This is a genomic window from Bacillus sp. FJAT-27225, assembly GCF_001685025.1.
GTDB lineage: Bacteria > Bacillota > Bacilli > Bacillales > Cytobacillaceae > Bacillus_D.
Window position 1 is genome coordinate 57,672 of the sequence record NZ_MAYU01000025.1, and the last position, 57,671, is coordinate 115,342.

Sequence of the window (57,671 nt, forward strand, 5' to 3'; positions counted from 1 at the left end):
CCTTGAAAAGGCAAACGAGGAAACATTGGTATGTGTCCATATCGAGAGTGAGAAAGCAATGCAAAATTTGAATGAAATCCTCCAAACTCCTGGGATCGACCTTGTCTATGTTGGCCCAACTGATCTCTCGGTTTCTTTGGGATATGGGGGCAGTATCGATCATCCTGAAGTATTGAAAGCAGTTGATGAAATAAAGAAAACGGCAGCCAGATATAACGTGAAAATTGGGGTTCATACCAAAAATGGCCTGGGAGCACAAAATCGTTCCAGATGGGGAGCGGACTATATAGGTATAACGGTGAGCTCCCTTATTATTGATTCTTTTAATCAATACACGTCATTAGCGCGAAAGGAAGGAGTTGAAATTTAAGGCTGACTATTTGGGGACATAGTCAAAATTAAATCCTATGGAAGAAAAAAATGAACAATTCTCATCATTATCAATCTATTCAACAGAAATCAAGTCGCTCAGGGACATCGTTTTAGAATCTCTTCGTGAATCCATTATAACCGGCAAAATAAAGCCGGGTGAACATTTGAAAGAGAGGCAGCTCGCAGAGGCGATGGGAATCAGCACGACACCGATCAAGGAAGCGCTCCGAATCCTAAGCCATGAAGGATTGGTGGAAACATACCCTCGTAAAGGGGCGTATGTTTCCCATATGGTCGAAACATCAATTGCAGAAATGTTAATGGTTAGGGCCTCCCTCGAAAGTTTAGCAGCCAGATTATGCACAGATAAACTTGATGAAAAGGGATTAAGAGATTTGGAAGAGCAAATAAACAGGATGGAACATCTCGTTAAATCAAAAGATACCGAACGGTTATCTCTCGAAAATACAAAATTTCATCAGATGATCCAACAAGGTGCGGAAAATCCTGTCATCAAGCAAATGTTATCTGTCATTGTAAACTATGACAATATGTTTCGGAAAAAGGCTCTTTCGCTTGAAATGGAAGTGGAAGAAGGTTTCGCCGAACATCGAAAAATCTTTGAAGCAATCAGAGACAAGGATAGTGAATTAGCTGAAAAGAGAATGAAAGACCATATTATGAGAACGGCAGCACATGTCATGAAATATTTAAACATTGGAGGATAATTTTTATGGATTTCAGCTATTTGCGTAAAAACCTTGAAACAATTACGGCTATTAACATCACTCCCTTTCAAAAGGATTCAAAGGAAATTGATTGGGTCAGTCTGGAAAAAAATATTGAGTTTTTAATAGAAAAGGGACTCAAAGTAATTGTTCCTTCCGGCAACACTGGAGAATTTTATGCCCTTTCAATCGAGGAAGCAAAACAAGTGACAAAAAGGGTTGTTGAGATTGTTGATAAGCGTGCAATTGTAATGGCTGGAATTGGTTACTCTGTTCCCCAGGCGGTTGAACTTGGTCTTGCCGCACAGGATGCCGGGGCTGATTGCGTAATGATCCATCAGCCTGTTCACCCATATGTGACTACGGATGGAACGGTTTCCTATTTCAAGGAAATCATTAATGCACTTGATATCCCTTCAGTTATCTATTTTAAAGACCCCCATGTCAGCGACCGTGTTTTATACGAGCTTGCTTCACTTGAGAAATTCATTGGAGTCAAGTACGCGATTAATGACCTTCCTAGATTCACAAAGACATATCGTGAGGTATCGGCAATCCATGACATTGCCTGGATATGCGGGACAGCTGAGAAATGGGCCCCTTATTTCTATCACGCCGGCGCCAAAGGCTTTACATCGGGGCTTGTAAATATTTTTCCTGAAAAGTCCTTTGAACTGTTACAAGCGCTTCGTGAAGAAGACAATGAGACAACCTGGAAAGTTTGGGAAGAAGTGCTCTTATTCGAGGACTTAAGAGCAAAAAACAATAATGGAAACAATGTTGTGGTTATAAAGGAAGCTTTAGAGCTGATTGGCTTTAAGGCAGGACCTACAAGGGAACCTGTTAACAGTCTATGTAATGAAGACAAAAAAGAACTTGAGGGCCTACTTGCAAAATGGGGGATGCTGGCCCCCCAACTTTAAACCAAGGAGGGTACATATGGGAGAGATCGGTGATTTCAAAACACCAATCGTAAGAGATGTTACGGTCATACCGGTTGCGGGTTCAGATAGCATGCTCCTAAACCTTAGCGGAGCACACGGGCCGTTTTTTACGCGAAATATTTTGATCATTAAAGACAATTCAGGAAACACAGGTGTTGGTGAAGTTCCAGGCGGAGAAGGGATCCGGGAGACAATAGAACAGGCAAAAGACCTCATTATAGGGCGCCCAATAGGATTATACCGAAATATTCTAAGTGAAATAAAAGACCGCTTCGCCAGCCTTGATGCTGGCGGCCGGGGTCTTCAGACATTTGACCTTCGCGTCACTATCCATGCCGTAACAGCCGTTGAATCGGCCATGCTTGACCTTCTTGGGAAATACCTTAATGTCCCAGCAGCTGTACTTTTAGGGGAAGGCCAGCAGAGGGATTCCGTCAAGATGCTTGGCTATCTTTTTTATATTGGTGATAGGAAACAAACGAATCTTCAATACAAAAGCGAAGCTGACGCAAAGGATGATTGGTTCCGTCTGCGTAATGAACCTGCTTTGACAGCGGATTCTATCGTAAGGCTTGCGGAGGCGGCAAGGGAAAAGTATGGTTTCCAGGACTTCAAGCTAAAAGGGGGGGTGTTAAGAGGAGAAGAAGAAATCGAGGCCGTTACCGCACTGGCAAAAAGGTTCCCCGAAGCGCGTATCACGCTGGATCCTAATGGTGCTTGGTCCCTTGAAGAAGCAATTCGTTTATGCCGCAACATGAAAGATGTCCTTGCTTACGCGGAAGATCCATGCGGAGCGGAAAATGGCTATTCCTCAAGGGAGGTTATGGCTGAATTCCGAAGGGCAACTGGCCTGCCAACTGCAACTAATATGATTGCGACGGACTGGCGGGAAATGGGACATGTAATTCAATTGCATTCTGTTGATATCCCGCTTGCTGACCCTCATTTCTGGACAATGGCTGGTTCAGTCAGAGTTGCACAAATGTGCCATGAATGGGGCTTAACTTGGGGATCACACTCCAATAACCATTTTGATATATCACTAGCAATGTTTACTCATGTTGCTGCTGCAGCACCTGGTGAAATTACCGCAATAGATACTCATTGGATCTGGCAGGATGGCCAGCGTTTAACCAAGGATCCGCTGAAAATTGTCAATGGAGAAGTGAAAGTACCGGATAAGCCTGGACTTGGTATCGAAATAGATATGGAAAGAGTGGAACAGGCCCATCGTTTGTACAAAGAATATGGCCTTGGCGCTAGAGATGATTCAATTGCCATGAAATATTTAATCCCAAATTGGACTTTTAACAATAAAAAACCTTGTCTTGTTCGTTAATAGAACTTTTAGCATTGGAGGAATTATCATGTCTAAAGCGAGAGTTGCGCCTAAGGGAATATTAGGGTTTCCTGTGTCTCATTTTACAGAGAATGATAGGCTGGATGAACAGGCTCTTTCTCAGAATATCGAAAATCTGATGAATGAAGGCGTGGAAGCCATATTCGTTGCTTGTGCTGCAGCAGAATACCCTTCATTAAGCGAATCTGAGTATGTTGCATCTGTTGAGGTTGCCGTATCGACAGTCAAAGGAAGGCTTCCGGTTTATACAGGGGTTGGCGGAAATATCAAAACAGCACTTAAATATTCTCAAATTTCGGCAGATAAAGGGGCTGACGGATATCTTATCTTGCCTCCGTATCTTGTTACTGGAGAAAAAGATGGGATAGCCGCCTATTTTAAATCCATAGCAGAAAGCACAAATCTTAATGCCATCGTATATCAGCGTGACAATGTCAGTCTATCAGTCAAGGGATTGGAAGTACTGGCTGAAGTGCCTCAAGTGGTTGGCGTGAAAGATGGATTGGGTGATATGGAGTTAAATGTTATGCTTACCCAAACATTTGGAAACCGTTTTGGATGGCTGAACGGAATGCCTCTTGCTGAAGTAACCATGCCCGCATATCTTCCGCTTGGGTTTGATTCTTACTCTTCGGCAATATCGAATTATATTCCCCATATTTCAAGGAAATTTTACAATAGTCTGTATGACGGAGATATGGAAACAGTAACAGACATATACCAGCAAGTAATACTTCCGATTAATAACATTCGCCGTAAGCGGAAAGGGTATGCTGTGTCACTTATTAAGGCAGGAATGGAAATTATGGGATTGAAGGTGGGAAAATCAGTAAGGCTGCCAATTCTTCCAGTAGAAAAACAACATTATACAGAGATGGAAACAATTTTGAAAAATGCGATGGAACGTTTTCCTAAAAAGGAAGCTGCAAGACCAATTTTTTAAGGAGGGGGATACTATGACGACCTCGGTTGAAGTAAAAACATATCACAATTTTTACAATGGGGAATGGGTTGCTTCCATTTCAAATGAAGTAGAAAAAAGCGTTAATCCAGCCAACACGGATGATATTGTCGGTTATGTGCAAAAATCCACAGCAGAGGATTTAAATAGGGCAATTGAATCAGCCAGTAAAGCAAAGGATGGATGGCGAAAGCTCTCAGGGTCGGAGAGAGGAGACTATCTATATAAAGCTGCCCAAATTATTGAAAAGAGAATCAATGAGATTGCCGAAACAGCAAGCCGTGAAATGGGAAAAACTTTCGCTGAAACAAAAGGAGAGACAGCAAGGGGGATTGCCATTTTAAGGTACTACGCAGGGGAAGGGATGCGTAAAGTTGGTGATGTCATTCCTTCAACCGATAGCTCCGCCCTGATGTTTACGACCCGTGTTCCCCTTGGAGTTGTTGGTGTTATTACGCCATGGAATTTTCCAATCGCCATTCCGATATGGAAGATGGCTCCAGCCCTTGTTTACGGGAATACAGTCGTGATCAAACCGGCAACAGAAACAGGGGTCACATGTGCGAAAATCATAGAATGTTTACAAGAGGCTGGTTTCCCTCCAGGTGTGGTAAACATGGTGACCGGCCCTGGAAGTGTGATTGGCCAAGGTATCGCGGATCACCCGAAAGTAAACGGCATTACATTTACTGGATCGAATGGTGTAGGGAAACGGATTGCTCGTTCAGCATTGGAACGAGGTGCCAAGTACCAACTGGAAATGGGCGGGAAAAACCCTGTTATTGTTGCAGCTGATGCCGATCTTGACCTTGCAGTAGATGGCACGATAAGTGGAGCATTCCGATCCACCGGTCAAAAGTGCACCGCAACAAGCCGCGTCATAGTTGAAAGTTCAGTCTATGAATCTTTTAAAGAAAAGTTATTGGAGAAAGTAAAAGAGATAACGATTGGAAATGGACTTGAAGAGAATACATGGATGGGGCCATGTGCGAGTGAAAGCCAATATAAAACTGTACTCTCTTATATCGAAAAAGGACATTCAGAGGGTGCGAGATTGATCGCTGGAGGAAATAAACTTGATGGGAAACCTTTTGATAAAGGGTTTTACCTCGAACCTACAATATTTGAAAATGTCACTTCAGAAATGTCCATCGCCCAGGAAGAAATATTTGGACCAGTGATTGCACTCATTAAAGTAAATAACATAAATGAGGCCATTCAAATTGCAAATGACGTGGATTTCGGTTTGAGCGCCTCAATTTTTACAAGTAATATTAAAAACATCCTTTCCTTTATTGAAGATATGGATGCTGGACTCATTCGCATTAATGCAGAAAGTGCAGGAGTTGAACTCCAGGCTCCCTTCGGAGGCATGAAGCAATCAAGCTCCCACTCGAGGGAACAAGGAGAAGCCGCAAAGGAATTTTTCACGTCAATCAAAACAGTATTTGTAAAATCGTGAAAGCAGGTTTTTTGACCTGCTTTTTATCTCTCATTTCTGAGAACGATACTAGTTTTTAATATAGCCTATTTTCTAAAAGGAGGGGAGGGACATGAAAAGTTATTTTATACTTTCTATGTGTTTGTTGTTTTTAACGTATTATTTTTTAAATTTTAACTGGTTACGATACCTTGTTGTCATTATGGCATTCATCTCTTTTTCAGTTTGCATTATAAGGGCTCATGGGTTTCCCCGTATTCTTGCGATTGGAATGATGGGAAGTGGAATCGCTTTGGAAATAGGCCAGGGAGGGGGAATAGAGGCAATAGTTGACGGAATTTTATTCGTACTGCCGTTACTCTGCATCTTAACGCTCGCGCCCCTCCTTTCAGTTCCGCTTAAAATAGGCGGATATTTTAAAGCACTTGATTCCTTCCTCGGGAACATGTTGCATAACCCAAAAATATTTTTTGCTGGAATAACCGCCACTCTTTTCATCCTAAGCCCAGTTCTAAATCTTGGTTCTGTACGGTTAGTAGATGAGTTTCTTTCAAACCTAAAACTACCTTCAGCGATTTCTTCTAAACTCTATTTGGTCGGTTTTTCAACTGCAATGTTTTGGTCTCCATATTTTACTTCAGTAACCATGGTCCTTTATTACCTTGAATTGCCTGTTGGAAAATACATATTTTTTGGTATTTCATTATCTCTCCTTTCATTGCTTTTAGGAAACATACTGCTTGTAGCCTGGGAGGAAAAGCACCCTTTAAATATTATTTCGACCGATATATCCCCGTTGGAAAGATGGGAGAGAAATCGGTTGGTCATGTTAAGTTTATATGTTTCCAGCCTTTTATTAACACCATTGTTAATTGAGTATTTTACAGAATGGTCAATGATTGTGATTGTAAGCCTTATTTCAATTGTTCTTCCATTATTATGGGGAACATTTACAAGGGAATGGATACAGCTTTCCCCCCATTGGAATGTATTCCGTAATCAGACAGTTCCTATGATGAACAATGAAATTATATTATTCACAAGTGCAGGATTATTTGGTCACGCAGTGCAGGATACAAGCTTTGCACTTATGATAACAGGGTTTTTGAATACGGTAGCCCACCATTCTTTCCTATTGTTTGCTGTATGTGTAATGGGTATTGTAATCACAGTAACGTACGTGGGTATTCACCCTATTGCTGTTGTAGCAGCACTTGCAATGCAATTGGAGCCGAATGAACTCGGGATTAGTAGTATCGCATTAGCTATACTTTTGTTGCTAGCCTGGTCATTATCTGTTTTACTCAGCCCCTTTTCAGGCATTAACCTCCTTGTCAGTAAAATGGTAGGCAGGTCAGGAGTTGAAGTGGGCCTTCTATCCAATGGATTTTATGTTTCACTGGTTGCGACATTAGGCATTTTAATGTTTCTTTTTTTATCATAATGATTAATTTTGATTATAGGTTTTGAATTTCATATAGATAATAATTAAAGGGCCGATTGCTAATAGGGATATAATCCATAACCACCCGATATTTTACGAATTTGCTAAATGTATAGTACCATATACTGCCTTTAGACTGGAGGAATTCGGTACTTTATAAAGATAACAGAGCTAAAGACGCTGTCTCCAAAAAAACCAGAAATAAGGCCGCCTTTAAAAATGGAATCCTCACTCACTGCCGAATTAACCAGCCTTCCCATCACCTGTGGCCCAATCAGGAGCGCCAGAAAACTACCGATGATCGAGCTTGGAAGGAACAACTTTTGAAAAAACGGGACGGGAAACCGGATTACCATTCCAAGAACGAAAAATAATCCGAGTACTAAAATGCTCTTTCCAACAACTTCTGGTGACATACCAAACCTCCGAATCCCTAGGTTTCTATTAGTTCCTTACCCTTGAGAGTTGTGTGAAAACTGAAAACTTTTTACTCCATATATCAGAACAAAAAGTACCCCGAAACCGTGTGTAGAAACTATTAAATGTCATTCTATTTAATAAGGATGTATACAAGAAAACGCGCTTTTCTTAAATGGATGGAAAGAAATAACAATGCCTTTCATTAGAATGTTACCTTCGTGTACCAGCACCTATTGCCAGAAAAGCTAGGGCCTCCTTTCTACCATAAGTCATAAACGAAAATCCTTTATCCTAGTGAAAGCCACGTCAGTTTGTACGGTGATAAAAAAGGCATTACTCGCTAGACATAGCTATAAATGGTTTGGATTTTTCCATTCCGGATAAAGGCATAACAACAAGAGAAAGAATAAAGTAAAAAAAGGAGCTGATAAAATGAATCTCGCCAAGCCGATTGCACTGGGGGCTAATGTCTGCTTCTGTCCTTACAGGTTGTAATGATGCGGAAGAAGTGAAACCTCCACCAGAAAACGCTCCTGCAGAAAATCAAGTGACAACTCAACCAAAGGAACAAGCTGTTAACCAAATGGACATTAATTTCGTCTCTTTTGACTTGGAAGTAGATAACCAGAATTCAAAGGGTGCTATAGAAATCAGTTATGAAAATTAGAAGGAAAAAAATGGTGCAGAGGCAACCTATGTTGACAAAGAGAAGAATGCCCAATTAAATGGGAAAGAAGCAATGAAGGAATTGTATGAAAAATTCGAGTCCTTTACATTTGACCAACAAACTCCTGACAAGCAGGTTCTGGATGAAGTTTCAAAAGCTTTTAGCATTCCAGAAAATGCCGAAAAGATTGAATTAGAAATTGAATTTGAAGATGGGATAGAGAAGGAATATAAAACTGAATAAATCAATACTATTAATAATGATAGTAAGATACAAGATAAAAAGGAATTGGGATTCTTCCCCAATTCCTTTTTGTGGCAATTAAGAAACATTTCATGTGTCATACAGGGAAAATGAATAATTGAATAAAACATGTCCATTTTCTGCCATTTTGTTATGATAGTAATGAAAAGGGGGATGAGATGGTGAAGCAAACAGAAAAGTTTTTAGAATCGGAAAGAATATATTTAAGGCCGTATCAGCAGACTGACTTGGAAGAGTGTTACAAAGGGCTTTATGTCAAGGAATCCAGGACATTAACGGGATTAAAGAGAGTCTATAATAAAGAGTTTATGAGTGACTATTTAAACAAGATAAGCAACGATGAGAGCAGAATTTTTCTAATTATTGCCGACCAAAATACAGATGAAGTAATAGGGGATATAGAGTTAAACTACATTGACTTTTTAAATAGAAATTGTTTTATTCGAATCCAGATAATAAAAGACCAATATCTATCAAATGGGTATGGTCCTGAAGCGATGAAGCTATTATTGGATTATGGATTTGGGGTCTATAATCTACATAGAATAGAGCTGGAAGTGTATTCGTATAACCATAGGGCTTTAAAAGCTTACCAGAAACTTGGTTTTAAACAAGAAGGAATTAAACGAGAGAGCATATATTATAATCATGAATACCATGACACGATTATCATGGGTTTACTCAAGAGCGAGTTTGTTAGAAAATAATCTTATTATGTAAAGTTGATAGCCAACTTAAAGAGAGAATGGGTTGTTGATAGTGTTCACAAACTCATGCTTAGAAAGGAATAATTATATTGAATTTAGAAACTCGCTTAAACAATTGGATAGAAGCGTATGAGCAAAATGGATACTTGAGTGGATCGATTTTCATTTCGATTGGCGATGATATTCTAGTGAACAAAGGATTTGGCATGGCGAATTGGGAACATAAGGTACCGAATAAACAAACCACCAAATTTCGAATTGGCTCCTTAACGAAAGCATTTACTTCGCTTGCTATTTTTCAATTACATGAGGAAAAGAAATTAAATATAAAGGATTTCATTGGCAAGTACCTTCCCAATTATCCAACTGGCGATAAAATTTCAATTTATCACTGCTTAACCAATACTTCAGGGACTCCCAATTTTACAAGTTTTCCCGATTTTTGGCCAGCAACAATGAGACTTCCCTCCACATTGGATCAGCTGATAGATTCATTCAAAAATCTTGAATTGGAATTTAAACCAGGGAGCAGGAATGAATATTCAAGTTCAGGATTCATACTGCTAACGGCTATAATTGAAAAGGTTTCTGGTATGTCATACGCAGAGTACATACAGGAAAAAATTTGTCTGCCGTTAGGGATGCATAACACTGGCTGTGATGATGGAGTCAAGGTGGTTCCCAATCTGTCGTCCGGCTATTCATTCTGGGAGAAGCCAATTCATCCAGCCTACGCAGACTTATCGTTTCCATTAGGAGCGTATGGCCTTTATTCCACGACTGAGGACCTTTCCATTTGGGATAGGGCATTGAGAACAAATCGTCTTCTGAGCAAGGAATTATCGGACATAATGTTTACTCCCTATCATGAATCATACGCATGCGGCTGGGTGGCCGATGAGATTTTGGGGAGGAAATGCATCCATCATTGGGGAGATATAAGTGGTTTTTATAGTGATTTCCTCAGGTTTGTAGATGTTGGCATAACGATTATTTACTTGAGCAATATGAATGTTTCTCCTGTACCTTACCTTACACAAGAATTGGCGAAACTTGTTTTTGGAGAAAGTGTTCAATCCCCACCTGCCGCTATACCTGTGGAATTCACAAATAAAAGGTTGCTGGCGGGTTCATATTATTCTGAAACGAAGCAAAACAAGCTTTTTGAGCTTTCCCACGAAAATGGGGGATTGTACTTACTAGTTCCTAAAATGTACGGAGTCTTATATAAATTTAAACTTGTACCAATACAGGCAGATTCGTCAACGGCTCATTTTGTAACTGAAATGATAGACGAACATCTTATCTTCTATTATTGCAAGAATGGAGAAATTGAAACTGTCTTATATAAGGACTACTATGGGAAGGAGCAATTCGTTTATAAAGAATAATAGTTACTATATTGACAAAAATATTGGGCTTTGCATTCAGAGTACCAGCAACCACAGCCTTTTTGGCTGTGGTATTTTTTTAGGGATAGATTTGGGACTAAAGGTCAATTTTTCCTGTAGAGATTGATTTGAGTCTGCTCCTTCTATCCTACTTACCGCGCAGTAATTGTCAGAAAAATGAGTATTCGTTTCTATTTCCGCCTAAGCAGATTATTACTAAACTATATATGTAAGCGCTTTATATTAAAAAGGTGGAGGGGTTACATGAGTATTAAGAAGAAGTTTTTATGTGTCTCATTTTCGGGTTTATTGGCATTCAGCGCAGTAGGTATGCTAGGGGTTCCGGCTGGAGCAGTTGGAAACGGCCCAAGCGCAGGTAATGGTTCCATCCAGACTTCAATTCTACATACCTATGATGATCTTGTCAGCTATTTAAAAACTCAGGAGAACAAACAGGATGCAATGACGCTTGAGGTGATTGGGCAGACTGTGAAAGGAAGGGATATCTACCTCGTCAAGTACATTTCCAATCCCGAAAATCCTACAATTCTATTCTTAACTCAGCAGCACGGGAATGAACAGCTTACAACAGAAGGTGCGCTTGAATTTATTAAGCACTTGGGCACAAACAAGACCAAGGGTGTCCTTGATAAGGTAAACATCCTTATCATTCCTATGCTCAATGCTGATGGCGCAATGGGGGATGTTAATTTTTCGCTCGATAACTACCTTGCAGATGGGGACCGCCATCTCACTCGTGCTAACGCCAACAATTTTGACTTAAACCGCGAGCATGATAAAGCGACAGCAAAAATGCAGCCTGAAGCTCGTTTCCTTCACGAAAATGTTCTTCAAAAATATAACATTGATTATATGATTGATTTGCATCATCAAGGAACAAGAAGTGAAGTAGATGGGAAACTCGTTTCTGGTTCTATTCTCTATCCGACCAATTCGGCAGTTAAACCTGAAGTTTTACAAAGTTCGAAAAAGCTTGGAGCGGTAGTCTATCATGAGCTTCAAAAGAAAGGCTGGGGACATATAGGGAAATATGACGGGGGTTCTGGAGCCAATATCGGCCGCAATGGTGCAGCGCTTCGTTATGATATCGCAACGCTGCTGTTTGAGATGAGGGGCATGTCTGACCACTATATTGAATCCTATGCTCTCGGCCAAAAAAGTAACGGTTATCTAATCAAGCAAACAATTGAAACACTGGATGCTACAGTAAGGGCAATAGCTGACAATTCCATTGAAACAGTAGATACAAGCTTCTGGGATACGTTACCTACACAAACCAATCGTCCTAGCGAGGAATAGAAGTATTAGTTTATAATCTTCAGTTGTGAAATAAAACAAGTATAAAAATTATTATTATCTCAAGTGCAATAGTCCATAATGGATTATTGCATTTTTTTTATGTTTTCTAAATAGCTAGTATTAGGTGAGGTAAGTAAGTTTTAATATATTACATTTATTGTATAATTTTCCTTTTCAAAAAAATAATTTTATAGGCCATAAGACCCTTACGACATACACAAAAACCATGGTACATTCAGATTGTTCTGACTATTAAAAATGTTAGAAGAATAATGTTGCAAGGGGGAGTCTTCGGTACATAAAAAAGAGAATAAAATTTTATTGAAATGGGGAGAGGTATGAAGAATAGTAAGAAAAGTATTGCCTTGTTATTAATTTTCCTTCTTTCGTTTTCCAGCTTTGCCTATGCTGTACCCCAGCTCCCGGCAGGAACAGGGACAAGCAAGGAGCTTGTATCCTCAATAAACAGTGAAGAATCGGTACCTGGTGCAGATGAAGCATCCGCCACATTTGATTCGGCGGAAAAGGTAAGGGTGATTGTTGAGCTCAATGAAGAATCAGCCATTGAGTATGCAACAAAAAAAGGTGTGAAATATTCTAAGCTATCAAAACAAGAAAAGAAAAGTTTAAATGAGAAAGCTGTTAACGCCCAGAAGAAGGCCAAGCAAAAGCTGGCCGATAAAAAAATCAAAGTAAACTATAAAAATAACTTTACAGCTGTCATGAACGGGTTTAGCGGCGAAGTAGCATATGGCGACATTCAGGTGATTGAAAGTCTGCCTGAGGTTAAAAAAGTTTATTTGACTAATGAGTATGAAAGGCCGATCGTTGAACCGGATATGGCGACTAGCCATGAGTATATCCAATCATATCGAGCATGGACTGAGGGCAACTACAAAGGTGAAGGCATGGTCGTAGCCATTATCGATTCCGGTATGGATCCATCACACCGCGATATGGTCATTAGTGAAGGAGTTGAATCCGACCTTTCCTCCGAAGAAGTAAGTGCACTGGCAGCTCAGCATAACCTTCAAGGAAAATATTTCACAGAGAAGATTCCTTACGGGTACAATTATTTTGACCGTAATACCGAAGTTCGCGACCTGGTCCCGGGCGGATCAAATCATGGGATGCACGTTGGCGGAACTGTTGGCGCTAATGGGGACCCTGAACAGGGCGGCATTAAGGGCGTAGCTCCGGAAGCACAGCTGCTTGCCATGAAGGTTTTCAGTAATGACCCAAGTTATGCGTCAACATACTCTGACATTTATGTAGTAGCTATTGATGAAGCAATTAAACTTGGCGCAGATGTACTGAATATGAGCCTTGGCTCGGTAGCTTCGTTCTATACAGCTGAAGATCCAGCCAATTTGGCCATTACACGGGCTGCTGATAACGGGATTGTTTCTTCCGTTTCCGCTGGTAACTCCCGCCATATCGGCCGCGGCTATAAGACACCTTTTGCCGATAACCCTGATATTGGCCTGGTAGGTGCCCCTGGGCTATCAACCGATTCCGTTCAGGTTGCTGCATCCGGAAATACACAAACCTGGTATGAATTCGGCCTATCTTTAACCGGGAACCCAGTAAGTGGTGTTGGGTATACAAGCGATAATTGGATTCAAAAGCTTGGCGACAGGCAATATGGCTTTGTTTCCCTTGGAACAAAAAATGGCGCTGCGGCAGATTATGCTGGACTTGATGTGAAGGGCAAGATTGTTGCTGTTATGCGCGGCGGAACACCTTCTGCTTTAACAGATAAAGCGACGGAAGCTGCCAAACAAGGGGCCGCTGGGATTATCGTATACGATGCAGGTACAGGCGGGACAATTTTTAAGGACCAAGGTGGATTTGCCATTCCATTTATGCTTGTAACAAAGCCAACCGCTGATCAAATGCATCAGCTCTATACTTCAGGCAATACAACTATTAACTTTGCTATCTCAAATTCCCAGCCGGGACCGCAAAACGGCCGGCCAACTGAGTTCTCTTCCTGGGGAACAACGCCAAGCCTTGAAATCAAACCTGAAATCATGGCACCGGGCGGAAATATTTATTCGACTTTAAATGACAACAAATATGGGTTCATGAGCGGAACATCGATGGCTGCTCCACATGTTGCTGGTGGTTCAGCACTTGTAATGGAGTATATAAAAGAAAATCCGCTTTACAAGAACCTTCCATTGTCTCAGCAGACACGACTTGCAAAAGTTCTAATGATGAATACTGCAGCAGTCACGACTGGAACAAACGGATTTGCATATTCCCCGCGCCTACAGGGAGCCGGAATGATGCAAATTCATAATGCGACTCTTACTTCGGTTCGCGCCGTTAATCCGGAAACAAACGAAGCAAAAGTTGAGCTTGAGGATTTTATGAATAAAGTGGTTTCGTTCAAAGTAAAAGCAATTAATGATTCTGCTAGCAAAGCTGTCACCTATAAAGTAAACGTTGATGTTCTTACTGATGCGATTCAGCGCCTCGCTTCTGGTGATATGAACTGGTCAGCTGGGGTAGCAACAACTGGAGATCCGCATCTTAGAGGCTCGGAGCCTTTAAAAAATGCAGCCGTTACTGCACCCGAAACGGTTACTGTACCAGCAGGCGGCAGTGTTGAAATTCCAGTCAGCATCGATTTGACCAACGCGAAAATTCCAGGTTACACAAGCACTGGTGCTAAAACAGAGTTTGATTTAAAAGAGGATATTTTTGTTGAAGGATTTGTCCGCCTTGAGGATGTAACCGGAGAGGAAGTAAATCTGGTTGTCCCGTATGTCGGTTTCTATGGCAAATGGGATCGCCCGGCAATCCTTGACGGCCTCCGGAATATTGACAACAAGTTCTTCTTCACTGACGGCGCCGGCGGAACTCCAGTCGCTGGAATGGTTGACAACCGTGGAACATATATCGGCTTTGATCCAGTTAACGGGTATGCAAATGCAGTAAGCAAGTTCTCGCTTTCTCCAAATGGTGACGGCCAATTTGATACTATTGTTCCAGTTCTTTCTTTCCTCAGAAACGCGACCGACATGCAATTCAATGTCCTCGATGCAGATGGCAATAAACTGAGGACAATCCGTACTGAAACGTTTGTCAGGAAACACTATGGCAGCTTGGCAACTAGGTATTCCTACTCGACTGTCCGCGGCTGGGACGGAAAGGTGAACGGTGAAATCGTTCCAGACGGCAAGTACTTCTATGAAATAAAGGCAAAAGTTGATATGAAACACCGTGATGCCGAATGGCAAACAAAGCGTATACCTTTTGTTGTTGATACAACAAAGCCGGTTGTGAATGCAACATATAACACAACCACAAAACAGCTGACCTGGGAAGCAAATGATGGCAGTGGAATCGGGCTTCAGCACTTCCTAGTGAAGGTTGATGGCGTAACTGTTTTACCTGCCAATCAATTGCTTCTTCCAACGGCTACTTCCTATGATTTATCAGCTGTAAATGTACCAAAAGGAGCAAAGGTTGAGGTTGTAGCATATGACTTTGCCAATAACATTACGACCCAAACAGCAAGGAATGTGGCAACAGGGGATACGGCTGTTCCAGTCATCACGCTTGAAACGCCTGGAAATGCATCAATCCTTAATTCTAAAGAGATTTCTGTTAAAGGTTATGTCCGTGACGAGTCCTTGATTGAGGCGATTTACGTCAATGGCAATTCCGTTCCATTCAACCGGGTCATGGAGAAGAATGCTTCGAATGTAGAGGAAGAGCGGTATCGCTTTGCCACAACGGTTACAGTTCCTCACGATGGAGTTCACGAAATTTCCGTGAAGGCAGTCGATATTGCTGGAAATGAAATTCAAATCCAGCGCCGTCCAGTATTTATCGATACAACTCCGGCAAATCTGGATGTAACAGCTCCAGACTATGTTGAGAGTGGAGTAACCAAAGCAAATCTCGGAATCACTGTTAAGGATAACTTTGACCAAATCAGAGTATACGTGAATGATAGTGAAGTGAAATTCAGTTCCGGACCAAGTTCATGGGCCGAACCGGTTCCTTACAATCAAACGTTCAACTCTGAAGTCAGTCTGAAAGAGGGACAAAATACCTTTACAGTAAGGGTTGTCGATCTTGCTGGCCACACCACAACTAAAACAGTCAACATTTACAGGCTGAGCAAGGCAGAAATGCCAGTTATTCAGTCAGTAAGCGTGACACCAAAGACAGATGTTAGCTTTAAAAATCCAGCTGTAATTAGCGCTACGGCGAATCAGCCGCTAACATGGTCGGCAAAGGTCGTAAAGCCTAATGGGACTGTTGTCACTCTTCCAGCATCAACTGGCGTCAGCTACAAAGCCACATACACGCCGGAAAAAAATGATGCAAGAGGTGTTTACAAAGTCATCGTAAATGGCGAAACGGTTCATGGTTTTAAAGCTCAAGAAAAACAGGCCGAGTTTTTAATCGGCAAAAAATAAACAAACCTCTATCTGTTAAACAGTAAAAAGATGCCGTGCATTTTCAGTTTCTGAAGATTGCACGGCATCTTTTTCTTTACTTGATCGTTAGCTTTACAGAGTTGGTAATTGGAAGAGTTGCTAAGTGGATTGTACCAACCTCAAAGTCTTTCTACTAATTCAGGTCTTTGGACTTATGTCTTCTGTAGAACAAACGACAAAAACCCCTTAAAGCGTTAGGCCTGAAGAAGTTAAAAATGCTCAAATTTAGCAGGAAAGGGAAAAAGGCAAATAAAAGCTAGAAGGAGAAGGTGAGAGTCATTTTCACTTGCTTTAGAAGGTTTAATACTTTTATACCAGTGGAGGAAAAATTTACTAGTTCATATTATCTAAATTTTATGAATATTAAAAATTAATAAGGATAAACGTACGTAAACCTAGTATACTTCGAGTATCAAAACTTTAGGAGGTGCTAGTTTTGCATATTTTCAGGAAAAGAACAGTCCGAAAATGGTTGGGGGCAATGCTCGCAGTTTTACTGCTAGTTTCGACTTTTGCGCCCAATCTAGCAATGGCTGCAGATTCGAAACCGAAGAGATTTTCCAAGGAAGAGCTTCAGCTTGAAGAGAAGCGTGAAAAAGAAGCCAATTCTGCAAATCAGCATGAATCAGCCGAGGAACAAATTAAGGGAGATAATCAAGAGCTTCCGAACCTTCTGAAGGGATTGGGAATTGAACCGCTGCCGCTGAAGGAAGAAGGAAAAGATAAAGCCGCTAAAGCTGCCGTAGAGGAACAGAAAAGGGCTGAAACAACTTTACAAGAAGCATTTAAGAAAAGCAACGAAGTCAATGTCATCATCAGAATGAAAGAAAAACCTAATCTCGAATCAATCTATCCACAGATGAAGCAGCAAAAGTCGCGTGCGGACAAAATCAAGACTATTCAGAGCCATCTGAAACAAAAGGCAAACTCCTCCCAAAAAGGAATCGAACAGGCACTTGCTGCGATGGAGTCAAAAGGAAAGGCAAAGAAAAAGGATTCATTGTGGATTATAAACGGACTTTCGGCAAAGGTAACAAAAGAGGCTATCGAGGAACTGAAGCAGCGCGATGATGTTGCATCGATCACCCTTGATGAAACCTTAAGCCTGCCGGAAATTACAGTGGAGGAATCTCCTCCAAGGCTGCCAGAGTGGGGTCTAGAGAAGATCTTTGCTCCAAAGGTATGGGGGCAATACGGTCTTAAAGGGGAAGGTATTGTAGTCGGAATCATGGATTCCGGAGTTGACGGTAACCATGAAGCGTTAAAAAATAATTACCGCGGCGGGGATGGGAATCATCAATATTCATGGATTGACCTATCAGGCCAAGGATACGAAACACCGAACGATGGAAATGGCCATGGGACGCATGTTGCCGGCACTTCTGTTGGAGGCGGCGCAGGTGAGCCAGTCGGGGTTGCCCCAGGAGCAGAATGGATAGCCGCCAAAATCTTCAATGATGGAGGTTCTACGACTCTATCAGCTATCCACCAGGCGTTTCAATGGTTCCTGGCACCTGGAGGGGACCCATCAAAAGCACCGCATGTGGTCAACAATTCATGGGGAAATTCGAATACATATAACCTCGAATTCTATGAAGATGTAAAAGCGTGGGTATCGGCTGGGATTTTTCCGTCATTTGCAGCGGGGAATGATGGACCGGGTGCTCAGACAATCGGATCACCCGGAAGCTTTCCTGAAACGTTTGCAGTCGGGGCCACCGATATGTATGACCAAACAGCATCATTTTCCAGCCGAGGCCCTGTTTATTGGCCCGATGGAAGCGGCGGGACAAATCGGTTAATAAAGCCGGATATTTCCGCACCCGGACATAGAATTTATTCAGCATGGCCCAGCAAGCGGAATCAAGGGAAATACAACACCATCAGTGGGACTTCGATGGCTACCCCGCATGTAACAGGAGCCATAGCCCTCCTGTATCAGGCTAATCCGAACCTTACAATTGAAGAAGTAAAAAAAGTCTTGAAGGACACTGTACGTATTGAAGCTCATATGGGAACCCTCCCGAATGATTCATACGGAAGTGGAATCATTAATATTTATCAGGCTGTTACGGAAGCAGCTTTTGCTGGTGACCTTAGCGGTTCAGTTAAAAATAAGAGAGGCGAGCCAATTGCAGCCCGGCTTGAAATAAAGGCTGAAGGGTTATCTTATGATGTTTCCGAAAAAGGAGTTTTTGCATTCAAACTTAGGGAGGGCTCGCACAAGATAACTGTTTCTTCATTTGGCTACAAAACGTATGAAGGAACTGTAGAACTAGAAAAAGGAAAAGCTGCGACGTTGAATGTTGTTCTTGATGATGCTGAAGCCTTTACAATTAAAGGAAAAGTGGTTGATGAGGAAGGAAATCCGATTTCGTTCGCGTTTATCCGCCTAAACGGCACACCTCTGTCGGCTATCCGGACGGACGGGGGCGGTAATTTCGAAATTAAGCAAGTACCAGCTGGCACATATGGTGTCCTTGTGACAGGCGAAGGAATCAAAGGACAGTCGCAAGAAATAAAGGTTAATAACAACCTGTCCTTAGAGTTAAAGGTAAAGAGGGTTGGAACAAGTTTAAGCAAAGATTGGAAAATGGCAAATGGGAACGTGAACCGTAATGCGGTCTCGGCTAATGCGATTGATATTGAAGGGCTGGAAAAGGCGTGGGAATACAGTCTGGCCGGAAAAGGAGACATCCTCTTCTCGACACCAGCCGCTGCAAATGGCAAAGTCGTCCTGATAACGGACAGAGGCTGGGTCATCGCGCTTGATAGCAAGTCTGGCAAAGAGCAATGGGAGATTCGGCTAGGCAGCAACAACCGTTCCTCTCCAACCGTTGAAGGCAATATAGTCTACCTTTCTGGCGGACAGGACGGCAAGATTTATGCGCTCGATTTAAAAACAGGTGCAATACAATGGACGTCGAATGTTGGGGCAATGGCCATCTATGAATCCCCTGTATACCATGACGGTACCTTGTTTGTGTCGTCTGATCTGACAAACAATGCCCATCTTTCTGCTCTGAACGCAAGAACAGGTGAAAAACTGTGGAGCGTAAAACTTGGAGCTCCCACCTATTTCGGTCCAAGCATTGGCAATGGGCTGATATACGTCGGAAGCTACGATAATCAAACAATCCGAGCCTTAAAGATTGAAGATGGGACAGAAGTGTGGAAAAAGACAATTTCCAAAGAAGGAATTGCCTCAAAGCCCGTATTTGATAACGGAGTCCTATATTTCAATGGAATCAATTTTGACACTTCAACCGGTACTCTTTATGCGGTAGATGCAGCAACAGGAGCTGAAAAGTGGAAGGTTGAAGGGGTTGGCGATACACAGGCTGGCTCACCAATTGTCTATGAAACCATGGTTATCTCCGGATCAGCATCACAGCCCAACTTGCGCGCATTTGACAAGCAGACAGGCGAAGAACTCTGGAGCAATAAAGCGGTTGGAACGACATTGAATAACGGTACAGTTACCGCGAATGGCCTGCTATTTTTTGCAAGTACGAACGGTTCAGTTTCCGTGTTGGATGTGTATACCGGTGAACGTTTGAAGGATATTATCCTGCCAGTTTACAGCACATCAGGTATTCCCGTCCTGCCTGGACAGGTGATTTTACCTTATCTAAATGGAATCCAGAGCTATCAATCACCAGGTGTCCTTGTGGGGAAACTTACAGATAAAGACGGGAAGCCTGTAAAAGGCACGGTTACAGTCGAAGAAACCGGTGATGAGGTTACAGCCGGCGAGGACGGCGGCTTCATTCTGAAGCATGTTCCTGGCGACTATACAGTCCGTATTTCCATGTATGGGAAAAAACAGCTTACCGAAAAAATCCAGTTGGTTTCAGGTTATAAAGTAGTAAAGGATTACCAGCTGCAGGATGCGGAAAAAGGGTCGATTTCGATCACGGTTAAGGATAAACGGACAGGAAACTCTTTAGAAGGAGTCGACGTCAAGGTAGAGGGGACTGGCATAAGTGGAAAAACCAATGCTAGTGGCATTTTTACAAAAGAAGAGATGTACGAAGGAACGTGGAATGTTGCCTTCTCATTGAATGGCTTTAAAGATGGACAAAGAGCCATTGCAGTTAAGCAGGGGGAAGTAACTTCCATTAGTTTCGAGCTGCAGCCTATTGATGTCGCTGTCCTGAATGATTACAAGGGACAAATCACAACTCTTCTCGAAAAGAGCGGCTATACGGCAGAGGAACGCAGCTGGGACGTTGTCGAGGACATCGGCCGCTACAAGGTGCTCTATTTGAATGGTGCATATGGTTCAGATGGTGTAAAGCCAACTGAGGCAGAGGTTAAGAATCTTATAGACCTTGCTAATCAAAACAATGTGAGCATCATTTTTACGGATCAGTGGGGCATGAATTATGGCTCAATCCACCATTTAAAGGATTATTATAACAATCCGTCCGACCTCGGACATGACTATGATGTAGGTGAAGTCAGGCTGAAGGTTGAGTCAGAACATCCAATCCTGAAAGGCTATAAAGCTGGGGCGGAAATTTCCATGCTTCCACATGATGCCGATTTTGCCTGGTTCAACCATTATACAGGAAGGACAATCGGAAAAATTGGAACAACCGAAATCGGCTATGTAGGTTCTGGTGTAGCTTATCAGGCCGTTTCGGAAAGCAGTGTACATCTGTTGCTATCAAGTTTTGCTTCGGCTCCATGGGAACAGACTGACAGCTGGCTGCAAGGGCAGCGCCAAATCCTCCTAAATAGCCTTGATTTTCTATACGGAACCGAATTCGGTAAAGTATCAGGGAAGATTGTTGATTCAAACGGGGAGCCGATTGAGGCTAGCGTTGAAGTGGTTGAAACCGGAGTGAAAGCGAAAGCGAATGAGGACGGTGAATTCGAGTTTTTCCATGATGAAGGAACGTTCACACTTGAAGTGAGGGGCAAAGGACATGGGACCGAGACCGTCACATTCACGGCAGCAAAAGGGAACCCAGCAGAGGTGTCAGTCACACTCGGAAGCTCGGAGCGCGGTACGTTATCAGGTATTATCACCGATGCTCTAACAAACAATGAAATCTCGGGAGTCAACGTTAAAGCGGAGAACGCTGCTGGTGAAACAGTTGCCGAAGCAGTATCGGGTGCAAATGGACGTTATGAAATTACTGGTTTGCAGGAAGAAATCTACAAGCTTACATTCTCGAAGGATGGCTATATTGTGTTTTCCCAAGAGGTTGACATAGCCCGCCATACCGGAGAAATTGATGTGAAGTTAAATAAAATGCCTGCAGTTGGTGTGGTTGGTGATTATTCTTCATCAGATAAGAACTTCAAAGCGTTCATGAAGGAACATGGAGTTACGGCTGTTGATATTCAGCCAGCAGACTTAGCTGCGAAGATGAAAGACTTCGATGTCGTATTCATTAATGATCCAAGCAGCCTCGGACTAACAAAGCCCATTTTTGAAGGCGCAATGAAAGCTGCTGATAGCGCAGAAACGAGCGTCATATTCGGGGAAGCGTACTGGAGTTCTGCGGGAATTAATCACCTAGTCAACTATAGGAAAGATCCGGAATCACGGGGAACGGCCCGCAGCACAACCCAATCAGCAATGTACAAAGTAATTGAGGAACACCCTATCCTCGGTGGGGCAAAAACAGGAGACACCGTAAAAATCCTGAACCCGGCTGCAAGCGCGATTGGTTATTTTAAAAATTACAGCGGCTATCCGCTAGCGGAAATCAAGCATGAGGGTGCAAGCACATCGCATGGCCTTGGACTTGCTTATAAACCAAGGACAGAGGGAAGTGCCGAACTATTGATGGCAGGGCATGGCTTTTCCTCCTATCACGGTTCAAAGGATTATACTGCTGAAGGCAAACAAATTTTATTCAATGCCATCCTTTGGGCGGCAAATGCAAAGTTCACGACTATAAGCGGTACTGTCGTGGATGAGAATGGGCAGCCGCTCCTTGCCAGCATAAAGGTGAAGGATGCGCCATTTTCAGCCGAAACCGACCCGGCAACCGGAGCATACTCGATTGCCATCAAGGAGGGAGAGTATGAACTCACCATTAGTGCATATGGCTATGAAACAAGGACATTAAAAGCTTCTGCTTTGCTCGATGGGGAAGCGCAAGCCATTTCCATGAAGGTTGCTGAAAACGTCGGTTCCATCACTGGGACGATTGAGAATGAAAAGGATGGCAATGCGGTAGCAGGTGCAAAGATAACACTCGTAGGCAAACCAAGGTCAGCTGAATCAACCATGCAAGGTCAGTTCAGCCTTGGAAAAATTGAACCGGGCACCTATACCGTCCGTGTTGAAAAACAAGGGTATGTAAGAGAAGAAGTTGAAGTAGAAATTGCTGAAGGCGAAGAGCTGGCACTGAAGGTAAAAATGCTGCCATCGCCAACCATTGGCATAATCGTAGACTTGACAGCGTCCGGGAAAACATTCAAGTCCTACTTGGAGGAGCGAGGCTATAAAGTCGAATACGTAAGCTTCAAGGACCTGGATAAGTTGGATACTGTCGACCTTGTTTTTGCCAACTCGGATTATAAACCAGACGCTGTTCCAACAAAAGCTGATTTCAAAGCTTTCCAGGAAGCACTCGATAAAAAGAAAAAATCGATCATATGGACAGGTCAGGCAGGCGGGCGAGGCTCAATCCGCTATCTTTGGGAGTATGAAGCCAATCCGGCGGCAATCATTGAAGGAACAAATAAGACAGACTCAAAAGGAATAGTGAAAGAAGAGCATCCGTTAACAGCTGGCTTCAAAGCTGGAGACGTAATTGAAATCCCGGGCAAGACTGGATACTATTATGGGTTTACTGGCTATTCCGGAAAAACGGTCGTAGATTTCGAACAAACCACAACCGGACAAAAAGGCTCAATGATTGCCTACAAAGGACGGACAAGTCAATCTGTTGAAATTCTTCTCGCGAATTTAACGATTAGCCATGTTTTCCATCCAGGCGATGCGACATTGTTTGATGCGGGCAGGGAAAAGTTGTTAATGAATGCAATCGATTGGGCTTTAGCAGAAAAAGCATCACTTGCTGGTGAACTCCATGCCCAAATCCAAAATGAAAAAGGCATGTCGGTAAAAGCAGATGTGTCCATCAAGGAAACGGGCAAGGTACTAAAAACAGATGGAGAAGGGAAATTCTTCACAGCTCTTGAACAGGGGTCTTACACGCTGACCGTGAAGGCGTTCGGACACAAGGAGCAAGACTTCACCATTACAATTAATAATGGACAGGTCCTTAACGAGAACTTTATCATTCAATCCGAAAACGCCGGAACCCTTAGTGGTAAAGTTGCAGATGCCCAAACTAAGGATGTCATTGAGGGCGCAACAATTGAAGCGCTTGGTACACCAGCTGAAGCCAAAACAAACGAATCAGGTGAATTTGAACTGACACTGCCAGCTGGTACGTATGAAGTTAGAATCAGTGCGCCGGGCTATAAGCCTGTTTTTGAAACAATCGATATAACCGAAGGAAATGGAACCTCGCTAAATGCGTCCTTGTTCGCATCCGAAAAAATCGCTGTACTGGCCAATACAGTTAATCAAACGCGGATCATACCTTTCCTTCAATCGAACGGATACGAAGCTGATTTTTATTCGTTCAATGACTTTGAAACGCTGATTGGAAAGATTGAGGATTACAAACTGATTATCGCCAACGACATAGCGAGTACGATGAAGGACCGCTTCAAAGTGATGGTCGAGAAAGCAAATGAAAGCGAAACAAGCATCATTTTTGGCAGCCAATTTGGATTGGGTTCGATTTATGATTTGTCAAAAGCGTATGCTGATCCGCAAAAGGTGACTAGTGCTTATGTCGATAAGGAAATTAATATTCGCGTTGACCAGAACCATCCAATCTTCCGGGGCTTTGAACAGGGCAAGGAATATCCGTTCCTATTGAATCCAAAAGGGTCAGTCCAATATGCGCATTATGAAAATTATAGCGGCACAACGATTGGTACGATGACGAACCCTGTTAAAGGAAACTTGGGTAATGCAATCGGGTTTAAATTCAGTTCTTCCAACAGCGTCCATATCTTGCTGTCCGGTCTGCAGGTTGGGAGTTATGGCAACCCTGCCGATCGCTGGACGGAGAATTCAAGCAAGATTTATCTGAATGCAATCGATTATGCCCTAACAGCAAGCCAGGGAGAAATCAAAGGTTCCGTCACCGATGATAACGGCAAGCCGATCGCAGGTGCGTTAGTGACCATCCCGGGAACAGACGTAAAAACAGCGACCAATGCAGCCGGCCTATATCGAATTGGCATCGGCGTAGGAAATTATCAAGTTAAGGTACAGGCGCGCGGCTATACGGAACAAACAAAGCAGGCCGTTATCGAGGAAACTGGCAGCACGGCCGAAGTTAATTTTACCCTCGAAGCACTTGAAGGCGCCGATCTCAAAGGAACTGTCATCGACAAGAAAACAAGCAAGCCGGTTACAGGAGCAGCCATATCACTCATTCCTAAGGATGAACCAGATTTCAAAGGAACGGCAACGAGTGGGGATAATGGTTCGTACGCATTTGAGAATCTCCTGCCAGGCGAATACACCCTTGAAGTGGTTATGGAAGGATACCTGCCAGCGACATTCAATGTGGTCGTCGAGTCGACAGATGTTACACGTAACCTTGAATTGAATGCCTTCGAGGTCGCTGTACTCGGTGATATGAATGGATCAATCAGCCAATTCCTCAATAAGCACGACATTTTTACAGAGGAAAACGATTGGGGCATCCTAGGCCAGCTGAACAAGTATAAAGCGGTCATTGTCAACACAAAGACCGGAACAAAAGAACAGGTCGACCAATTGATTAAGGAAAGTGATGAAAACAAAGTCAGCCTGATATTTACCGGCACATGGGGAGTGAAAGAAGGTTCTATTCAGCTGCTGCAACAGTCTCTGGGAAATCCGGATCCTGATCAACAAGGCTACAATGAAGGAGCCGTTTACCTCAAACTGCTCTCGGAGCATCCGTTGTTTGATGGTCTTGAGGCAGATCAAGACGGCCTAATCAGGATACATGCCGAAAAGAGCCCGTATGCAACATTTAAAAACTACAGCGGGTTAACGCTGGCAGGAATGCAAATGGATGCTGCCGAAAAGGGGGATGCCATTGGATACGAATTCCGCAGCAAGGAGCATATGCATCTTCTTCTATCTTCGTTTGCAGTAACCAATATCATTGGGCCAGAATACGGATGGACTGCAAACGGAAAGCAGCTTTTCGCCAATGCGGTTAAATGGTCAATTGAAGCGGAGCAGCAGCTTCCTACCGCACCGGCATGGGAAAGTGAGAATATCGTTGTAAAAGAGAAACCTGCGGTTATAAAAGGAAAGGCAGAACCTCTTTCCACTGTTCGTATTTTTGAAAAAGCAGGGAACAAGCAAGTTCTGCTGGGAGAGGTAAAAGCTGACAAGGACGGGTTATTCTCGATAGAGCTGGATATGAAAAATGGCAAACACGTCTTGGCCGCTGAATCAGAGAACTTCGCAGGAAAAGCTGTTTCAACAACTTCGATGCAGGTTCTTGTTATCGGCAAGCCAGAAGGGAAAGACAAAGCAAGTTAAATTTTCGTGGATTCATTGAGGTTTTGGAGGGAGAGAAATCTCCACTAAACCGTGTTTCGTGGATTAATTGAGGGTTTGGCAGGGGTGAAAAGTCCACCAACACCGATTTCGTGGATTAATTGTAGGTTTGGCAGGACCAAAAATTCTACCAATCCTTATTTCGTGGATTAATTAAAGGTTTGGAAGGGGCGAAAACGCCGCTAAAACTTAATAGGAGAAGAGAGCCAGTTTATCCGGTTACTGGCTCTCTTTTTATTGAATTTTAGTTTAAATTGTGAGTTCACAAAGACTCTATCCCTAGCATTGCCTTTTAGAACAACCACCCAGCCAATACAAAGCAGATGGTTCCCATTACTATCGAAGAAATTAGCCCAACAAATAGCGGGCGAAGCCCGACCGATTTTATTTTACGAATATCCGTTCCAAGCCCAACGCTCGCCATCACCATGAGTATAATGAATTTGGCTGCTGTCGATGTTGTATCGGTTAATACAGCGGGAAGGGGAAAGAGAGTGTTGAGAGCCGTTGCTCCAGCAAAGACAAGCACAAAATAAGGGAAAACCCTTGCTAAGTTAAACCGGTTATGCTCATTTTGTATGCCTTGGGACTTGACTGAGATCAAAATTGACAAAACAATCGCTGTTGGTACGAGCATCAGTGTTCGAATCAATTTAACAACAACCGATGTGTCTCCGGCAGCCGCGCTGTAGTTATATCCAGCGGCGACAACGGATGAAGTGTCGTGGATAGCTGTCCCAGCCCAAACACCGAATTGCTGGTCGGGCATGGATAGAAGACGCCCAATTAGCGGATAGACAAGAACCGCGAGAACATTAAAAGCAAAGATTGTATTGACTGCATACACAATTTCCTCGTCCTTTGCTTTGATGATTGGCCCTGAAGTCGCTATGGCAGTCGCCCCGCATATACCTGTCCCAAGGCTAATGAGCAGCGGAATATTTCCTTCGAGCTTTAATAGCCTGGCAATGAAATAGGTCAGAAAGATGCCAATCAAAACTGCAACGATGACAATGATAAGTGCGTTGAAGCCGAGGCTATAAATTTCAGAGAAACTATATCCGAATCCAAGAAGGATAATGGCCGCTTTGAGAAGCTTTTTTAATGTAAAATTGATGCCTTTATTAAACAATAAAGGAACCCCGGTAAATTGTTTGATAGCTACACCCAATATAACTGCAACCACCGCACCGCCGATGACCGGAAAGGCTTGTCCGAGCATGTGGGCAAAAATAGCAATAATTGCAGTTAGTAAAATACCTGGTAAATAGGATAATACGTTGTTTTTCCCGATAAATGAAAATCGAGTAGTAAATGAGTGTAGTGTATCATGCTGGCTCTTCAAGATTGGGACCTCCATTTGTCTTGTTGTGACTAAACATATGCCTTTTTTATCCTACCACCGGACAAACACTTTGACTAGCTTAACACACAATCATCAAGAACTTTCTCCATCTTAACAGTGGGAATGGTATTAACATCAGACTGTTTCCGGTTTTGGGCTATTTTGGTTGGCTTTAGCAACATGCTGTGTGTTCTTTTAAATTAACGTAAGTAGACAATTCTTTTATCAAGATATCAATCTCGGCTTTTGTATTTTCATAAGAAAAGCTAATGCGAAGGGCACTATCAGCCATTTCCCGGCTAAGGCCAAGCGATTCAAGTACTGAAGGACCGCGAGAATGGTTTGATTTACAGGAGGCTGCACTGGAGATACATATCCCTTTTTCGTCAAGAAATTCAATTACATTCTTACTGGTGTGGCCAGGAAGAGAGAGGTTGACGATATGGGGAGCTCCGTCAGTTGAGGAATTCAGTACTGCGCCGGGCAGGTGTTCTTTTAAAAATTTTTGGCAATAATTCCTTAACTCCGCCATATGAACAGCATTTCTTTCCATATTGTCAAAAGTGATCCGGGCGGCTTCACCGAATCCTGCTATGAAGGCAGTGTTTTCAGTTCCAGAGCGTAAGCCGCGTTCCTGGCCGCCGCCAAACATGATCGAAAAAATCTTTGTTCCCTTTTTGGCATACAAGGCACCGACACCCTTTGGACCGTGTATTTTATGCGCGCTTATACTAATTAAATCTGCTCCCAGGGTATCGACAGTGAACGGAAGTTTGCCGTACCCTTGAACCGCATCGCAATGAAGAAGGGCGGATGAATTCTTTGTGTCAATAATCTGTTTGATTATTTGTATCGGAAAAATATCCCCGGTTTCATTCTGAACGAGCATCGCACTAACAAGAACGGTCTCCTTGTTAATAACACGTTCCAATTCGTCTAAATTTAATTCCCCGTTTGCTGCAGGTATATATGAAACCTTCCAGCCTTGTTTTTTCAAGTCGCGAATAGTTTTCGTCACAGCGGGATGCTCGACCTCGGTGGTAATTATATGGTTGCCGATAGAGGAATTTGCCAGGCAAGCCCCTTTAATCGCGAGGTTGTCAGCTTCTGTTCCGCCGGAAGTAAAAAATAAATCATCCGGATCCGCACCAATTGTCCTCGCAATACGTCTCCTGGCTTTTTCGACTTCAAACTTGCTTTCCCTGCCAAGCCGATGAAGAGACGAGGGATTACCGTATTGATTGGTAAGCATGTCGACAATTTTATTGGTCACTTCCGGATAAGGCCTGGTCGTGGCGCTGTTATCCAAATAAATAACGGGCATTTCGCTCATCCTTCAAAATTAATGATTCTGGATTCATTGTATCAATCAAGCTAATAAAGAGTAAATGCTTCAATCAGTGAAAAGCTAAATCAATCGATACATTTTCCATGCAAAAAACGCCCACCAGCGTATCTGTCAATGCAGGAGTAAAAGGAAAGGGAAGTGCCACGGTATCCTAAACAAGTTCCACTTGTAACAGGTTGTCCCATAAGGTCGATTGCTGGCACACCTGGCCTATCTGCGGAATAATAGTATATTTGCTTAGCGGCTGCAGTCACAATAAGTGGCTGTTTTTTTATTTCGTTAAAATTTTCGTGTTGGGTGATGCTTTAAAGAGGAGTTGATTATGTCTAAAGTGTGAAATTCTCGGATATATGCTGAAATTCTCGGATATATTAAAATTTCCTCGGATAAGTAGCCGGAAGTCTCGGATATATTAAAAATTTCTCAGAGAAATAGTCGGAAAGAAGCCTCGGATAAATCTTAAGAACCGCCGATTAAGTTTAAAACTTAGGTTCCAACTAAACTTCGTTTTGCGCTCTGTTGATTGTACCCGGAGTAGAATACTCATTTGTAAATTCATCGCAATTTCTCTTGCCAGAGAAGATTACCCAACGTTCTCACGATGAGATCCAAAGACACCAAGGGGGGGGAGAAGAAAAGAAATGCCGAGGCGACTACTCAGCTCAGACGAATTCCTCATTAGCTAGTGCGTCCTTTTTCCTTGCGACGAATCTCGGAATAGCTGCCTATATGTACATTCGTTCCTTAAGATGTTTACATAATTTCTTGAAAGTCATAATTATTTACTTTTTTCATTTGTTTTCTGAATAATGGTAAAAATTCATGTTTTGTAAATATAAAAACTTTATTTTTGTTCAAATTTAATGTAACAAAAGTTCATTATTGTGATATAGTTATTTTGCAATAACAATTATATGAAAGCGCTGACACCGTCAAAACGGAATAAAGGGTGATTTTTCATAGGTTTTTTGGAAAACTACTAACAGACTGTTCTAAGTGTAATCGAATACCAAACACTTTTGGCCATCGATATAACAGTAAGTTTTTTAGGGGGTAAAAAAATGTCAATCTTTATTGGTATCATAGGAATCATTGTTTTACTGTTTGTTGGATGGGCAATGTCTAACGATAAGAAAAACATTAACTATCGTGCTGTAGGCATAATGCTGGCTGTCCAGCTCTTCATAGCATGGTTTATGCTAAATACGTCAGTGGGGCGAAAAGTTCTCCAAAAAATCGTAGATGTTTTTAATAAGGTTCTCTCCTTCGGCCATGAAGGAATTGCGTTCGTTTTTGGTGATTTATCAACAAAAGGCTATTTCTTCGTAGATGTACTTATGATGATTGTTTTCGTTTCCGCATTACTGTCAATATTAACGTATACAAAAATTTTGCCGCTTGCGATTAAATATATAGGCGGAGCAGTTGCGAAAATCACTGGATTGCCTAAGGTTGAATCATTTGTCGCAGTCAACTCGATGGTGTTTGGTGATACAACTGCGATTCTTTCTGTAAAATCCCAGTTGCACAAGCTTTCTCCCAACCGTCTGTTTATTGTAGTAACCTCATCTCTCGTTGCGGTATCTTGTTCGATCTTGGGCGCTTATATGCAAATGATTCCAGCCGAGTTTGTACTCGTTGCCTTGCCAATAAACGTTTTCTCTGGATTGATTCTTTCTTCGATGGTTTGTCCTGTTACAAAGGAAGAAGATGAAGATATTGAAATAAAAGAAATGATTCCTGAAAAATCTTTGTTTGAAGCAATTGGAAACGGTGCTTTAATTGGCGGTAAGACAGCCTTAATTGTTGGCGCAATGTTGATAACTTACATTGGCTTGCTTGCAATGCTGAACTATGTTCTTGATGGAGTAGTAGGGATGACCTTCCAGGAACTGCTCGGTTATATATTTGCCCCAGTTGCCTTCATAATGGGAGTTCCGACTTCTGAGATTGTAACAGCGGGTTCAATTATGGGAACAAAGGTTGCTGCAAACGAATTTGTTGCCATGCTTGATTTTATGAAAATTATCCCTGATATGAATCCTAAGACTGTCGGTATTGTTTCAGCATTCCTTATCTCATTTGCGAACTTTTCTTCGATTGGTATTATCCTTGGGACTGTACAGGCGATCAATGCTGAAAAGGCTAGCGAGCTCGCTAAGGTAGGCTTAAAGGTATTGTTTGTTGCTACATTGGGATCAGTATTAACTGGTACGATTGTAGGATTGTTCTTGTAATTAAAAATATAATAAGAAAATGCGGTCCCAAAAGGGCCGCATTTTCTATTTGTATCATTAACTTTCTCGTACTTCGTTGCGTTTTTGCTTAATTGTAGATTCAGCCAGTTCAACATTTGTCTTGTAAGCAGCCCTTGAAATTAAGTGAGCCGAAACAGGGGCGGTCAGGAAGACGAAAAATATTCCAAGAAATAACCTTATGCTGAAATAGCCTTCATTAAAAAGAAAAAATATAAACGTACCAACCAGTGTAAACAATACGCCAAGGGTTGTGCTTTTGGAAGCAGCATGAGAGCGGGTATAAACATCGGGCAGGCGGAGTAATCCGATGGCACTCAGGAAAGTAATGATGGTACCGGCTAAAATCAGAAAAGCTGCAAACATCTCACTGAGAGTGTTTGGATTCAATGGCTACACCCCTTTCAAGGAATCTTGCAAATGCAAATGTTCCAATGAACGATAAAATTCCTATCAGTAATATTACTTCAAAAAACGCATGGGTTCTAAGGATGACCGAGGTTATTGCAACACCTGAAATTAAATTGATGCCAATGGCATCCAACGCCTGGATACGGTCAGGAATAGACGGTCCCATTATTAGTCGATAGACAGAAGCCAGTATTGAAAAAGTAAGAAAAACTAAGGAAATTTTCAATATTAAGTCGAACATTACCGGGTCACCTTCTTTATTGAGTTTTCAAACCGTACTTTTGAATTTTTGATTGCATCTGGCGATTCCGAAATATCCAATGCATGAATAAGAAACGTCTTGCCGTCCTCAGAAATATTAATAACAACAGAACCTGGGGTTAATGTTAAAAGCAGGGCAAGAAGAGTCACCTCAGCATCAGTTTCAAGGTCTGTATCAAGTGTAAAAACTCCTGGAGTAATATTCAGTTTCGGCTTTATTATATGATGTATTACTGTATAGCTCGAAGTGAAAAGCTCCTGTATGAAAACAAAAAATAACTTTAGGATATTTATAAAAGTTATTATATAAAAAGTTTGCGGAAGAAAACGGCGCATAAGAAACAAAACAACCATTCCGGCAAAATAGCCGCTTATAAATGTCAGGCCGCTCCAATCATCCTGGAAACCCGTCCATAGCGATGCAATAAATAAATTAATTAATACCTGTATGGCCATAAAAACCACCCCTTCCTGCGATTACCTTAGATTGGACATAGGGATTAAGTGCGAACAGTTGAAATATGGGGAAATTCCCTGTCACCTTTCCATACTTGGGTCTCTCTATTAAAGGGAATCCCTTATTCCGTTCCGAGTACTGCATCAATATAATATGAAGGATCAGCCAAGCTTTCAACAGCCAGCGCAGCAAACGAATGAATTCCTTCCGCGCCAAGCCCTATTGCAACCGTTAGTATAGTCAGGCAAGCAATCGGAAGCAGCAAGCGGCTTTTAATACCTTTCTCATTATCCCCGTTAATATGGAAGTCACCCCAAAAGCCATTCATGAAAATTTTCATGACGGAATAAAGTGCCATAAGACTAGTAATAAGGCCGATGGCTCCAAGCCAGTAATACCCTGATGCAAATGTGCCTTCCGTAATATAAACCTTTCCGATAAAACCGCTAAGTGGCGGAATTCCGGATAATGACAAAGCGGCTACAAAAAACATCCATCCCAAATAAGGATAGTTTTGTATTAAGCCGCTGAAGTCCCTTAGTTTTGATGATCCTGTTATCGCAATGACAGTACCGCCAATTAGGAAGAGGAGGGCTTTAATAACCATGTCATGAATAAGGTAGAATACTGCGCCTGTTAATCCCTCAGGCGTACTGGATGCCAGCCCGGCGATTATGAATCCAACACCAAGAATCACATTATAGGTCAGGATTTTTTTAATATCCCAATAGGCAATTGCACCAATTGCGCCTAATAGCATTGTCAAGGCACTCATGATTCCAATAATAAGATGCGTCGTTTCAGGCTCATGATAAAAGATGAGTGTGAAAATCCTGAAAATAGAATAAATCCCAACCTTGGTAAGAAGTGCGGCAAATATTGCTGCAATTGCTGTTGGCGGGGCACTGTATGACCCCGGAAGCCAAAAGAATAAAAACAACCCTGCCTTCAGGCTAAACACAATCAAGAATAGAAGCGAGATAGCTGTCAAAAGACCGTTCTGCCCAGCCTCTGCAACCCTGACAGACAGGTGGGCAAAATTCAATGTACCCAACGTTGCATATAAGTAAGAAACTGCTACCAGAAAAAGAAGGGAAGAAATTAGATTTACTAGAACATATTTAACCGATTCACGCAGCTGCGTTCTCGTACCCCCAAGCGAAATCAACACATAAGAAGAAATCAGCATGACTTCAAAGCAGACGAAGAGATTGAATATATCTCCAGTAATAAATGAACCATTTACCCCGGTTAGCAAGAATAAAAATAGCGGGTAAAAATAGTGCAATTCCCGGTCTTTTCCGATGGAACTGAAGGCGTATAGAAGGCATAACAGACCTACTACACTGGTAGTGAGCAATAGAAGGGCCGAGAACATATCGGCTGCAAAGCTTACTCCGAATGGTGCTTCCCATCCGCCAAGATGAAGCACTTGAATGCCTTCGTTATATATTTGATGAATTAATATAGCCGAAACGGTCCCAGTACCCAGGATTGCCAGGATACCCAAGAACCTTTGAAGCATTATTTTTTTTCTCATGATGACCATGACCATCCCGGTAATTAACGGGATAATAATGGGGAAAATAAGCAAATTATTCATTTTCATTACCTCGCATTTGTTCCGTGTCATCTGTGCCTAGAACCTTGTACGAACGATAGCTAAGGACAAGGAAAAGGGCGGTCGTTGCAAAATTGATGACAATTGCGGTAAGGATTAGGGCTTGCGGTAGAGGATCTGTAAATGTATCCGCTCCAAAGTCTAAAAGCGGTACACCTCCTGTTTTTAAGCCACCCATCGTTATGATAAGCAAATTGACCGCGTGGCTGAGGACAGAAGTACCCAAAATAATTCTCAGGAGATTTTTTGTTAAAAGCAAATATGTTCCTATAGTAAAAAGAATTCCGACAAGAACCGACATCATTGTTTCCATATTATCGATCCTCGCTTATCGTCGTAATAATTGTCATGGCCGTTCCGATTACAGCCAGGGCCACTCCAAGGTCGAAAATCGTCGCTGTTGCCAGTTCGGTTTTTCCGAAGATCGGAAGGTGGAAATAATCAAAAGCCTGTGTCAGGAAAGGTTTATTAAAAAATATACTTGCCAATCCAGTCAATACAGCGATCAATACTCCTACTGCAGCCAAAGCTTTATAATCAACTGGAAGATTTTCCTTCACAGATTCAATATCATAAGTCAAAAACAGAAGGGTAATGGCAGTGGCAAGCGCCAGTCCGCCAATAAATCCTCCCCCAGGATAATGGTGCCCTGATAAGAATAGGTTGACAGCAAAGGTGAGAATAATGACAACCGCAACTCGAGTGACAGTCCTGAGGATGACATCATTTAGATTTTTCATTGTTCTCACTCCTGTTCAGTTCAAGTTTAATTAGCGTAAAGACTCCAAGCGCTGCTATTGTGAGAACAGCTATTTCCATCATCGTATCAATTCCGCGGAAATCAACCAGAATCGCATTTACAATATTCTTGGCGCCGGCAAGCTCATAGGAATCCCCATAATAGCTGGAAATCGGTTCAAATAGCCTGTTGCCATTGGCTGATAGAGCAAACAGGGTTACAGTCAGTCCGACACCCAGCGATATAATCAGGTTCAATGGTTTAAACGGAATCCGGCCGCTGCCTTTGAAATGTTTCGGCAGGTGGTAATAACATAGCAGGAATAGTGCGGTTGTTACCGTTTCTACCACCAATTGTGTCAATGCCAAATCAGGAGCCCTGAAAACGACAAATAGCATTGAAACGAGGTAGCCCAACCCGCCAAGGGCAAGAATGGCGATCATTCTTGACTTTGCAAACAGAACCGCAATTGCCAAAGCCAGTGCGGACACTGCAAGTGCACCTTCGAATAAAGAAACCGATGCATTCATTGTTGCATGAACTGTAAGCCTGTTTGAGACCAGCAAAGCCCCTCCCGCAAGCAATATGAAAAATGCAAAGATATAGGTAAGATAATCTTTTATATTGCCGGTCATATATCGATTGGTCACGAAACGAGAAATTTCCTCCCCACGCTCAAGGGCCACATCGTAGAAATGATTCAATGTCAGCGACTGCGGATAGTTCCACAGAATCGATACCCATTTTTTCAAGTATAAATAGAGCAGGATTCCAAAAGCCACAACACCTATTGTCATGAACAATTCCGCATTAGGGCCATGCCAGGCGCTGATTTCCTTATTAAAGGCGCTTTCCGGCATTCCCGGCAAAACAGCGTGAGACGCTGGCTGCAGCAAAGCAGTTGAAAGAGCATTTGGAAAGAAGAAAATGCCTACTACAAAAATGGCCAGCACAATTGGCGGGATTAGCATCCCAATTGGAGCTTCGTGAGGCTTTTTATCCAATTTCTCGGGTTTGTATTTTCCTCTAAAAGGTTTAAATACTAAAATCATACAGTAAACGAACGTGAATACACTGGCCACCCATGCAATGAAAGGGAAAAGAATCCCAAAGGTATCCATATTAAAAATAGACATTCCGCCAGCATTCAGCGCTCCGGTAAAGAACATCTCCTTACTTAAAAAGCCGTTAAATGGAGGAAGTCCAGCCATCGAAAAAGCTCCAATTACAGCTAAAGTAAAAGATACGGGCATGATTTGCATCAAACCGCCCAGCTTCCTGACATCACGAGTACCGGTTTCATGGTCAATAATTCCGACAACCATAAAAAGGGCACCTTTAAAGGTTGAATGGTTAATTAGATGAAAGATTGCAGCCAGGACAGCAACTGCATACACTGAAGAATCCTCGCCCCCAGTAAAATATAGTGCCGCGGACCCCATGCCAAACAAACTCATGATGAGCCCCAATTGGCTGATTGTCGAGTAGGCAAGAAGTGCTTTCAAATCGGTCTGTTTCACCGCGTTTAATGAGCCATACAGCAACGTGACAAGCCCTGTTCCAGAAACGAGCCAGAACCATTCAGCCTCTCCTCCAAAAATAGGCGTGAAACGCGCTACTAAATAGATGCCTGCCTTTACCATAGTAGCTGAATGGAGATAGGCACTGATCGGCGTAGGGGCTTCCATCGCGCCAGGAAGCCAAATGCTGAACGGAAACTGGGCTGATTTTGTAAAAGCGCCAAGCAGAATGAGTACCATTGCAGGCAAAAACAAGCCATGGGCAGTAATATCATCAACCTGGCCAATCATTTCCCGAATGCTGTAGGTTCCGGTAATCATTGATAGCATAATAAAACCGGCAAGAGCAGCAAAACCCCCGGAAATCGTAATCATCATCGATTTTTGAGCTCCATAGCGAGAGCGTTCACGCTGGTACCAATAAGCAATTAATAAAAAGGAAGAAATGCTCGTCAATTCCCAAAAAACATAAAGTACAAGGATATTGTCCGAGAAGACCACCCCAAGCATTGCACCCATAAACAGCATTAAATACACATAGAAATTATCAAGGGCTTCCCTATCCTTGGCCATATAGTAAATAGAATAAAGGATAACGAGCGCGCCTATCCCAGTAATCAACAAACCAAAAATCAAGCTAAGCCCATCGATAAATAGGGTAAAGTTTATCCCAAAGGACGGCATCCAGGGAACCGAACTTATGAGGTTCTCGCCTTTAGAGATAGGAGAGATAAAACGGAGCAAATATAGAAAGATGACTGTTGGTATGAATAAAACAAACCATCCAGTATGTATCCGCGGAACAAAAAATTTGTATAATAAAGGTACAAATAGTGCGAATATAAAAGGAAGTAAAATCATCAAGTGTAGAGTATGCAATGGAACCGCCTCCTTTAAAAAATTTTGAAAAAGATAGTAAGATTTCCTGCAGTTGGTTGAGAGCTTCGTGAATCATTGGGATTGACTACCGTTCGGCCTTAAGATATAGTCATACAGAGCCTTATATTCAATATTGGTTAAGAACTTCATATCTATTCCGAGGTGACATTAAAGTGAAAAAAATCAAAGGGCGCATGGACGAAAGCATCCTCGTCTGTGTATATTATGGTCCAAATGGTGAACGGCTCATCCAGCGCGGCTGCAAGATTGCCAATATGCTGGACTGCCCGCTATATATTTTGACCGTAGACCCAAAGCCTTTCAGCGAAATGGATGCAGAAAAATCCCATTACATTTCCAGATGGAAACAAATAGCGGAAGCCCATGGTGCTGACTCATTCATATTGATGGATGATGAGAAAAGGCCTGTTACAAAGGTCATTGCACAAGTAGCCAGAGAAAAGCAAGTAACACAAATTATTTTGGGCCAAACCGCTCAAAGCAGGTGGGAACAAATTGCTAAAGGGTCGATTATCAACTCTTTACTTAGAGAAGTTCCGTTTGTGGATTTGCATATCATTTCAGTTTCCCGATATTTAAAAGAAACCGAAGGCCACTTTGAAAAAGGTGTCCGGGCGTATTTAGTTAAAGATCATCAAAATTATAGGATGATCTTCAAGCATACAAAGGATGTTTTGTATGAAGGAATTTTCTTCAAGGAACAGGGAACGGATTTCAACACAGGAGTATTCAAATTTATGAAAGATAATCAAACTCTTCACGTCCATGTAACAGACGATATGGTTTCTGAACTTGAAGAGGTTGATATGGATATGGAACTCCGCGAAGAAGAAGAATAACGAATGATTGGACCTCTGCCACCATTGGCGGAGGTTTTTTACATCATCCATAAGAGTAAGATGAAATGTAGTTGAGTCCGGCCAAGGAGCAAACGGGCAAAATTGAGAGGAAGGCTTCTAAAAACCATTTTTTCCAACAATTATAAGTTTACATCCACCCTTATTAAATGATCATCATCACTATCAATTCCGATGTACTTCAGTGTTTCCTTTGGGCTGTGGTGGTTAAAAACCGCCATTAAAATCGAAATCGCTATACCCTTCCGATAAGCATGATATCCGAACGTCTTTCTTAATGTATGAGTTCCAATTTTCCCTGTAACCCCAACCTTTTTTGCGGCATGGTTGATAATCCTATACGCCTGCTGCCGGGTGATGGGAAGCTCATTTTTTTTAGATTTAAACAAATAATCGCTTTCCCTGAACGGGTATTGCTTAAAATACAATTCCAGTTCATTCCGAATACTGTTGTTTAAATAAAATGCCTTGGGAGCCTCGCTTTCGTCATCTTGGATATATAAAAATTCCTTAATGGATTGACCGTCCCAAACATCCTCAACCTTTAGGGATAGTAAATCACTTACTCTTATCCCTGTATTAATTCCGAACACAAACAACAATACGTCTCGTTGGGAATTCTCCCTTAATTCTTCTTTAATGGCATTAATCCGATCAATTTCTCTTATAGGGTCAACATATTCCACAGGAAGTCCTCCTAATGTAACATAAAATGATTTTAACATGAGTTATGTAACATTGACAAAAGATAAGGGTATAAATATTATCTTTTTTTAAATTTAATTTTAGTATTTTAACCTATGGCCCTTCGCTTTCCTAAGATGTCCACAAATGTAGTTTTGCCACTTTTGGATGTTTTTTAAAGGATAAATATGTTGGAGAACAGTACATATTTTGGTGTAAATAATAACCAGGACTAGTTGGGAGTTATTTGAAAGCTGAAATGACGAAACTTCTCTTTTCTTCGGAAGAGTATCGAATCATGCTAGGACGATATGTTCGTTTTGTTCATCAAATATGGGGTAAGTGTGAAAGAGATAATGATAGAGAGCTATAATGGACTCATGTTTTACTCAATTTTATGATAGGGTATGTTTTTTACAGACAAACCTTAAATTCACCCTTACCAGGAGTGACACGGATGAGAAAGAAACCTTATTTAATTGATGGATTGATAGGAAACTCAAAAATGCTGGCTTCTTTGACAAAAGATGGCCAACTTCAAAGATTGAATTGGCCCAGAATCGATTTCCCGCAGCACCTTAATAATTTTTATACAGGCATTTATGGATATGACTCTGAAAAACCTGCCTGTTTCATGCACGAGGATGGCTGGACATATGAACAAAAGTATGATGGGAACACAAATATTCTCGTTACAGTCGGGACTAATACGACAATGGAAATTGAAATAAAGCAGGTAGATTTTGTCGTTCCGGGGATGGACGTCCTTGTCCGTGATTACACGATTACGAATCTTGCGGACACAGCAAGGGACTTAACCTTTATCGTATATTCCGATTTCACTATAGATGACAGGGAGCGGTTCAACACTGTTTTATACAATCGTGAAGAGGATTGTCTTGTCCACTACCATAGAAACTATTCGTTTGCGGTCGGAAGCAGCATTGGAACTACGCATTATCAATGCGGGCAGGCTTTGGCATCCGCTAAAGATAATAAATTGAGTGGCCGCGAAGTAATGAACAAGACGGATGGTGCGCTTTCCTGGAGCCTCGGCACAGTAGAAGCCGGCGAGAAAAAGCAATTGGCATTATTTATTGCTGCTGGTTTTTCAAAGGACAAATCAGCTGAAACATTAGCTGAAGCTAAAAGAGCCGGTACAGATAAACTGTACAAACTGACGGTCAGTTATTGGGAGGAATACCTGGCCCAGGCTGCACCACTGGACATAAAGGATAATGAAGTTAAGAATGTCTACATTCGGTCCTTGTTAACGTTCAAGCTATTGAACGATGATGTGAGGGGCAATTTCATTGCGGGGCCTGAGGTTGATGAAGATTATGATTATTCGGGCGGCTATGCTTATTGCTGGGGAAGGGATGCTGCATATATTGCGACAGCAGTAGACCAGGCTGGTTATCATGAACTGGTTTCGAAATTTTACTATTCAACTATCGACACTCAAGGGAAAGACGGAGCATGGGATCAACGCCATTACATAGATGGTGTCCTGGCGCCAACCTGGGGACTTCAGATAGATGAAACTGGTTCCATTCTTTGGGGCATCCATGAACATTATGTACTTTCTGGGGATGAGGAGTTTATCCAAACGATTTGGCCTTCAGTTGAAAAGGGAGCGAATTTCCTGAATTCGTTCATAGACCCTGAAACGAATCTGCCGCTTCCGAGTATGGACCTGTGGGAGAAACGCAGCGGTGAGCATCTGTATTCTGCTGCCGCTGTTTATGGGGGCCTGGCCGGTTCGGCGAAGATTGCCAGAAAGTTCAACCGGCATGACTTGGCCGACAAGTGGGAAAGGACAGCCGAACGAATGAAGCAAACGGTTCTAGAAACCTGCTGGAACGAAGAAACGGGATCCTTCCTGCGGGCTTTGAAGCTTGCTGTTGATGAAGGAATGTATATAGAGTTGAACGAAGCTGGGAAAGAGACCTTCATCGAAACCAATTCTAAAGGATATCAAACATTTAGGGTTATGAAGGATCCGGTTATTGATATCAGTCTCCTGGGGCTAAATGTTCCTTTTAATATGATTGATGAGAATGATGAACGAATGGTCAAGACGGCTGAAACAATTGAGAGGTTTCTCACCTCGCCGAATGTAGGTGGAATTGAACGATTTATCGGTGATATATATATCGGCGGGAATCCATGGATTATTTCAACGCTCTGGCTTGCACTTTATTATGCGAAAATAGGCCGATTTGAGAAAGCCAGGGATTACCTCGAGTGGTCTGTAATACATGCCAATCATCTCGGGTTGCTTCCGGAACAGATTGATAAAAGAACCGGGGATCCAGCCTGGGTCATGCCTCTCACCTGGTCACATGCCATGTTTGTGCTCACAGTCGTTGCCTTAGAGAAACAAGGTGAATTAAATGTACAATAATCCTGCGAGTTTCGCAGGATTATTTTTGTAAGCAAACCAATCCGACTCGGTGTATTTGTATTTTTCTCTTCATACAATTTACACAGACAGTTGTGAATGTGGGAGGGGATGGGGATGGAATACAACATGAGAAAAGCTCTTTTGCTTTCTGAAAACATCGAAGCATTTATAACCTTCATATCGAAGCATCAAGAGGGCTCTTTAGTTTCGGAAAAAGATAAGCTATACCAGCTGAAACTCTTTATTGAGGAGTACAAGTTTCAAATGATTGCAAGTGAGCTTAAGCGCATCAATCAATTTTCCTGGGATGAAAAGTATTCGTTATACTTGGTTGGCCTATTTAAGAAGGGATTAATTCCTATCGCGGAATATATTGAAAGAAATTATTCAGCTTTATTCCTGTTTTCGGGAAGAGTGCATATTTTGAACAGCTTATTAGGAGTTTTCGAGTGACTAGGCAAAAAAGTTGAATTGTCTTTAGATGGCTGTCCGAATGTAAAACGACAATACCGAAATGTGAAATGACCTTGAACGAAAATAAAAGAACCCTCCACTTCATCAGAAAAAAGGAAGTGGAGGGTTTTTAACTTTTCTCTTATATTCTCCTGCGAACTGGAGGCTTTACGGTAACGGGATGCCGCCAGTAGCTGACTCCCCTTGGACGATAATCCCGGACTCATAAAAGGTATGCATTCATGCATTGTCCTATATTTTTTTTAAGCGGGAGGCTGTTTGAAGTATTTTTTGCTTAACACATACAAGCTGATGAAAAGAGTAAAAATGGAAATGAATTTACTGCCGAGGATTAACGTTCCTGCGTAACTCTTATCGACAGGTATAAAAGGGAGGATAATCATCATGATAACTAGGATTATAGTTATAAAGAGAACGGCAATTGCATTTATATAGGACTTCTGGATAACCAAATACCCAGTTCGGCTTTGTTTCGAATAATAAATATAAGCAATGAAGCCAACAGCCACGATCATCAAATAAAGTAACAAAATAATCCCGACACTAATATTCATTAAATCCCTCCTATACGTAATAAAAAGAGGTGTATTTGACTGGAAAAGAGTCAATTATGTTCTACAATTTAGCTTAGTTTTAGTCAGTTTATACCATTATATGCGTCCTTTGGTTCAATGTTTTTAACATAGAAAAGGGTTATTGAGGTACAGGAATCGTCAATTTGGCTGCCTTTTCTGACCTCGTAAAAACGCTACCTATGATGATGTTACTTAATTTAATCATAACATAAGATTAAGTTACATTATAGGTTTTGCTTAAGAAAAAGCTTGGTTTTTCTGCGATATGCCGGAAAAAATCAGCGTCGGCTATACTTGGTTATGGGTGGTCTAATCTGCTGCGTAAAAATAAATAACATACCAAAATGGCAGCTCGGTCTGGATGGTGTTAAAAGACAAATGAAGCGGAGTCTTTCCTTGAACAATTTCAACGATTATATCATTATTGGGGTAATGGGAATATTTCAAAAATTTGTTTCTGTATCTACAAGAGGGGAGATTTTAAATGAAACAGGCAGATGAACTAACTTTATTAAGAAACTTTATCGGGGGAAAATGGGTATCCTCTACTTCACAGAAAACCGAACAGCTGCCGAATCCAGCGACGGGAGAACGACTGGCCGATGTACCACTTTCAAATCGTGAAGACCTCGATTTTGCTGTTATGACGGCCAAAGAAGCTTTCAAGAGCTGGAGAAACACTTCTGTCCCTAAAAGAGCGAGAATTTTATTCCGCTATCAGCAACTTCTTGTCGAAAACTGGGAAGAGCTTGCCCGCCTAATTACGAAGGAAAATGGCAAAAATTACGAAGAGGCATACGGAGAGGTGCAGCGAGGGATAGAGTGTGTCGAGTTTGCTGCGGGTGCGCCTACTTTGATGATGGGGACGCAGCTGCCAGATATTGCAACCGGTATTGAATCCGGGATGTATCGATACCCAATCGGTGTTGTCGGGGGAATCACTCCATTCAATTTTCCAATGATGGTTCCATGCTGGATGTTTCCGCTTGCCATTGCCTGCGGGAATACATTTGTCCTCAAGCCTTCGGAACGGACTCCTTTATTGGCTAACAGGCTCGCGGAACTGTTTCAGGAAGCAGGCCTCCCTGATGGAGTATTAAATATTGTTCATGGGGCACATGATGTAGTAAATGGGATATTAGAGCACCCGGATGTTAAAGCGGTTTCATTCGTCGGCTCCCAGCCGGTTGCCGAGTATGTGTACAAAACGGCTGCTGCACATGGAAAAAGAGTACAGGCATTGGCAGGCGCGAAAAACCATTCGATCGTTCTTCCTGATGCAGATCTTGATTTGGCGGTTACAAACATTATAGGAGCCGCATTTGGTTCCGCTGGGGAACGCTGCATGGCGTGTTCTGTTGTGGTGGCTGTTGGCAGCATTGCGGATGAACTCGTCACCAGGCTAACCGAGGCTTGCGAATCAATGAAAATTGGGAATGGACTCGATGAAGGTGTATTCCTTGGACCAGTCATTCGAGAATCAGCAAAGGAAAAAACAATCAGTTATATTGAAATCGGCGAAACGGAAGGGGCAATCCTGGTCCGGGACGGCAGGGAAGATGAGGCTGTACAGGGGAAAGGCTATTTTGTGGGGCCAACCATTTTTGATCACGTAAAACCCGGCATGAAAATATGGCAGGACGAGATTTTTGCCCCAGTCCTATCTGTCATCCGTGCAGAAACACTTGCAGAAGCGATTGAAATTGCGAACCAGTCGGAATTCGCAAACGGGGCCTGCCTGTTCACTGATAGCGCAAAGGCAATTAGGCAGTTCCGGGAGGACATTGATGCTGGAATGCTTGGTGTCAATATGGGCGTACCCGCACCGATGGCTTTCTTTCCTTTTTCAGGATACAAAAAATCCTTCTATGGAGACCTGCATGCCAACGGAAGGGATGGCGTGGAGTTTTATACACGAAAGAAGATGCTTACAGCAAGATATTAATAGATTTGAAGTGGGAGCATGGCTAGTCATGCTCCTCTTTTTTTTACATACGGTCCCTTAATGCATTGTTGGTGCCACAATTAAATAAAGCTCGAAAATTTTTTGTAGCAGAGGAAGTGTTTTAGAAGCAAGATGCCTCATCGTATTTCGATTTCTTAAGAAAAACTTTATTTCCACTTAAGTCTTCCCTAATCTTCTCCATACATAATAGAAACAATGTATAGTTTAACGGCTCTTCAGTTGACTTTCATTCTCATCTTTCATAATTCAGTAAAAAGATTTTGAACAGTTTAAGAATGTTTGTGTGAAAAAATAAGCAGCGATAAAACTCGTGTATGATAAAAGAGAGAAATTAGATATTATTAACAGCTTTAAAATGCTATAAAAAGTTATTGGCGGTGAAAATATGGTTGAAACAGTAAGTACGGGAGAACATCGGGATTTTGTGGTTACCAAATTATATATTAACCAATTGCTTCGCTTTCTCCTTGATGCACCTCCAGACAATGAAAGGGCCGAGGCTCTGGAGCACGACCCCTTTTTTCATACATTTGCCCAAAACAGTGAAGGATCAGAGATACTGAAAGAGTTCATGATTTCCCTTAATGAAAACAAGCAGCAGCAACTATCCGGAGCCCGGGATGAATTCAATTATTTGTTCGTCGGCCCCAATGTAATGCCGGCACCTCCATGGGAATCTGTTTACCTTGGAAAGGAACACCTGCTGTTTGAGGAGGAAACTCTTAAAGTTAGACAATCTTATAACGCTTACGGCTTGTCCTTTATAAGGGAAAACAATGAACCTGACGATCATATTGTCATAGAATTGGAGTTTCTTGCTCATTTAATGAACGAGTTTCTTACTAGTAGGGAAGAGTTGGAATGTCAGAAAATAATGGCCGATTACACGGCATTCCTTGAGGCTCATTTTCTGCGCTGGACTCCAGCCTATGCCACTCTTCTCGAACAAAACGCTAACACGCTTTGGTTCAAAGCGGCATCAGTCCTATTAAAGGAGTATATCGAAATGGAACAAGATACCGCAGCTGTTATCAAGGAGGTATTAAATCATGAGTGACAAAAAGACGTGGAATAAATTATCCCGGCGTACATTTTTGAAATGGACCGGTGCCCTTACCATTCCAGCAGTTGCCGGGGGCCTGGCTACAACGAATTATTTGAAAAAAAGTACAAACGTACCTGTTGCAAAAGCGCCAAATTTTCCCGAAGAAATCATTCCTACCTGCAGCACCTTTGATTGCGGAGGCAAATGCTTAATTAAAGCTCATGTTAAGAATGGTGTTATTGTAAAGGTAAGCGCTCGCACCAATAATGAACTGGATGAGAAAAATCCGTATATGAAGGCGTGTGTACGCGGCCGCAGCTATCGGAAGTATCAATACCATCCCGATCGGCTGAAGTATCCTATGAAGCGGGTCGGCAAGCGCGGTGAAGGAAAGTTCGAGCGAATTTCCTGGAAAGAAGCTGTCGAGATCATTACAAAAGAAACAAAACGGATTACAGAGACATATGGCCCTGAGTCCCGCTACATCCACCAGGGGACAGCGGTAACAGGCGGTTCGTTTGGCGGCGCATATTTGGCTAAAAGACTGTTTGGGTTGGACGGCGGATTCCTGAATTATTATCATTCCGTATCAATGGGAAATACCGCAGCGGCTACGCCTTACACATACGGTACAGCCCAATCTGGAAGCTCACTCGATTCACTTGAGCATACAAACCTTGTCATCTTGTGGGGACATAACCCAACCGAAACCATCTTCGGCAATACAAATCATTACTATTACAAACTGAAACAAAAAGGCATCAAGTTTATTGCTGTCGATCCACGTTATTCTGATTCAATTGCCGCGTATGCGGATGAGTGGATCCCAATTTTGCCTGGAACCGATAATGCACTAATGGATGCAATGGCTTATGTCATTGTGAAAGAAAATCTCCATGATAAGGCATTCCTGGATAAATTCGTTGTTGGATTTGATGAGGAGCATATGCCGGAGGGCGTACCTGGAAATGAATCAATTGTTTCTTACCTGTTTGGAAAAAAAGACGGCATTGAGAAGACTCCAGAATGGGCTGAAAAAATCACAAAAGTTCCGGCAAGCAAAATCCGTGAATTAGCACGCGCATATGCGACGGCAAGACCAGCTGCCCTGATTCAAGGGTGGGGCCCGCAGCGCCATGCAAGCGGGGAGAGAATAGCCCGTGGCGGAACGATGCTTGCGACAATCACTGGCAATGTAGGGAAACTAGGCGCCTGGGCATCTGGCTATGGCGGTATCCCTCGTAAGTTTGCCATTGATGTTCCTGTACCGGAAAATCCGTTTAAAGGATCCATCTCCATCATGTCCTGGACAGATGCAATTACCGATGCGAGAAAAATCACTCCGGCTGATGGCCTCCAGGGAATGGATAAGCTAACACAAAACATAAAGCTAATTTATAATCTAGCCGGCAACTACCTCGTCAACCAGCAGCCAGATGTAAATAAAACCATTAAAATTTTGGAGGATGAAAGTCTCGTCGAATTTATTGTCGTCAGTGACCATTTCCTCACACCAAGCGCTAAATATGCCGACATCCTCTTGCCTGAGACAACTTTCTTCGAGAGGTGGAATCTCGGCGGGTCCTGGGCTTCTGGAGACTACTTCATGCTTTCCGAAAAAATCGTCAACAACTATTATGAAGCGCGCTCTGATTATGAATGGATGTCCGAGGTCGCAGAAGGGCTCGGAATCGGCAAGGAGTTTACTGAAAACCGTGATGAACTTGGCTGGATCAAATATATTCTTGATGAGACAAGAAAACAGTATCCAGACACTCCAACCTTTGAGGATTTGAAAAAGAACCGTGTCCATTATTGGCGCTATGACGGCCCGCGTGTTGCTTTCAAAGCGCAAATTGAGGATCCTGCAAACAATAAATTTGATACTCCTTCGGGGAAAATCGAACTTTTTTCGAAAACACTGTTTGGTATGAAAAATGAGGAAATACCGGCGATTCCTAAATATATTCCAGAGTGGGAAGGTGCCGAGGACCCTTTAAAGGAAAAATACTCGCTCCAGTGCATCACCTGGAAAGGGAAGAACAGGATGAATTCAGGATTTTACAATCATCCATGGCAACAGCAGGTTGCGAAACAAGTACTCTGGATCAATCCTATTGATGCAAGCAAGCGGGGCCTGAAGCAGGGAGACCTTGTCAAGATATATAACGACAGGGGAACGACCATGATTCCAGCTGAAGTCACTCCAAGAATCATTCCCGGAGTTGTCGCCATGCAAGCGGGCGCATGGTATCAGCCAGATGAGAACGGCATCGACCGGGGTGGATGCGCCAACGTGCTCACCTCGCAGCGGAAGACGCCCCTTGCGCACGGAAATGCCCATCAAACGATGCTTGTCGAAGTGGCCAGGGCCTAAAAGGAGGAGACCAACGTGGCAGTACAATTAGGATTTTATGTTAACCAAAGCCGTTGTGCCGGCTGCAATGCCTGCTTTATGGCCTGCAAGGATAAAAATGATCTTGACGATGAACGCGCATTCCGTCGTGTCTGGGAATCAAGAAGCGGTGCATTCCAAGAATCCGGAAACGGACTTACGCATACCGTCAAGGCCGCCTGGCTGTCGTTGTCATGCAATCATTGTGATGACCCAAAATGTGTTACTTCATGCCCAACAGGTGCGATGAAAAAAAATAAAGAGGACGGCGTTGTCTGGGCAGACGTAAAAATATGCCGCGGTGTCCAATTTTGTATAAAGGAATGTCCGTACGGTGCACCTCAATTAAACAAAAAGACATTCCGGATATCAAAATGCGACATGTGTGCAGACTTGAGGGAAAAAGGTGAAGAACCAGCCTGTGTTGCCGCTTGCCCATATGGCAATATAGAGATTGGCCCAATTGATGAACTAAGGAAGAAATATGGGAATATTGCGGTAGTCGAAGGGCTGCCAGATCCAAGTATCACAAAACCGAACCTTGTTATAACTCCGCATAAATAAAATAGTGTGTAATTGAGAGAGGGTGCCCCATTTGTAACTTGGGATGCCCTTTTTAATTTTTGTCAGGTGAGCTGCAGGCGAACTGGGGCTATTCTGTTCATTCAAGGGAATTAAGAGTTCATATATCTTCATTGGTTACATTTCAGAAGTCTGATGAACCTGAAACGTTATCAATAAGGTCTATTGGTTACATTTTGAAGGGCTGAAGAACCTGAAACGGTATCAATAATGTCTATTGGCTACGTTTTGGGTGACTGATGAACCCGAAACGTTATCAATACAACACTTGTCTGAAGCAATTTTTAATATGAACTAGATATTTTTTTGATTCAAATCGTTTTTAAATGTGGAAACGGCATTGTTATGATGGGAACAGTTGTCATGAGAGGAGAGAAAGAATGGATAACAAAGTAAGGTTAGGCAGAACCGATCTTTATGTAAACCCGGTTGGATTGGGTACTAACTATGTAGGAGGCCACAATATATATCCCAAGGCTGATGAAGATGCGGGGCGTGAGTTGCTCAGGACTGGCATAAAGAACGGATTGAACTTTATTGACACTGCCTATATGTATGGGCCGAAGCGTTCTGAGGAGCTTATTGGGGAAGTGGTTAAGGAACTGCATGCACGGCAAGAAGTTGTCATTGCGACAAAAGCATCCTATAAATTTGTCGGCAATGATGTTGTACATGACAATTCCCCTTCCTTCTTAAAACAATCGGTGGAAGAGAGTCTTCAGCGGCTCAAGACAGATTACATAGATTTGTTTTATATCCATTTTCCGGATAAGGATACTCCGAAAGATGAAGCAGTAGGGGTATTAAAGGATTTGAAGGATGAAGGTAAAATCCGTGCCATCGGGGTTTCGAACTTTTCTATTGACCAGTTGAGAGAAGCGAACAAGGATGGCCATGTCGACGTTTACCAAGGTGAGTACAATCTGATCAACCGCTCGGCAGAAAAAGAGTTATTCCCATATGCATTGGAGAATCGTATTTCATTTGTCCCATACTTCCCGCTGGCATCCGGGCTGCTGACAGGAAAGTATGATTTGAAAACCGATGTAAGCGGCAAACGAGGAAAGTATTTTAAAGAGGGTATTTACGAAAAGACAATAGCCAAGGTAGACAAGCTGCGAAAAATTGCTGAAGAAAAAGGGGGGGAGGTTTCACACATCGTACTGGCCTGGTACCTAACCAGAGAGGCAATTGATACGATCATTCCTGGAGCGAAAAGGGCGGAGCAGGTTCTTCATAATTTGAGAACACTTGATGTAAAACTGACCAAAGAAGAGATTAATCTGATCGATCAAATTTTTCGAAATTAGAAAGGAAAGAGAAAAGGGAGTGTGGCCTAGCCGACTCCCTTTATTTATTAACGTGATCTTAATTCCGGGAAAAAGCCGATACCTGTAAGGTATGTAGCATATTCAATTACTCCATTTTTGTTTTTAAATGGAATTGCTATTGCTATAGTCCCTGGAACAGGTGTTGTTTCATTAAATTTTACAACTTCAATTAGAGCAGAACCCTGCCATTTGTACCCCAAATCAGTTAATTCAACTTTCTTAGCTTTAAACTCCTCATTGCTTAATAATTCTGCGACTATTTTATTACGTTCTACTCCAAAAATAGGTGTATGGCAATCACATGGTTCTACCTCAATCTTCTTTGCCTGAACTTCATTCCCCGGCACTACAAATACTCCAAATGCAATCGCTCCGCTAAACAACATAGCAAGTAATTTCTTTTTCATTCATCTTCCTCCTTTTTGTCTTACCTTGAATTAATTCTAGTTATCTGCAGCAAATCCCTTCATTTTTAGAGGAATTTCTTGCTATAAGTGGCAAATTAGTGACAAATCATAATAGAAAAAAGTCGAAAAAAAGTTTCTTGAAATTTTGAACATTTTGTGACAATTTACTATAAATTCTGTTAATATAGGAAATACAAAACATCTGGGGGGATGGTTTATGGGTCAAATTTTAAAATACTTCTATTTGGCTCTAGGGGTTTATTGTTGTGCCAGCATTTTTGTCCTTTTTTACACTCATGCATATCAGCAGATGGTGCTGGCATTCTTCCTAGCCTTATTTAATTTTTCTCTATTTAAAATCTTTAAGAATGAAGGAAGTGTGACACAGCCACAATTAAGATTGATCAGGGGTGGTAAAAGATAGGCACAGCAATAAGGGGGCAGCACTCGTTTAGTGGTGATGACCTAAGGGACAAAAGCCAATGAGTGTTGAAGCAAAACAAAAAACCAGGCTGCCACTGCGGGGGAGCCTGGTTTTTTATCAATTCATATCAGTGTGAGTGACCTGTCGTCAATACCCAGATTGTACCGGCTACAACGACGACAATCATGAAAGCTGAGAACATCATATTGATGTTGTTGACAACTTTATTTCCGCCTTCAGTCAAGTGCATGAACATGTAGAGCTGAATGGCTGCCTGGATGACTGCAAGTGTGCCGATGAACCACATGATCGTTTGCACCGGCAAGGACGTTCCTAATGCTATCCATGCAGCCCCGAATGTCAGGACTAATGAAAGCAGGAATCCAAGGACATGGCTTAACGGGAAACTTTTCGTGTTATTTTTCATACTAAGACACCAACCCTGCTAAATATACGAACGTGAAAATGAAAATCCAGACAACATCAAGGAAATGCCAGTACAGACCGAAGATGAAAATCTTTCGTGCTGTAACAGTCGTGATGCCGCGCTTCAGGAACTGGATGGCCAATAGAATAGCCCAGCCAATACCAATCGTTACGTGAACACCGTGGGTACCAAGCAGTACAAAAAAGCTTGATAGGAAGGCGCTCGTTTGCCAAGTTGCGCCCAGATCGATATAGTGCAAGAACTCTTTAATTTCCATGAACAGGAATCCGCCGCCGAGCAGAAGGGTAAGTGCAAGCCAAATCAGCATGCCTTTCATGTTGTTGCGGCGCATTTCCCATATGGAAACGCCAATTGTAAAACTGCTTGTCAACAGCAGGAATGTCATAATCAGGACATCTTTTACAATGAAAAGATCCTGCTGGGTAGGGCCGCCTGCATACCGTTCACCAAGTATGCCATAGACGGCAAATAGAGTAGCAAACAGAACGATCTCGGCATGGAGGAAAACCCAGAAGCCAAGGATGTTCATTTGGTTTTGCTGTGATTGATATTCCAATGGAAGTGCAGCATTTGTTTTAGCCGACATGGTTTTTCACTCCTTTACCTGGTGTTCTCCAGCCGTTTTCAGTCTTAATTATTTCATCCTTTTTGACATAGAAGCCTTCATCATAATCAAACGAACGGAAGCCCATGCCTACAAAGAATGCTATTAAACCAAACAAGGCAGCCCATTTCCATTCAAATACGAGCACGAATCCTGTTACGAGGGAAGCCATGGCCATATAGAATGGGATCCAAGTATTGCTTGGTAAGTGGATTTCCTCAACGTCCTTCTCTTCAAGAGGAAGCTTCTTAATTTCGTTGTTCTTTTTCATATCCCAGAATGCATCCAATTTTTTAACCTCTGGCAAAAATGCAAAGTTATAAGCCTGGACCGGTGTAGCAGTCGCCCATTCAAGCGTACGTGCATCCCAAGGGTCGTTCCCGACATTGCGGTCTGCATTCTTCCAGCTGTAGTAGATGTTGTAGCATAGTGCTCCAAAGCCTGCTGCCAGAACCAATGCACCAACAAATGAGAGCATCTGCAACGGACCAAAGCCAGTTTCAGCAGAATATGTGTACGCACGGCGAACCGCACCATCGAGCCCAAGGAAGAACATTGGGAAGAATGTCAAATTAAAGCCGATAACGAACAGCCAGAAATGCCATTTTCCGATTTTCTCGTTGAGCATGTAACCGAACATTTTAGGCCACCAGTAGTAAAAGCCGGCAAAGATCGGGAAGACAACGCCCGGAATGAGAGTGTAATGGAAATGGGCTACCAGGAACAATGTGTTGTGATATTGATAGTCTGCAGCAGCACTTGCAAGCATAACACCTGTTACCCCGCCGATAACAAAGCATGGGATAAAGGCAAGAGCCCACATCATCGCGGTAGACAATTTTATTCGTCCTTTTCTCATCGTGAACAGCCAGTTGAAAACCTTAATACCAGTCGGTATCGCAATGGCCATCGTTGTAATCGAGAAGAATGAGTTGACTGCTGAACTGTTACCCATTGTATAGAAGTGGTGAACCCAAACGACCATACTTAAAACAGAAATAGCCAGAATCGAAATTACCATCGATGTATAACCGTAAAGAGTCTTTCGTGCAAAAGTCGAAATAACATCAGATAGAATACCGAAGGCAGGGAGGACAACTATATAAACTTCCGGGTGTCCCCAAAGCCAGAACAAGTTTGCCCAAAGCATATCCATACCGCCGCCAGAAACCGTAAAGAAGTGAGTTCCCCAAATACGGTCGAAAGTCATAAGCGCAAGTGCAACCGTAAAGATAGGGAAGGCTGCGACGATAATTAGTGAAGAGACGAAGGATGTCCATGTAAACATAGGCATCTTCAGCAATGTCATGCCTTTTGTCCGCATTTTCAGGACAGTAACGACAAAGTTAATTCCCGTCATCAATGTACCGGCACCGGCAATCTGCAGTCCGACTGCATAGAAGTTGTTACCGATGCCTGGACTGAATTCCTTACCGGCGAGCGGGAAGTAGGATGTCCAACCTGCATCAGGTGATCCGCCAATAACGAATGAAATGTTGAATAGCATCGCACCAGCGAACGTTAACCAGAAGCTCAAAGCGTTCAGCTGCGGGAAGGCAACATCGCGTGCGCCGATCTGCAGCGGAATAAGAAAGTTCATGAAACCAATTAACAGCGGCATTGCAACAAACAGAATCATAATAACGCCGTGTGTTGTAAATACTTCATTATAGTGCTGTGCATTCAGAAATTCGTTCTCAGGTACGGCAGTTTGAGCCCTCATCATCAGCCCGTCGACTCCGCCTCGGAAAAACATTAGCACACCCATCAGGATGTACATAATCCCCAGTTTTTTATGGTCAACCGTTGTCAGCCAGTTCTCCCATAGCCATCTCCATTTCTTAAAATAAGTCAGGGCGGCGACGAGACCGAACGCTGTCAGGAAAATTGCAATTTGTGACGCAAAAATTAATGGGTCACCTGTGACAAAAAATTCATCCCATTTAATGCCCACTATGGTCACCTCCATCAGAAGTTTCTTCTTCATTTATGCCTTCATGGCCTTCATTGCCGGCCTTAGGCTCATTTTTATAGTTGTTTTCGTCTTCAAATACTTGTCCCTTCCAGCCATGACCTCGGTCATACATTTCTGGATTCAAGTAGTTTGGTGAGTTAGGGTCAGAGTGATCCACCCACTCAAGGTGAGTATTGGAATACGTTTCACGGCCAAGGTGGGAAGGCTCAAGCTTCTTTTCATACTCCTCTTCAGTCAGCTTTGGAGCAGTTTCCTTAACCTCTTTTACCCATTCATCAAATTCCTCTTGTGTTTGTGCAAGTACTTCAAATTCCATCCCTGCATAACCTTGTCCGTTAAAGTTGGAGTTTTTACCAACAAACGAACCTGGGTTGTCTGCAACAAGATGCAGATTGGTTTCGGCTTTTGCCATCGTGTATTTCTGTCCAGCTAAAGATGGAATCCAAAAGCTTTGCATCGTGCCGGCAGAAGTCAAACGGAAGTCAATTGGCCGGTCTACCGGGATATTCACATAGTTAATAGTTTCAATTCCTTCTTCTGGATAGCTGAAAATCCATTTCCAGTCAGCAGATGTGACATGGATGACCAATGGTTCTTGGTTTTCATAGCCCTTTGGAACTTCCTCAACTGCATAAATTGTTTTTACAGTAGGAATTGCAAGTGCAGTGACAAGCAAAATAGGGATCAAAGTCCAAGTAATTTCCAGCCACTTGCTTCCGTGCTCTTCAGGAGGCTCGTAATCCATGTTGTCTTTTCTCTCACGGTATTTCCAAACAATGACAACGAGCAGCACGAACACAGTTATGACAACTAGTGACATGAGTAGGATGGAATAGTTAATCAACCCGGCAAGTTCCCTGGCAACAGGGCCCTGAGGATCAAATACAACCAGCTTTTCACAGCCGCTCAGGACAACCATTGATAAAATTGCAATCAATGAACCAAGCAAACTCTTTTTCTTCACTTCGTCAGCTCCTCTCGAAATATGGATGCATGATAGCAATCACAATTTCAAAATAGTATTTTCAATAAGGGTTGGTGTTGCATATTGTGATTTTTATCACACATGTTCTCACTCTCATTCTAGCAAAATTTAAATTGTCACAGTATGTTCAATTGTGAACAATTTATGAAAACATTTAATGTAAAACCAAAGTTCACCAAAATTCCATTGCAAATTTCCAAAAATAGATATAACAAAGATTTCTGAATCGAAAAAATAAGTGAAACATTTCACAAATAAAAATTCGCAAAGAATATTCCTTAAAAAATACATGGGATTATACAAAAGGAAACTTTTTGGAATGTTTGGTACTTTGGAAGGTTGGAAGTCCAACCGTCGAATGAGGGTGATTGGGCAAACACGTTTAATCCTTAAAACCGACTCTAGAATGCCATATAATTCTGCGTAAGTAAAGTAAATGATTTTTTTACCTAACACTTTAAAATAACAGAGGGAAGGCTTGTGGGGATAATAACGGAGAACGTTATGACAGCCACGCAATCTCGATGGTAAGGTGCTGTAAACAAAAAGAAACAAAGCCAGCCAGTTCCGAGGCAAAACCAGTTTCGATTTGACCAGAAGAATTTCATGGAACCAGGCGTGGAATCCTGGGATTGATTCATCGCAACAAAGGGTAGTCCTGACTCTGCATGGAGAGCTGTGAATGGTCCCGGGTAATTTACTTCATACTATGGAAAACACGTGAAAGTGGTGGTGTGATGGTAAAGTGGGATGAACAGGGAGCACCGAACAATAATCTGCCTCCGAAAACAATAAAAAGTTCGGACCTAATCAGAAAAAACAAGGAGCATGAATTTTCAGAGGAGCTATCTGATGGTGCCGAACGAAATCGCATAATCCGAAATATGGAGAATAAAAAGTGAAAAGAGGACGATGCGGGGTAACCTGCTTCGTCTTTTCTTTTACTACTTTTTGTAACGCATTCCTTCATTAAATTGTTTTACGGCTTGATGACCGAATACTGCTACTCCAGTTGCGAGTATGCTGTTTGTTATCGCTTCTACGTTAAAGCCGAATCCCATGCATGCGAGAACAAGAGAAAAAGCAAACAATATCCAGATGATAGCCCAATCAGGCACCCAAGGAGTTTGTTTTAGCGCATATCCAATAATCCATAAGACCGGTACGAGAAAAAAGTAGTTTTCATTTAGAAATTTGAATAAATCCATTGTTGATCACCTCCCCTAACACTCTATGGGACAAGGTAATAATGGTTCGTACAAAACCCCACCAATTCAAACATTTTAAGCAAAAGCTTTGTGATGGAAAATTGTTGTTTTATAGAGTTGATTGTAAGGGAAAACCCGAAGACTCATTAGAAAACCGATTATCTTCAATTATGTTAAGGCATAACTTTGTACAATGATGATTCATGGAAACAGCCTTTATGACGCCGGTTCAATAGCGCAGTTTACTATCTATTGACCACTCGGTGAGTCGAATATGGTGGTATCCGGTCGTTAATAAAGCTTCTTGGCGACCCTGTGAGCCAAATAAAGTAGTGTCCGGTTGTCAATAGAGCTTCTTAGCGACCCTGTGAGCCAAATAAAGTAGTGTCCGGTCGTTAATAGAGCTTCTTGGCGACCTTGTGAGTCAAATAAGTTGGTATCCGGTCGTTAATAAAGCTTGCAGACACTCCATTACCAACATAAAGTGATGGCCGGGCCGCAAGGAAAATACCATATTTAAGAAAGCTAACCACTGTATTAGTGGCGTTTCAGACATTTAAAACAAACTAAAAGATAAAAAGTTTTTCAGACCATGTCCTTTTGTCCTGTTCATCTATATATAAAGGGTGAAAGGAGGTGATGGACATGGCACAAGCAATGCTGGCCGAATCAAGGCTTCGCCTGATTTTTGATGCAGGTTTCAATGGAAAGGGAGAGCTGGTTTACAGGGCAAAAAACTTCAGCAACTTAAAGAAGGAAGCAACACCGGATCAAATGCACCAGGCTGCTATCGCACTATCCGCACTTTGCAAGGATAGACTCAGCTCAGTTGAAAGGACGGACCGTTCAGAAATCCTAGGCTAATGGCCTTACCAATTTAGGATAGGAGGTGAAATAGAATGGCGAAAACACTCGAGTTAAGCTTTATGACGGAAACCGGAAAAGTATCCAAGCTGACAATTGAAAACCCGAAGGAACCGATTGACCAGGCTGTTGTAAAACAGTCGATGGAGCAAATTATTGCATCCAATGCATTTCATTCCCCAAACGGAAATTATACAGCAATTGACGGAGCAAAGGTGATTGAACGCAATGTGACGGATTACGAAATCGTTTAATAGTGGGAGCCGGTTTCATTTTGAAACCGGCTTTTCTCGGTAGTACATTAAAAGGGAGGTGGTGGAGATGGATCAGATTATCCCGATAATCAGTGAAGTGGGTTTCCCAATTGCTGTTACACTTTATCTGTTGTACAGAATTGAAACCCGGCTCGATATGGTTGTCCAATCAATCCAGGATCTGCCCGTCAAATTGACTGGAAAACTTTAGTCCAAGGCAGTTGTCAACACCCCAAATCTTGACAAATACTTGGGCGAAATGGTACATTTTAAGAAGCCGTTGCACGAGTTAGCATGCAAACAACGAGCTTATTCAAAGGTTTCAAAACTGTTGGATGAGAGTTTCTGGCTTGCTATCTTCGCTGTTAACGGTGAAAATTTTACGCAAGGCTTAAAAGCCAATAGGAGGATTTTTTTACATGAAAAACGGTAAAGTTAAATGGTTTAACGCTGAAAAGGGCTTTGGATTTATCGAAGCAGAAGATGGTAACGATGTATTCGTTCATTTCTCTGCAATCCAGTCAGAAGGCTTCAAAACACTTGAAGAAGGCGAGGAAGTTTCCTTCGAAGTAGTGGAAGGTGCTCGCGGACCTCAAGCTGCCAACGTAACAAAACTATAATCGAACGAATCCATACAAAACAGCCAGGCTCAAATGCCAGGCTGTTTTTTAATTGAGTGCACTTCTGAAGTAAAGACCATCAGAATGACGGTTTATTTTCCCCAGAAAAACTCATTATTTTCCAATTTCCTATAATTGGGGTACGTCGGCATGTCGCTTTATGCTTTATAATGAAACCAAACAGACAAATTTGGAAGAGGTGGGAAATTTGAAATTTATCCATACAGCCGACTGGCATCTTGGAAAGCTTGTTCACGGTATATACATGACAGACCACCAGCGGGAAGTTCTTAATCAATTCATAAAGGTCGTGGAGGAGGAAAAGCCCGACGCAGTCATCATAGCCGGGGATTTGTACGACAGATCGGTGCCGCCAATAGATGCCGTAAATCTATTGGATAAAGTGCTGTTCCGGCTGAATGTTGAAATGAAAACACCGATTATCTCGATTGCCGGCAACCACGACAGTGCCGACCGGCTATCCTTTGGAAGCTCATGGTACAAGCATAGCCAATTCTATTTATCTGGAAAAATTACAGACTCGTTAAAACCAGTACATATTAACGGAGTAAACTTTTACCTCGTCCCCTATGCGGAGCCAGGGGTAGTCAAAGAAC

At 42.3% G+C, this 57,671-nt stretch carries 47 protein-coding genes and 1 pseudogene (2 of these 48 cut by a window edge); 30 read left to right on the forward strand and 18 right to left on the reverse strand.

Annotated elements, in window-relative coordinates:
* The 7 genes from A8F94_RS22840 to A8F94_RS22870 all read left to right on the forward strand — a co-directional run.
* Positions 1–370, forward strand: partial view of an HpcH/HpaI aldolase family protein gene (locus A8F94_RS22840; protein ID WP_066206232.1) — the final stretch only. The gene continues 413 nt to the left of window position 1, outside the view; 370 of the gene's 783 nt are visible here — the last part of the coding sequence; its start codon lies off the left edge, out of view; the stop codon is at positions 368–370.
* Between the two features lie 37 nt (positions 371–407).
* Positions 408–1,100 carry a GntR family transcriptional regulator gene (locus tag A8F94_RS22845; protein ID WP_066206235.1) on the forward strand — a complete coding sequence of 231 codons (693 nt, stop codon included), beginning with the start codon at positions 408–410 and terminating at the stop codon, positions 1,098–1,100.
* Positions 1,101–1,105: 5 nt separating this feature from the next.
* Positions 1,106–2,023: a dihydrodipicolinate synthase family protein gene (locus tag A8F94_RS22850; RefSeq protein WP_066206240.1), complete on the forward strand. Its 918-nt coding sequence runs from the start codon at positions 1,106–1,108 to the stop codon at positions 2,021–2,023.
* Positions 2,024–2,039: 16 nt separating this feature from the next.
* Positions 2,040–3,383 carry a glucarate dehydratase gene (gene gudD / locus A8F94_RS22855; RefSeq protein ID WP_066206243.1) on the forward strand — a complete coding sequence of 448 codons (1,344 nt, stop codon included), beginning with the start codon at positions 2,040–2,042 and terminating at the stop codon, positions 3,381–3,383.
* Positions 3,384–3,411: 28 nt separating this feature from the next.
* Positions 3,412–4,347 carry a 5-dehydro-4-deoxyglucarate dehydratase gene (kdgD, locus tag A8F94_RS22860; protein ID WP_066206246.1) on the forward strand — a complete coding sequence of 312 codons (936 nt, stop codon included), beginning with the start codon at positions 3,412–3,414 and terminating at the stop codon, positions 4,345–4,347.
* A 13-nt stretch (positions 4,348–4,360) separates the two neighbouring features.
* Positions 4,361–5,827: an alpha-ketoglutaric semialdehyde dehydrogenase GucD gene (gene gucD / locus A8F94_RS22865; RefSeq protein ID WP_066206249.1), complete on the forward strand. Its 1,467-nt coding sequence runs from the start codon at positions 4,361–4,363 to the stop codon at positions 5,825–5,827.
* Positions 5,828–5,918: 91 nt separating this feature from the next.
* Complete coding sequence (locus A8F94_RS22870; protein WP_066206252.1) at positions 5,919–7,250, forward strand: hypothetical protein; 1,332 nt, start codon at positions 5,919–5,921, stop codon at positions 7,248–7,250.
* Positions 7,251–7,381: 131 nt separating this feature from the next.
* Here the strand turns inward: A8F94_RS22870 and A8F94_RS22875 are convergent, their stop codons facing one another.
* The gene (locus A8F94_RS22875; RefSeq protein ID WP_066206255.1) at positions 7,382–7,666 is read right to left on the reverse strand and encodes a hypothetical protein; all 285 of its coding nucleotides are present in this window, start codon (positions 7,664–7,666) and stop codon (positions 7,382–7,384) included.
* A gap of 470 nt (positions 7,667–8,136) precedes the next feature.
* On the opposite strand from A8F94_RS22875, the gene A8F94_RS25210 reads away from it, so the two are divergent.
* From A8F94_RS25210 to A8F94_RS25485, 7 genes and pseudogenes are all read left to right on the forward strand, one after another.
* A complete protein-coding gene (locus A8F94_RS25210; protein WP_077247877.1) occupies positions 8,137–8,337 on the forward strand; it encodes a hypothetical protein in 201 nt (66 codons plus the stop codon).
* A gap of 15 nt (positions 8,338–8,352) precedes the next feature.
* A pseudogene (locus A8F94_RS25215) lies at positions 8,353–8,580 on the forward strand (YusW family protein); the annotation flags it as partial.
* A 182-nt stretch (positions 8,581–8,762) separates the two neighbouring features.
* Positions 8,763–9,308, forward strand: coding sequence for a GNAT family N-acetyltransferase (locus A8F94_RS22885; protein WP_254660933.1), 546 nt, complete (start codon positions 8,763–8,765; stop codon positions 9,306–9,308).
* Between the two features lie 89 nt (positions 9,309–9,397).
* A complete protein-coding gene (locus A8F94_RS22890; RefSeq protein ID WP_066206264.1) occupies positions 9,398–10,699 on the forward strand; it encodes a serine hydrolase domain-containing protein in 1,302 nt (433 codons plus the stop codon).
* A 264-nt stretch (positions 10,700–10,963) separates the two neighbouring features.
* Complete coding sequence (locus A8F94_RS22895; protein ID WP_066206269.1) at positions 10,964–12,019, forward strand: M14 family zinc carboxypeptidase; 1,056 nt, start codon at positions 10,964–10,966, stop codon at positions 12,017–12,019.
* Positions 12,020–12,357: 338 nt separating this feature from the next.
* Positions 12,358–16,458 carry a S8 family serine peptidase gene (locus A8F94_RS26425; protein WP_066206272.1) on the forward strand — a complete coding sequence of 1,367 codons (4,101 nt, stop codon included), beginning with the start codon at positions 12,358–12,360 and terminating at the stop codon, positions 16,456–16,458.
* A 457-nt stretch (positions 16,459–16,915) separates the two neighbouring features.
* Complete coding sequence (locus tag A8F94_RS25485; protein WP_066206274.1) at positions 16,916–26,074, forward strand: carboxypeptidase regulatory-like domain-containing protein; 9,159 nt, start codon at positions 16,916–16,918, stop codon at positions 26,072–26,074.
* 310 nt (positions 26,075–26,384) lie between these two features.
* Here the strand turns inward: A8F94_RS25485 and A8F94_RS22910 are convergent, their stop codons facing one another.
* Together A8F94_RS22910 and A8F94_RS22915 are read right to left on the reverse strand one after the other, a co-directional pair.
* A complete protein-coding gene (locus A8F94_RS22910; RefSeq protein ID WP_175384502.1) occupies positions 26,385–27,437 on the reverse strand; it encodes a YeiH family protein in 1,053 nt (350 codons plus the stop codon).
* Between the two features lie 172 nt (positions 27,438–27,609).
* Positions 27,610–28,761: a cysteine desulfurase family protein gene (locus A8F94_RS22915; protein WP_175384503.1), complete on the reverse strand. Its 1,152-nt coding sequence runs from the start codon at positions 28,759–28,761 to the stop codon at positions 27,610–27,612.
* 1,085 nt (positions 28,762–29,846) lie between these two features.
* Between A8F94_RS22915 and A8F94_RS22920 the strand changes: the two genes are divergently transcribed.
* Positions 29,847–31,022 (forward strand): NupC/NupG family nucleoside CNT transporter, encoded by a 1,176-nt coding sequence (locus A8F94_RS22920; RefSeq protein WP_066206280.1) that lies wholly within the window; start codon positions 29,847–29,849, stop codon positions 31,020–31,022.
* 57 nt (positions 31,023–31,079) lie between these two features.
* Here the strand turns inward: A8F94_RS22920 and mnhG are convergent, their stop codons facing one another.
* From mnhG to A8F94_RS22955, 7 genes are all read right to left on the reverse strand, one after another.
* Positions 31,080–31,430, reverse strand: coding sequence for a monovalent cation/H(+) antiporter subunit G (mnhG, locus tag A8F94_RS22925; RefSeq protein WP_066206283.1), 351 nt, complete (start codon positions 31,428–31,430; stop codon positions 31,080–31,082).
* Positions 31,408–31,692 (reverse strand): Na(+)/H(+) antiporter subunit F1, encoded by a 285-nt coding sequence (locus A8F94_RS22930; protein ID WP_066206285.1) that lies wholly within the window; start codon positions 31,690–31,692, stop codon positions 31,408–31,410. The genes mnhG and A8F94_RS22930 overlap by 23 nt, the downstream gene beginning before the upstream one ends.
* Entirely contained in the window at positions 31,692–32,168 is a 477-nt protein-coding gene (locus tag A8F94_RS22935) for a Na+/H+ antiporter subunit E (protein WP_066206288.1), read from the reverse strand. The genes A8F94_RS22930 and A8F94_RS22935 overlap by 1 nt, the downstream gene beginning before the upstream one ends.
* A gap of 122 nt (positions 32,169–32,290) precedes the next feature.
* The gene (locus tag A8F94_RS22940) at positions 32,291–33,772 is read right to left on the reverse strand and encodes a Na+/H+ antiporter subunit D (protein WP_066206289.1); all 1,482 of its coding nucleotides are present in this window, start codon (positions 33,770–33,772) and stop codon (positions 32,291–32,293) included.
* Positions 33,765–34,103 (reverse strand): Na(+)/H(+) antiporter subunit C, encoded by a 339-nt coding sequence (locus A8F94_RS22945; RefSeq protein WP_066206291.1) that lies wholly within the window; start codon positions 34,101–34,103, stop codon positions 33,765–33,767. The genes A8F94_RS22940 and A8F94_RS22945 overlap by 8 nt, the downstream gene beginning before the upstream one ends.
* 1 nt (position 34,104) lies before the next feature.
* Entirely contained in the window at positions 34,105–34,530 is a 426-nt protein-coding gene (locus tag A8F94_RS22950; RefSeq protein ID WP_066206297.1) for a Na(+)/H(+) antiporter subunit B, read from the reverse strand.
* Positions 34,514–36,928, reverse strand: a complete 2,415-nt coding sequence (locus tag A8F94_RS22955; RefSeq protein ID WP_139070164.1) for a Na+/H+ antiporter subunit A — start codon at positions 36,926–36,928, stop codon at positions 34,514–34,516. Before A8F94_RS22955 ends, A8F94_RS22950 begins: the two co-directional genes overlap by 17 nt.
* Positions 36,929–37,101: 173 nt before the next feature.
* Between A8F94_RS22955 and A8F94_RS22960 the strand changes: the two genes are divergently transcribed.
* The gene (locus tag A8F94_RS22960; RefSeq protein ID WP_066206307.1) at positions 37,102–37,788 is read left to right on the forward strand and encodes a universal stress protein; all 687 of its coding nucleotides are present in this window, start codon (positions 37,102–37,104) and stop codon (positions 37,786–37,788) included.
* 140 nt (positions 37,789–37,928) lie between these two features.
* Here A8F94_RS22960 and A8F94_RS22965 read toward each other — a convergent pair whose 3' ends face one another.
* Positions 37,929–38,492, reverse strand: a complete 564-nt coding sequence (locus A8F94_RS22965; protein ID WP_066206309.1) for a tyrosine-type recombinase/integrase — start codon at positions 38,490–38,492, stop codon at positions 37,929–37,931.
* 455 nt (positions 38,493–38,947) lie between these two features.
* Here A8F94_RS22965 and A8F94_RS22970 point away from each other — a divergent pair, with 455 nt between their 5' ends.
* Together A8F94_RS22970 and A8F94_RS22975 are read left to right on the forward strand one after the other, a co-directional pair.
* Complete coding sequence (locus A8F94_RS22970) at positions 38,948–40,897, forward strand: glycoside hydrolase family 15 protein (RefSeq protein WP_066206311.1); 1,950 nt, start codon at positions 38,948–38,950, stop codon at positions 40,895–40,897.
* A gap of 114 nt (positions 40,898–41,011) precedes the next feature.
* Complete coding sequence (locus A8F94_RS22975) at positions 41,012–41,350, forward strand: hypothetical protein (RefSeq protein WP_066206313.1); 339 nt, start codon at positions 41,012–41,014, stop codon at positions 41,348–41,350.
* 263 nt (positions 41,351–41,613) lie between these two features.
* Here the strand turns inward: A8F94_RS22975 and A8F94_RS22980 are convergent, their stop codons facing one another.
* On the reverse strand, positions 41,614–41,925 hold the full coding sequence (locus A8F94_RS22980) for a hypothetical protein (protein WP_066206315.1): 312 nt from the start codon (positions 41,923–41,925) through the stop codon (positions 41,614–41,616).
* Positions 41,926–42,430: 505 nt separating this feature from the next.
* Between A8F94_RS22980 and A8F94_RS22985 the strand changes: the two genes are divergently transcribed.
* From A8F94_RS22985 to A8F94_RS23005, 5 genes are all read left to right on the forward strand, one after another.
* Positions 42,431–43,891 carry a CoA-acylating methylmalonate-semialdehyde dehydrogenase gene (locus A8F94_RS22985; protein ID WP_066206317.1) on the forward strand — a complete coding sequence of 487 codons (1,461 nt, stop codon included), beginning with the start codon at positions 42,431–42,433 and terminating at the stop codon, positions 43,889–43,891.
* A 406-nt stretch (positions 43,892–44,297) separates the two neighbouring features.
* Positions 44,298–44,969: a TorD/DmsD family molecular chaperone gene (locus A8F94_RS22990; RefSeq protein WP_066206321.1), complete on the forward strand. Its 672-nt coding sequence runs from the start codon at positions 44,298–44,300 to the stop codon at positions 44,967–44,969.
* Positions 44,962–47,334, forward strand: coding sequence for a DMSO/selenate family reductase complex A subunit (locus A8F94_RS22995; protein WP_066206323.1), 2,373 nt, complete (start codon positions 44,962–44,964; stop codon positions 47,332–47,334). Before A8F94_RS22990 ends, A8F94_RS22995 begins: the two co-directional genes overlap by 8 nt.
* 15 nt (positions 47,335–47,349) lie before the next feature.
* Entirely contained in the window at positions 47,350–47,916 is a 567-nt protein-coding gene (locus tag A8F94_RS23000) for a DMSO/selenate family reductase complex B subunit (protein WP_066206326.1), read from the forward strand.
* A gap of 398 nt (positions 47,917–48,314) precedes the next feature.
* Positions 48,315–49,244: an aldo/keto reductase gene (locus A8F94_RS23005; RefSeq protein WP_066206328.1), complete on the forward strand. Its 930-nt coding sequence runs from the start codon at positions 48,315–48,317 to the stop codon at positions 49,242–49,244.
* A 47-nt stretch (positions 49,245–49,291) separates the two neighbouring features.
* Here the strand turns inward: A8F94_RS23005 and A8F94_RS23010 are convergent, their stop codons facing one another.
* On the reverse strand, positions 49,292–49,672 hold the full coding sequence (locus A8F94_RS23010) for a hypothetical protein (protein ID WP_066206330.1): 381 nt from the start codon (positions 49,670–49,672) through the stop codon (positions 49,292–49,294).
* A 217-nt stretch (positions 49,673–49,889) separates the two neighbouring features.
* Between A8F94_RS23010 and A8F94_RS23015 the strand changes: the two genes are divergently transcribed.
* Entirely contained in the window at positions 49,890–50,096 is a 207-nt protein-coding gene (locus A8F94_RS23015) for a hypothetical protein (RefSeq protein WP_066206333.1), read from the forward strand.
* Between the two features lie 127 nt (positions 50,097–50,223).
* Here A8F94_RS23015 and qoxD read toward each other — a convergent pair whose 3' ends face one another.
* Genes qoxD through qoxA form a run of 4 tightly spaced genes read right to left on the reverse strand, consistent with a single transcriptional unit; the run spans position 50,224 to position 54,042 of the window.
* Positions 50,224–50,523, reverse strand: coding sequence for a cytochrome aa3 quinol oxidase subunit IV (gene qoxD / locus A8F94_RS23020; protein ID WP_066206336.1), 300 nt, complete (start codon positions 50,521–50,523; stop codon positions 50,224–50,226).
* 1 nt (position 50,524) lies between these two features.
* The gene (gene qoxC, locus A8F94_RS23025; protein ID WP_066206339.1) at positions 50,525–51,130 is read right to left on the reverse strand and encodes a cytochrome aa3 quinol oxidase subunit III; all 606 of its coding nucleotides are present in this window, start codon (positions 51,128–51,130) and stop codon (positions 50,525–50,527) included.
* Complete coding sequence (gene qoxB, locus A8F94_RS23030; protein WP_066206342.1) at positions 51,120–53,102, reverse strand: cytochrome aa3 quinol oxidase subunit I; 1,983 nt, start codon at positions 53,100–53,102, stop codon at positions 51,120–51,122. The genes qoxC and qoxB overlap by 11 nt, the downstream gene beginning before the upstream one ends.
* Entirely contained in the window at positions 53,092–54,042 is a 951-nt protein-coding gene (gene qoxA / locus A8F94_RS23035; RefSeq protein ID WP_066206949.1) for a cytochrome aa3 quinol oxidase subunit II, read from the reverse strand. The genes qoxB and qoxA overlap by 11 nt, the downstream gene beginning before the upstream one ends.
* An 803-nt stretch (positions 54,043–54,845) precedes the next feature.
* On the opposite strand from qoxA, the gene A8F94_RS25985 reads away from it, so the two are divergent.
* Positions 54,846–55,010 carry a hypothetical protein gene (locus tag A8F94_RS25985; protein ID WP_175384504.1) on the forward strand — a complete coding sequence of 55 codons (165 nt, stop codon included), beginning with the start codon at positions 54,846–54,848 and terminating at the stop codon, positions 55,008–55,010.
* Positions 55,011–55,052: 42 nt separating this feature from the next.
* On the opposite strand, the gene A8F94_RS23040 is transcribed toward A8F94_RS25985, so the two are convergent.
* Positions 55,053–55,316, reverse strand: a complete 264-nt coding sequence (locus A8F94_RS23040) for a phage holin family protein (RefSeq protein WP_066206344.1) — start codon at positions 55,314–55,316, stop codon at positions 55,053–55,055.
* A 645-nt stretch (positions 55,317–55,961) separates the two neighbouring features.
* On the opposite strand from A8F94_RS23040, the gene A8F94_RS23045 reads away from it, so the two are divergent.
* The 5 genes from A8F94_RS23045 to A8F94_RS23065 form a co-directional block, all read left to right on the forward strand.
* Positions 55,962–56,180: a DUF1659 domain-containing protein gene (locus A8F94_RS23045; protein WP_066206347.1), complete on the forward strand. Its 219-nt coding sequence runs from the start codon at positions 55,962–55,964 to the stop codon at positions 56,178–56,180.
* 35 nt (positions 56,181–56,215) lie between these two features.
* A complete protein-coding gene (locus A8F94_RS23050) occupies positions 56,216–56,434 on the forward strand; it encodes a DUF2922 domain-containing protein (protein ID WP_066206352.1) in 219 nt (72 codons plus the stop codon).
* A gap of 67 nt (positions 56,435–56,501) precedes the next feature.
* Positions 56,502–56,645: a YvrJ family protein gene (locus tag A8F94_RS23055; RefSeq protein ID WP_066206355.1), complete on the forward strand. Its 144-nt coding sequence runs from the start codon at positions 56,502–56,504 to the stop codon at positions 56,643–56,645.
* Between the two features lie 208 nt (positions 56,646–56,853).
* A complete protein-coding gene (locus A8F94_RS23060; RefSeq protein WP_043929692.1) occupies positions 56,854–57,054 on the forward strand; it encodes a cold-shock protein in 201 nt (66 codons plus the stop codon).
* 208 nt (positions 57,055–57,262) lie between these two features.
* Positions 57,263–57,671 carry the 5' end (the start) of an exonuclease SbcCD subunit D gene (locus A8F94_RS23065; protein ID WP_066206952.1) on the forward strand. Its footprint extends 740 nt past the window's final position, so the window shows 409 of its 1,149 coding nt (coding positions 1–409); the start codon lies at positions 57,263–57,265; its stop codon lies off the right edge, out of view.

Coding starts and splice junctions, on each gene's coding strand:
- A8F94_RS22845 (WP_066206235.1), top strand. CDS start 408: ATGGAAGAAAAAAATGAACAATTCTCATCATTATCAATCTATTCAACA.
- A8F94_RS22850 (WP_066206240.1), top strand. CDS start 1,106: ATGGATTTCAGCTATTTGCGTAAAAACCTTGAAACAATTACGGCTATT.
- gudD (WP_066206243.1), top strand. CDS start 2,040: ATGGGAGAGATCGGTGATTTCAAAACACCAATCGTAAGAGATGTTACG.
- kdgD (WP_066206246.1), top strand. CDS start 3,412: ATGTCTAAAGCGAGAGTTGCGCCTAAGGGAATATTAGGGTTTCCTGTG.
- gucD (WP_066206249.1), top strand. CDS start 4,361: ATGACGACCTCGGTTGAAGTAAAAACATATCACAATTTTTACAATGGG.
- A8F94_RS22870 (WP_066206252.1), top strand. CDS start 5,919: ATGAAAAGTTATTTTATACTTTCTATGTGTTTGTTGTTTTTAACGTAT.
- A8F94_RS22875 (WP_066206255.1), bottom strand. CDS start 7,666: ATGTCACCAGAAGTTGTTGGAAAGAGCATTTTAGTACTCGGATTATTT.
- A8F94_RS25210 (WP_077247877.1), top strand. CDS start 8,137: ATGTCTGCTTCTGTCCTTACAGGTTGTAATGATGCGGAAGAAGTGAAA.
- A8F94_RS22895 (WP_066206269.1), top strand. CDS start 10,964: ATGAGTATTAAGAAGAAGTTTTTATGTGTCTCATTTTCGGGTTTATTG.
- A8F94_RS26425 (WP_066206272.1), top strand. CDS start 12,358: ATGAAGAATAGTAAGAAAAGTATTGCCTTGTTATTAATTTTCCTTCTT.
- A8F94_RS22915 (WP_175384503.1), bottom strand. CDS start 28,761: ATGCCCGTTATTTATTTGGATAACAGCGCCACGACCAGGCCTTATCCG.
- A8F94_RS22920 (WP_066206280.1), top strand. CDS start 29,847: ATGTCAATCTTTATTGGTATCATAGGAATCATTGTTTTACTGTTTGTT.
- A8F94_RS22930 (WP_066206285.1), bottom strand. CDS start 31,692: ATGTTCGACTTAATATTGAAAATTTCCTTAGTTTTTCTTACTTTTTCA.
- A8F94_RS22935 (WP_066206288.1), bottom strand. CDS start 32,168: ATGGCCATACAGGTATTAATTAATTTATTTATTGCATCGCTATGGACG.
- A8F94_RS22940 (WP_066206289.1), bottom strand. CDS start 33,772: ATGAATAATTTGCTTATTTTCCCCATTATTATCCCGTTAATTACCGGG.
- A8F94_RS22945 (WP_066206291.1), bottom strand. CDS start 34,103: ATGGAAACAATGATGTCGGTTCTTGTCGGAATTCTTTTTACTATAGGA.
- A8F94_RS22950 (WP_066206297.1), bottom strand. CDS start 34,530: ATGAAAAATCTAAATGATGTCATCCTCAGGACTGTCACTCGAGTTGCG.
- A8F94_RS22970 (WP_066206311.1), top strand. CDS start 38,948: ATGAGAAAGAAACCTTATTTAATTGATGGATTGATAGGAAACTCAAAA.
- A8F94_RS22975 (WP_066206313.1), top strand. CDS start 41,012: ATGGAATACAACATGAGAAAAGCTCTTTTGCTTTCTGAAAACATCGAA.
- A8F94_RS22980 (WP_066206315.1), bottom strand. CDS start 41,925: ATGAATATTAGTGTCGGGATTATTTTGTTACTTTATTTGATGATCGTG.
- A8F94_RS22985 (WP_066206317.1), top strand. CDS start 42,431: ATGAAACAGGCAGATGAACTAACTTTATTAAGAAACTTTATCGGGGGA.
- A8F94_RS22990 (WP_066206321.1), top strand. CDS start 44,298: ATGGTTGAAACAGTAAGTACGGGAGAACATCGGGATTTTGTGGTTACC.
- A8F94_RS22995 (WP_066206323.1), top strand. CDS start 44,962: ATGAGTGACAAAAAGACGTGGAATAAATTATCCCGGCGTACATTTTTG.
- A8F94_RS23005 (WP_066206328.1), top strand. CDS start 48,315: ATGGATAACAAAGTAAGGTTAGGCAGAACCGATCTTTATGTAAACCCG.
- A8F94_RS23010 (WP_066206330.1), bottom strand. CDS start 49,672: ATGAAAAAGAAATTACTTGCTATGTTGTTTAGCGGAGCGATTGCATTT.
- A8F94_RS23015 (WP_066206333.1), top strand. CDS start 49,890: ATGGGTCAAATTTTAAAATACTTCTATTTGGCTCTAGGGGTTTATTGT.
- qoxD (WP_066206336.1), bottom strand. CDS start 50,523: ATGAAAAATAACACGAAAAGTTTCCCGTTAAGCCATGTCCTTGGATTC.
- qoxC (WP_066206339.1), bottom strand. CDS start 51,130: ATGTCGGCTAAAACAAATGCTGCACTTCCATTGGAATATCAATCACAG.
- qoxA (WP_066206949.1), bottom strand. CDS start 54,042: ATGGTTGTCCTGAGCGGCTGTGAAAAGCTGGTTGTATTTGATCCTCAG.
- A8F94_RS25985 (WP_175384504.1), top strand. CDS start 54,846: ATGGTAAAGTGGGATGAACAGGGAGCACCGAACAATAATCTGCCTCCG.
- A8F94_RS23040 (WP_066206344.1), bottom strand. CDS start 55,316: ATGGATTTATTCAAATTTCTAAATGAAAACTACTTTTTTCTCGTACCG.
- A8F94_RS23045 (WP_066206347.1), top strand. CDS start 55,962: ATGGCACAAGCAATGCTGGCCGAATCAAGGCTTCGCCTGATTTTTGAT.
- A8F94_RS23050 (WP_066206352.1), top strand. CDS start 56,216: ATGGCGAAAACACTCGAGTTAAGCTTTATGACGGAAACCGGAAAAGTA.
- A8F94_RS23055 (WP_066206355.1), top strand. CDS start 56,502: ATGGATCAGATTATCCCGATAATCAGTGAAGTGGGTTTCCCAATTGCT.
- A8F94_RS23060 (WP_043929692.1), top strand. CDS start 56,854: ATGAAAAACGGTAAAGTTAAATGGTTTAACGCTGAAAAGGGCTTTGGA.